Below are 56,775 nucleotides of genomic sequence, written 5' to 3' on the forward strand. Positions count from 1 at the left end.
TTGCGGTCGGGGGTTTTGTCTTTTTAGCTCGGCTATTTAGTTCCAGCTTTGGAATGGAATGCCTATGCACTCGTCTTCTATGCAACCCTTGCGACCATCGCTATCATGCGGGCCTCATGATGGGGCGAGCCACTCGATGTCCAAGTTGTTAAATCTTTTGCAAGATGGCCGCTTCCATTCGGGGCAGGACCTTGGTCAAGCCCTAGGCGTCAGCCGCAGCGCGGTGTGGAAGCAGCTGCAATTGCTCGAGGCTGACCTGGGTTTGGTTGTGCATAAAGTGCGCGGGCGTGGTTATCGTCTGGCCACCCCCGTATCTTTGCTCAATCCCGAGCCTATCAATGCGGCACTCGCTTTGCTTGGATGGGATGTCAGTACCTACCAGATACTGGACTCAACCAATGCACAAGCGTTGCGCACAGTAACCCAGGGCGTAAGCCGGCCGTTGTTGGTTCTCGCCGAGCGCCAAGATGCTGGCCGAGGGCGCCGAGGGCGCCCGTGGGTGAGCCCGTATGCGGCTAATCTTTATTACAGCCTGGTGTTGCCGGTACATGGCGGGATCAAGCGTCTCGACGGGCTAAGCTTGGTCGCAGGCATGGCCACGGTCCAGTGTCTGCGCGCCCATGGTGTGCATAGCGCGATGCTCAAGTGGCCGAATGATGTGTTAGTGCAAGGCCAGAAGATTGCCGGCATCCTCCTGGAGTTGGTGGGGGACCCCACAGAACAGTGCCACGTCGTATTAGGGATCGGTATAAACGCTAACATGCGCGACACCGATGCTATCGACCAGCAGTGGACATCCATCTATCTACAGACCCAGCAACTGGTGGACCGTAGTGCATTAGCGATTTCGTTGAGTGACGCACTGGCACAGTATCTGGGTCGACTGGATGCCGTCGGTTTCGGTGCACTGCGAGAGGAGTGGGAGGCGCTGCATGCGTGGCAGGGCAAGGCTGTGAACCTAGTCTCAGGTAGCCGGGTCATCCCGGGTACGGTGCTAGGCATCAATGACCAAGGCGCGCTGCGTCTTCATGTTGACGGTAAAGAAGAAACCTTCAGTGGTGGAGAGCTCAGCTTGAGGTTACGTGATGATTCTTGAGCTCGACTGCGGCAATAGCTTCATTAAGTGGCGAGTGATCAGCGCCGTCAGCCAGGTTCGCGCAGGTGGGGTGGTAGGTTCCGATGAGGAGCTCCTGGCTCATCTGGCCGCGCACCCCGCCCTGCACCCTACGCAATGCCGACTGGTTAGCGTTCGTTCTGAAGAAGAAACCGCGCGTTTGACCGAAGCGCTTAAAGCTAGCTTTTCGTTGAACAGTGAGGTCGCCCGCCCGGCTAAAGTCCAGGCGGGCGTCACTAATGGCTACGACGACTATCAGCGATTGGGCCTGGACCGTTGGGTAGCCGTCCTCGGCGCATACAAACTGGCAGCTCGGGCTTGTGTGGTTATCGATCTAGGCACTGCAGTTACCTCAGATTTTGTCAGTGCTCAAGGCATTCATCTCGGTGGTTTTATCTGCCCTGGCTTGAGCTTGATGCGCAACCAATTGCGCACCCACACCCGGCGTATTCGCTACGACGACTATTCCGCTGAACAAGCTAAGCTAACGCTCCTTCCCGGGCACTCCACTGTCGAGGCGGTAGAGCGCGGCTGCGTTCTCATGCTGCGCGGGTTTGTGAGCACACAGCTCGAGCATGCCGCTGCTTGCTGGGGGCACGATTACTCGCTTTTTCTCACAGGTGGCGACGCAGCCTTGATCAGCGAAGCCTTCCCGCAGGCCCAGATCGTGCCAGACCTGGTTTTCCAAGGCTTGGCTATCGCCTGCCCGCTTACGTGAGGTTTGCCGATGCGTTGGCTGTTTTTGCTGTTGTTCGTACTAAATGCCTGTTACTTGGTATGGAACCTCCAGGACGCTCCAGTTAGAGCGAAGGATGTAAGTTCTATTGCGCGAGGTCATGGGGGAGACAATGGCCTTCAGCTGCTCAGTGAAGCCGATGGGGCGCCGCCAGTGGCGGCGGGGCAAACCTGTGTCTTCATTGGAGGCTTTGTAGATGGGGGTACGCTGGCCCCTGTCGCGCAACGGTTGCGTGAAGCGGACATACCCTTCCAGCCCTATGTAATTCCGAGTGGGCCAGGTCGTGAGCACTGGCTGAGGCTCTCGCCGAGTGATCGCGCTGGCGTAAAGGGCGTGATTGAAGAACTCGCCCGGAATATCAATGGGTTAAAGCAGAAAATAATTCCTTGCGAAGGCATTGCAACGCCTGGGCAGTTTGAATAGAATGGCGCCCGCTCAGCAAGGTTGGTGACTTGATGAGCACTGTCAACGTAGCTAACCTCAAGATTTTAATGAGAAAAAGCTTGACAGTAGGGATGGCAGAGTTGAAAATGCCGCCCACGTTCAGGAGGGGTTCCCGAGCGGCCAAAGGGATCAGACTGTAAATCTGACGTCTACGACTTCGAAGGTTCGAATCCTTCCCCCTCCACCAGTTTAGCGAGAGCTGCACGCTCCGCGGGTATAGTTTAGTGGTAGAACCTCAGCCTTCCAAGCTGATGATGCGGGTTCGATTCCCGCTACCCGCTCCAAGTTTGCTGCTGTTGCACAGCTTGTACGCTCTTGTAGCTCAGTTGGTAGAGCACACCCTTGGTAAGGGTGAGGTCAGCGGTTCAAATCCGCTCAAGAGCTCCATTTTAGAGGCAGATATGAAAATATCTGCCTTTGTTTTATAGATCATGTGTCTTGCTTAATTCTTCTGCGGGGGATGGTTAGATGGCAAAGGAAAAGTTCGAACGGAACAAGCCGCACGTCAACGTCGGCACCATTGGTCACGTTGACCACGGTAAAACCACTTTGACCGCTGCTCTGACCCGCGTCTGCTCCGAAGTTTTCGGTTCGGCCAAGGTTGACTTCGACAAGATCGACAGCGCCCCAGAAGAAAAAGCTCGCGGCATCACCATCAATACCGCTCACGTTGAATACGACTCCGCTGTTCGCCACTACGCTCACGTTGACTGCCCAGGTCACGCTGACTACGTGAAGAACATGATCACCGGTGCTGCCCAGATGGACGGCGCGATCCTGGTCTGCTCGGCCGCTGATGGTCCGATGCCTCAAACTCGCGAACACATCTTGCTGTCCCGTCAGGTTGGCGTCCCCTACATTGTCGTGTTCCTGAACAAGGCTGACATGGTAGATGACGTGGAGTTGCTGGAGCTGGTTGAGATGGAAGTGCGTGATTTGCTCAGCACTTACGATTTCCCAGGTGACGATACTCCGATCGTGGTCGGTTCCGCGCTGATGGCGTTGAACGGGCAGGATGAAAACGAAATGGGTACCAGCGCTGTGAAGAAGCTGGTCGAGACGCTGGATAGCTACATTCCAGAGCCTGTTCGTGTAATCGACAAGCCGTTCCTGATGCCAATCGAAGACGTGTTCTCGATCTCCGGCCGCGGTACTGTTGTAACCGGTCGTATCGAGCGCGGCATCGTGAAGGTTCAGGACGCCCTGGAAATCGTCGGTTTGCGTGACACTACTACCACTACCTGTACTGGTGTGGAGATGTTCCGCAAGTTGCTCGATGAAGGTCGTGCTGGTGAGAACTGCGGCGTTCTGCTGCGCGGTACCAAGCGTGACGACGTTGAGCGTGGCCAGGTGCTGGTCAAGCCAGGCTCGGTCAAGCCTCACACTACCTTCGAAGCGGAAGTGTATGTGCTGAGCAAGGAAGAGGGTGGTCGTCATACGCCTTTCTTCAAGGGCTATCGTCCTCAGTTCTATTTCCGTACTACAGACGTGACCGGTAACTGCGAGCTGCCTGAAGGCGTTGAAATGGTTATGCCGGGCGACAACGTCAAGTTGGTCGTTACCCTGATCAAAACCATTGCGATGGAAGACGGTCTGCGTTTTGCCATTCGTGAAGGTGGTCGTACCGTTGGTGCTGGTGTTGTAGCCAAGATCATCGCGTAAAGGGTTGTAATCTCTCCGTCAGGCCGGCATAATGGTCGGCCTGATTCAGTTTTAGGTCAGTAGCTCAATTGGCAGAGCGACGGTCTCCAAAACCGTAGGTTGGGGGTTCGATTCCCTCCTGACCTGCCAGATTCACTTCGGTGGCTGGCTTTCTTTTCACAGGATTTCCCCAGATGATGCCGAAGGCCGAAGCCTCTGACACCCGTTTCGATCTGCTCAAGTGGTTGGTCGTTGTTACGTTGGTGGTTGTGGGGGTTGTTGGTAATCAGTATTACTCCGCGGCTCCGGTCCTGTATCGCGTGCTGGCGCTCATCGTGCTTGCTGCCGTTGCCGCGTACGTCGCACTTCAAACCGCCAAGGGCAAGTCGTTCTTTGTTCTGGCCAAGGAAGCTCGCACCGAAATTCGTAAAGTCGTTTGGCCCACTCGCCAAGAGACTGCGCAGACCACGATGATCGTCGTGGCTGTCGTTCTGGTTATGGCCTTGCTGCTGTGGGGGCTTGATTCCCTCCTGGGCTGGCTTGTTTCCCTGATTGTAGGTTAAGGGTGTCCCGTGGCTAAGCGTTGGTACGTTGTGCATGCTTACTCGGGTTACGAGAAGCATGTCATGCGCTCCCTGGTCGAGCGCGTGAAGCTGGCAGGCATGGAAGAACAGTTTGGCGAAATCCTCGTTCCTACCGAAGAAGTGGTAGAAATGCGGAATGGCCAAAAGCGCAAAAGCGAGCGCAAATTCTTCCCCGGCTATGTGCTGGTACAGATGGAAATGAGCGAGGGGACTTGGCACCTTGTCAAGGATACTCCTCGCGTTATGGGTTTCATCGGCGGTACAGCCGACAAGCCGGCGCCCATCACTGACAAGGAAGCAGAAGCTATCCTGCGTCGTGTTGCGGATGGCAGCGATAAGCCGAAGCCGAAAACGTTGTTCGAGCCGGGCGAAGTCGTTCGTGTTACCGATGGGCCGTTTGCAGACTTCAACGGTACCGTCGAGGAAGTTAACTACGAAAAGAGCCGGCTGCAGGTTGCAGTCCTCATTTTCGGTCGCTCCACCCCGGTGGAGCTCGAGTTCAGCCAGGTCGAAAAGGTCTGACTGGAGACGGATCCCATACCCCGCAGGCGTAAGCTGCGGGGTTTTGTCGTCACCGGGATAAAACGCAAGCAAATGGGGAGCCGAAAGGCGTCTGAACCCAAATTTGGAGTAGCTCATGGCTAAGAAAATCACGGCTTATATCAAGCTGCAAGTAAAGGCCGCCCAGGCCAACCCAAGCCCACCTGTTGGCCCGGCACTGGGTCAGCACGGCGTGAACATCATGGAGTTCTGCAAGGCCTTCAACGCCCGTACCCAAGGTATGGAGCCAGGTCTGCCAACGCCCGTGATCATCACTGTTTACAGTGACCGTAGCTTCACGTTCGAAACCAAGAGCACCCCTGCTTCGGTCCTGCTGAAGAAAGCTGCAGGCCTCACCAGCGGTTCGGCTCGTCCGAACACCGTCAAGGTCGGTACCGTGACTCGTGCTCAGCTCGAAGACATCGCCAAGGCCAAGAACGCTGATCTGACCGCTGCCAGCCTCGATGCCGCCGTGCGTACTATCGCCGGCTCCGCTCGTAGCATGGGCCTGAACGTGGAGGGTGTGTAATGGCTAAGCAAACCAAGCGTCAAAAGGCGATCGCCGCCAAGATCGAATCGGGCAAGGCATACAGCTTCGAAGAAGCCGCTAACCTGTTGGCCGAGCTGTCCACCGTCAAGTTCAGCGAGTCGTTCGACGTTGCCGTGAACCTGGGCGTTGACCCGCGTAAATCCGACCAGGTCGTGCGTAGCGCCACCGTTCTGCCTCACGGCACCGGTAAGACCGTTCGCGTAGCTGTGTTCACCCAGGGCCCAGCCGCTGAAGCTGCTTTGGCCGCAGGCGCTGACCGCGTTGGTATGGACGACCTGGCTGCTGAAATGAAAGGCGGCGACCTGAACTATGACGTCGTGATCGCATCCCCTGATGCCATGCGCGTTGTAGGTCAGCTCGGTCAGGTGCTCGGTCCTCGTGGCCTGATGCCTAACCCGAAAGTCGGTACCGTTACTCCTGATGTCGCCACTGCCGTGAAAAACGCCAAGGCTGGTCAGGTTCGCTACCGTACTGACAAAAACGGCATCATCCATACCTCCGTTGGCAAGGTCGGCTTCGAAGCTGGCAAGCTGAAGGAAAACGTTGAAGCGCTGATCGCTGACCTGAAGCGTATCAAGCCAGCTTCCTCGAAAGGTATCTACGTCAAGCGCGTAACCCTGAGCACCACCATGGGCCCAGGCCTGGTGATCGATCAAGGTTCGCTGGACGCTTAAGACTCAAGCAGGTGCCGTTAGCGGTGCCTGCATAGCAAGATTGGGGTCCCTGCCTGGCGGGGGCTATCCAAGACCGTAGGCGGCGCTTGCCTTAAACCACAAGCCTACGCAGATGGTGCTCCCGATTCGTTACCGAATCAGACACCAAAACGACATTCGGTTCCGATCGGATGAAACGGTAAAAACCAGGAGTAAACCCGTGGCAATTAAACTCGAAGACAAGAAGGCCATCGTCGCTGAAGTCAACGAGGCTGCCAAAGCTGCTCTGTCCGCTGTCGTGGCTGATGCCCGTGGTGTGACTGTAGGCGCTATGACCGGACTCCGTAAAGAGGCCCGCGAGGCTGGCGTATACGTACGTGTTGTGCGTAACACCCTGCTGCGCCGCGCTGTTGAAGGCACTGAGTACAGTGTTCTCAATGACGCGTTCAAAGGCCCGACCCTGATTGCATTCTCTACCGAGCACCCGGGCGCCGCTGCCCGTCTGTTCAAAGAGTTCGCCAAGGGTCAGGACAAGTTCGAGATCAAGGCAGCTGCGTTCGAGGGCAAGTTCCTCGCAGCAAACCAGATCGACGTGTTGGCTTCGCTGCCAACCCGCGACGAAGCCATTGCAAGGCTGATGAGCGTGATTCAAGGCGCCACCAGCAAGCTGGCTCGTACTCTGGCGGCCATTCGCGACCAGAAAGAAGCTACCGCTGCCTAAGGCCGCAAAGCACTTTCAAAATCATATGTTTAATTTGATGGCTGCGTAGGCTGTCACCCCAATACAGGAATTCATAGTCATGTCTCTGACTAACGAGCAAATCATCGAAGCAATCGGCCAGAAAACCGTTCTGGAAGTTGTTGAGCTGATCAAAGCGATGGAAGAAACCTTCGGCGTTACCGCTGCTGTTGCCGCTGCTGGCCCAGCTGCTGCTGCCGCTGTTGTTGAAGAACAAACCGAATTCACCGTTAAACTGGTTGAAGCCGGCGAGAAGAAAGTGAACGTCATCAAGGCTGTACGTGAAGCCACCGGTCTGGGCCTGAAAGAAGCCAAGGCTGTTGTTGATGACCTGGGCGTCGTGAAAGAGAACGTTTCGAAAGAAGAAGCTGAAGCTCTGAAGAAAGCCCTGGAAGAAGCCGGCGCCAAAGTCGAAGTCAAGTAACTTCGACCTTGCCTCCGCGGCCCGAGCGTCAAGCAGACGGCTGATGGCTGGTGGCTTATGCCACCGGCCTTTTTCCGTTACTGGTCCTTGCTTTCAAGGCCTGTAGCGCGCTGTATCCACCCCGCTGGGGTGACGCAAACCATGGGGTTTGCAAGATTTTCTGGCTACTCCCGCCGGGAGAGGCCAAACAAGCAGGTGACCAAGCTGGGGAACGCTGATGGCTTACTCATACACTGAGAAAAAACGTATCCGCAAGGACTTTAGCAAGTTGCCGGACGTCATGGATGTGCCTTACCTCCTGGCCATCCAGCTGGATTCGTATCGTGAATTCCTGCAGGCGGGAGTGTCCAAGGATCAGTTCCGCGACGTCGGCCTGCATGCGGCTTTCAAATCGGTTTTCCCGATCATCAGCTACTCCGGCAACGCTGCCCTGGAGTACGTTGGATATCGCCTGGGCGAGCCCGCCTTCGATGTAAAAGAGTGCGTGCTTCGTGGCGTGACCTTCGCGGTTCCGCTGCGGGTTAAGGTGCGCCTGATCATTTTCGACAAAGAATCGTCGAACAAAGCGATCAAAGACATCAAAGAGCAAGAAGTCTACATGGGTGAAATCCCCCTGATGACTGAAAACGGTACCTTCGTTATCAACGGTACCGAGCGTGTGATCGTTTCCCAGCTGCACCGTTCGCCTGGCGTTTTCTTCGACCACGACCGTGGCAAGACCCACAGCTCTGGCAAACTGCTGTACTCCGCTCGCATCATTCCGTACCGCGGTTCATGGTTGGACTTCGAGTTCGATCCGAAGGACTGCGTGTTCGTGCGTATCGACCGTCGCCGCAAACTGCCGGCCTCGGTGCTGCTGCGCGCCCTCGGCTACACCACCGAAGAAGTCCTCGACGCCTTCTACACCACCAACATCTTCCACGTGAAGGGTGAGAAGCTGAGCCTGGAGCTCGTACCGCAGCGCCTGCGTGGCGAGATCGCGGCCATGGACATCACCGACAATGACGGCAAGGTCATTGTCGAGCAGGGTCGTCGGATTACCGCGCGGCACATTAACCAGCTGGAAAAGGCTGGTATCAAGGAACTCGAAGTTCCGCTGGACTACATGATTGGCCGCACCACTGCCAAGGCCATCGTGCACCCGGCGACCGGTGAAATCATCGCCGAATGCAACACCGAGCTGACCACCGAAGTGCTGGTTAAAATCGCCAAGGCTCAGGTCGTGCGGATCGAAACGTTGTACACCAACGACATCGACTGCGGTCCTTTCATCTCCGATACCCTGAAAATCGACTCCACCAGCAATCAGCTGGAAGCGCTGGTCGAGATCTATCGGATGATGCGCCCAGGCGAGCCGCCTACCAAGGACGCCGCCGAAACCCTGTTCAACAACCTGTTCTTCAGTGCCGAGCGTTACGACCTCTCTGCCGTGGGCCGCATGAAGTTCAACCGTCGTATCGGCCGCACCGAGATCGAAGGTTCCGGTGTGTTGAGCAAGGACGACATCGTTGCCGTGCTCAAGACCCTGGTCGACATCCGTAACGGCAAAGGCATCGTCGACGACATCGACCACCTGGGTAACCGCCGCGTGCGTTGTGTCGGCGAAATGGCCGAGAACCAGTTCCGCGTGGGCCTGGTGCGGGTGGAGCGTGCCGTCAAGGAACGCCTGTCCATGGCTGAAAGCGAAGGCCTGATGCCACAGGACCTGATCAACGCCAAGCCGGTCGCGGCCGCGGTGAAAGAGTTCTTCGGCTCCAGCCAGCTGTCCCAGTTCATGGACCAGAACAACCCGCTGTCGGAAATCACCCACAAGCGCCGTGTGTCCGCGCTTGGCCCAGGCGGCTTGACCCGTGAGCGTGCGGGCTTCGAAGTCCGTGACGTACACCCGACCCATTACGGCCGTGTGTGCCCGATCGAAACGCCGGAAGGTCCGAACATCGGCTTGATCAACTCCTTGGCGGCTTACGCGCGCACCAACCAGTACGGCTTCCTGGAAAGCCCGTATCGCGTTGTGAAGGACGGCGTAGTCACCGACGAGATCGTCTTCCTGTCCGCGATCGAAGAGGCCGATCACGTGATCGCCCAGGCTTCCGCGGCCATGAACGAGAAGAAGCAGCTGATCGACGAGCTGGTGGCCGTGCGTCACCTGAACGAGTTCACCGTCAAGGCGCCGGAAGACGTCACCCTGATGGACGTTTCGCCCAAGCAGGTAGTTTCGGTCGCGGCCTCGCTGATTCCATTCCTGGAACACGACGACGCCAACCGTGCACTCATGGGTTCGAACATGCAGCGCCAGGCGGTACCGACCCTGCGTTCCGACAAGCCCCTGGTGGGCACCGGGATGGAGCGTAACGTTGCCCGTGACTCCGGTGTATGCGTGGTCGCGCGTCGTGGTGGCGTAATCGATTCGGTCGATGCCAGCCGTATCGTTGTCCGCGTCAGCGACGACGAAGTCGAAACCGGCGAAGCCGGCGTGGACATCTACAACCTGACCAAGTACACCCGTTCCAACCAGAACACCTGCATCAACCAGCGCCCGCTGGTTAACCGCGGTGATCGCGTAGAACGTGGCGACATCATGGCCGATGGCCCGTCCACCGACATGGGTGAGCTGGCGCTGGGTCAGAACATGCGTATCGCCTTCATGGCATGGAACGGCTTCAACTTTGAAGACTCCATCTGCCTGTCGGAGCGCGTGGTTCAGGAAGACCGCTTCACCACGATCCACATTCAGGAACTGACCTGTGTGGCCCGTGACACCAAGCTCGGCCCAGAGGAAATCACCGCCGACATCCCGAACGTGGGTGAAGCGGCGCTGAACAAGCTGGACGAAGCCGGTATCGTGTACGTAGGTGCCGAAGTAGGTGCTGGCGACATCCTGGTCGGCAAGGTCACGCCAAAAGGCGAAACCCAACTGACCCCAGAAGAGAAACTGCTGCGCGCGATCTTCGGCGAGAAGGCCAGCGACGTCAAAGACACCTCCCTGCGTGTGCCGACCGGCACCAAAGGTACCGTCATCGACGTACAGGTCTTCACCCGTGACGGCGTGGAGCGCGATTCTCGCGCCCTGTCCATCGAGAAGAGCCAGCTCGACCAGATCCGTAAGGACCTGAACGAAGAGTTCCGCATCGTCGAAGGTGCAACCTTCGAGCGTCTGCGTAGCGCGCTGGTCGGCCAGGTTGTCGACGGTGGCGCGGGCCTGAAGAAGGGCACCGACCTGACCGACGACGTGCTGAGCGGTCTGGAGCATGGCCAGTGGTTCAAACTGCGCATGGCCGACGACGCGCTCAACGAGCAGCTGGAAAAAGCCCAGCAGTACATCGTTGACCGCCGCCGCCTGCTGGACGACAAGTTCGAAGACAAGAAGCGCAAGCTGCAACAGGGCGATGACCTGGCGCCGGGCGTGCTGAAAATCGTCAAGGTGTACCTGGCAATCCGTCGTCGCATCCAGCCGGGCGACAAGATGGCCGGCCGTCACGGTAACAAGGGTGTGGTCTCGGTGATCATGCCGGTCGAGGACATGCCGCACGATGCCAATGGCACCCCGGTAGACGTCGTTCTCAACCCGTTGGGCGTACCGTCCCGGATGAACGTCGGTCAGATCCTCGAAACCCACCTGGGCCTCGCGGCCAAAGGCTTGGGCGAGAAGATCAACCGTATGCTCGAAGAGCAACGCCAGGTCGCTGATCTGCGTGGTTTCCTGAACGAGATCTACAACGAGATCGGCGGTCGCCACGAAAGCATCGACGAGCTGTCGGACCAAGAAGTGCTGGCCCTGGCCAAGAACCTCAAGGCGGGCGTGCCAATGGCGACCCCAGTCTTCGACGGTGCCAAGGAAAGCGAAATCAAGTCGATGCTCAAGCTCGCTGACATGCCGGAAAGCGGCCAGATGCAGCTGTTCGACGGGCGGACCGGTAACAAGTTCGAGCGCCCGGTGACTGTCGGCTATATGTACATGCTGAAGCTGAACCACCTGGTGGACGACAAGATGCACGCTCGTTCCACCGGTTCCTACAGCCTGGTTACCCAGCAGCCGCTGGGTGGTAAGGCTCAGTTCGGTGGCCAGCGTTTCGGGGAGATGGAGGTGTGGGCGCTGGAAGCATACGGCGCGGCATACACCCTGCAAGAAATGCTCACCGTGAAGTCGGACGACGTGAACGGCCGTACCAAGATGTACAAGAACATCGTGGACGGCGATCACCGTATGGAGCCGGGCATGCCCGAGTCCTTCAACGTGTTGATCAAAGAAATTCGTTCGCTCGGTATCGACATCGATCTGGAAACCGAATAACACGCGACGTGAATGGGAGCGGGGGCTAACCCCCGCTTCCTGCTCCGCCAGGAGGAAAAGGCCTTGAAAGACCTGTTGAATCTGCTGAAAAACCAGGGTCAAGTCGAAGAGTTCGACGCCATCCGTATCGGCCTTGCCTCGCCTGAAATGATCCGTTCGTGGTCGTTCGGTGAAGTCAAGAAGCCAGAAACCATCAACTACCGTACGTTCAAGCCTGAGCGTGACGGCCTGTTCTGCGCCAAGATCTTTGGCCCAGTGAAGGACTACGAGTGCCTGTGCGGTAAGTACAAGCGCCTCAAGCACCGTGGTGTTATCTGCGAGAAGTGCGGCGTTGAAGTCGCGCTGGCCAAGGTGCGTCGCGAGCGTATGGCGCACATCGAACTGGCCTCGCCAGTTGCCCACATCTGGTTCCTGAAGTCGCTGCCGTCGCGTATCGGCCTGCTGATGGACATGACCCTGCGTGATATCGAGCGCGTGCTCTATTTCGAGAGCTACGTAGTGATCGACCCGGGCATGACCACGCTCGAAAAAGGCCAGCTGCTCAACGACGAGCAGTACTTCGAAGCGCTCGAAGAGTTCGGCGATGACTTCGATGCCCGCATGGGCGCCGAAGCCGTCCGCGAACTGCTGCACGCTATTGATCTGGAGCACGAGATCGGTCGCCTGCGTGAAGAAATTCCGCAGACCAACTCGGAAACCAAAATCAAGAAGCTGTCCAAGCGCTTGAAGTTGATGGAAGCCTTCCAAGGTTCTGGCAACCTGCCAGAGTGGATGGTCCTGACCGTTCTGCCAGTGCTGCCGCCGGACCTGCGTCCGCTGGTGCCGCTCGATGGTGGTCGTTTCGCCACGTCCGACCTGAACGACCTGTACCGCCGTGTCATCAACCGTAACAACCGCCTGAAGCGTCTGCTGGATCTGTCTGCGCCCGATATCATCGTGCGTAACGAGAAGCGCATGCTGCAGGAAGCGGTCGATGCCCTGCTCGACAACGGTCGTCGCGGTCGTGCCATCACCGGCTCCAACAAGCGTCCTTTGAAGTCGCTGGCCGACATGATCAAAGGTAAACAAGGTCGTTTCCGTCAGAACCTGCTCGGTAAGCGCGTGGACTACTCCGGTCGTTCCGTGATCACCGTGGGCCCCACTCTGCGCCTGCACCAGTGCGGCCTGCCCAAGAAGATGGCCCTGGAGCTGTTCAAGCCGTTCATCTTCGGCAAATTGGAAGTCCGCGGCCTGGCCACCACCATCAAGGCGGCCAAGAAAATGGTCGAGCGCGAGCTGCCCGAGGTTTGGGACGTTCTCGCCGAAGTCATCCGCGAACACCCCGTGCTGCTCAACCGCGCGCCTACCCTGCACCGTCTGGGTATCCAAGCGTTCGAGCCGGTATTGATCGAAGGTAAAGCCATCCAGCTGCACCCGCTGGTGTGCGCGGCCTACAACGCCGACTTCGACGGTGACCAGATGGCCGTCCACGTTCCGCTGACCCTCGAGGCTCAGCTGGAAGCGCGTGCGCTGATGATGTCCACCAACAACATCCTCTCGCCGGCCAACGGCGAGCCGATCATCGTTCCTTCCCAGGACGTGGTTCTCGGTCTGTATTACATGACCCGTGAAGCCGTGAACGCGAAGGGCGAGGGTCGTATCTTCGCTGACCTGCAGGAAGTCGACCGCGTATTCCGCGCCGGCGAAGCCGCCTTGCACGCGAAGATCAAGGTCCGTATTACCGAAACCGTGAACGACCGCGATGGCAGCAGCGTGACCAACACCCGTATCGTCGACACTACCGTCGGCCGTGCGCTGTTGTTCCAGGTGGTACCTGCCGGCTTGCCGTACGAAGTCGTTAACCAGCCGATGAAGAAAAAGGCGATCTCCAAGCTGATCAACCATTGCTACCGCGTGGTGGGTCTGAAGGAAACCGTGATCTTCGCCGACCAGTTGATGTACACCGGTTTTGCCTACTCGACCATTTCCGGCGTTTCGATCGGTGTTAACGACTTCGTTATCCCGGACGAGAAAGCGCGCATCATCGGTACCGCTACCGAGGAAGTGAAAGAGATCGAGAGCCAATATGCCTCCGGCCTGGTAACCCAGGGCGAGAAGTACAACAAGGTGATCGACCTTTGGTCGAAGGCCAACGACGAAGTGTCCAAGGCGATGATGGCCAACCTTTCGAAAGAAAAGGTCATCGACCGCGAGGGCAAGGAAGTCGACCAGGAGTCCTTCAACTCCATGTACATGATGGCGGACTCCGGTGCCCGGGGTTCGGCGGCGCAGATTCGCCAGCTGGCCGGTATGCGGGGCCTGATGGCCAAGCCTGACGGCTCCATCATCGAAACGCCGATCACCGCGAACTTCCGTGAAGGCTTGAGCGTACTTCAGTACTTCATCTCCACTCACGGTGCTCGTAAGGGTCTGGCGGATACCGCGCTCAAGACCGCTAACTCCGGTTACCTGACCCGTCGTCTGGTAGACGTGGCGCAGGACCTGGTGGTGACCGAGATCGATTGCGGCACCGAGCAGGGTCTGATCATGACCCCGCACATCGAAGGCGGCGACGTGGTCGAGCCGCTGGGCGAGCGTGTACTGGGCCGTGTCATGGCCAAGGACGTAATGAAGCCTGGCACTGATGAAGTCATCGTTCCGGCCGGTACCCTGGTCGACGAGAAGTGGGTCGAGTTCATCGAGCTCAACAGCATCGACGAAGTCGTCGTGCGTTCGCCGATCAGCTGCGAAACCCGCTACGGCATCTGCGGCAAGTGCTACGGCCGCGACCTGGCTCGTGGTCACCTGGTGAACATCGGTGAAGCGGTCGGCGTTATCGCTGCTCAGTCCATCGGTGAGCCGGGTACCCAGCTGACCATGCGTACCTTCCACATCGGTGGTGCGGCCAGCCGGACCTCCGCAGCGGACAGCGTTCAGGTGAAGAACGGCGGTATGGTGCGCTTGCACAACCTCAAGCACGTCGAGCGTCTGGACGGGAACCTGGTTGCCGTGTCGCGTTCCGGCGAGCTGGCGATCGCGGACGAGTTCGGTCGTGAGCGTGAGCGCTACAAGCTGCCTTACGGTGCGGTCATTTCCGTGAAGGAAGGCGACAAGGTCGACGCTGGCGCTATCGTCGCCAAGTGGGACCCGCACACCCACCCGATCGTCACCGAAATGAAAGGTACGGTGACCTACGTCGGCATGGAAGAAGGCATCACCATCAAGCGCCAGACCGACGAATTGACCGGTTTGACCAACATCGAAGTGCTCGACGTGAAGGATCGCCCTGCCGCTGGCAAGGAAATCCGTCCGGCCGTGAAGATGGTGGGCGCTGATGGCAAGGACTTGCTGCTGCCAGGTACCGACGTACCGGCCCAGTACTTCCTGCCCGCGAACGCTCTGGTCGGTGTGGCGGATGGCGTTCAAGTGGGTGTGGGTGACGTTATCGCCCGTATCCCGCAGGAAACCTCCAAAACCCGCGACATCACCGGTGGTCTGCCGCGCGTTGCCGACTTGTTCGAGGCCCGTCGCCCGAAAGAGGCGTCGATTCTGGCGGAAGTCAGCGGCACCATCGCATTCGGTAAGGAAACCAAGGGCAAGCGCCGTCTGGTGATCACGCCGAACGATGGTAGCGATCCGTACGAAGAGCTGATTCCGAAGTGGCGCCACCTGAACGTCTTCGAAGGCGAACAGGTCAACCGCGGCGAAGTTATCTCGGACGGTCCGAGCGACCCGCACGACATCCTGCGCCTGCTGGGTGTAAGCGCGCTGGCCAAGTACATCGTCAACGAGATCCAGGACGTGTACCGCCTGCAGGGCGTGAAGATCAACGACAAGCACATCGAGACCATCCTGCGGCAGATGCTGCGTAAGGTTGAGATCGCCGAGTCCGGGGATTCAAGCTTCATCAAGGGCGACCAGATGGAACTCACCCACGTGCTGGTGGAGAACGAGCGCCTCGCCGCTGAGGACAAGTTCATCTCCAAGTTCTCGCGTGTGCTGCTTGGTATCACCAAGGCATCGCTGTCCACGGAATCCTTCATTTCCGCGGCATCGTTCCAGGAAACCACTCGGGTACTTACCGAGGCGGCGGTTACTGGCAAGCGCGACTACCTGCGTGGCCTGAAGGAAAACGTGGTGGTCGGCCGTCTGATCCCAGCCGGTACTGGCTTGGCCTATCACAGCGAGCGGAAGCGTCGCCGTGAAGCTGACAAACCGCTGCGCGTGAGCGCGAGTGAAGTGGAAGCCGCATTGACGGAAGCGCTGAACTCCAGCGGTAACTGACAGGGCTGGCGCGCCCTACCTTACTGGCTCGCGCCAGAAGGGTAGGGCGCGCTTTGCCTTGACTGAGGGGCGAGGGATCTTTAGACTCTCGTACCCCTAAATTTGGCGGGGCTTTTGCCCTGCCATTTGTTTTTCAAATAGGGCAACAAGCGTCGAAAGACATCAGTGGAGCTTAAAGATGGCAACGATCAACCAGCTGGTACGTCAGCCGCGCAAGCGTATCGTCGAGAAATCCGACGTACCTGCGCTGCAGAACTGCCCGCAGCGTCGTGGCGTGTGCACCCGTGTGTACACCACCACGCCGAAAAAACCTAACTCGGCACTCCGTAAAGTTTGCCGTGTGCGCCTGACCAACGGTTTCGAGGTTTCCTCGTACATCGGCGGTGAAGGTCACAACCTGCAAGAGCACAGCGTCGTGCTGATCCGTGGCGGTCGTGTAAAAGACTTGCCAGGTGTGCGTTACCACACCGTTCGCGGCTCCCTTGATACCTCGGGTGTTAAAGGCCGTAACCAGGGTCGTTCCAAGTACGGTACCAAGCGTCCGAAGTAAGGATCGCTTGCCGCACTTTGCAGTCAACATTTTTATTGAGTCGATAAGAGTAAGGTCGGGCTTATGTCCCGGGCTAACCTGAAGACCGTTTGAGGGCTTATCAATGCCAAGACGTCGTGTAGCAGCCAAGCGTGAAATCCTGGACGATCCGAAATACGGAAGCCAGATCCTCGCCAAATTCATGAACCACGTGATGGAAAGCGGCAAGAAAGCCGTTGCCGAGCGCATCGTTTACGGTGCACTGGAAACGGTTAAAGCGCGCAAGAACAGCGATCCCCTGGAAATCTTCGAGAAAGCTCTCGACGCCATCGCTCCGCTGGTCGAAGTAAAGTCCCGCCGTGTAGGCGGTGCAACCTACCAGGTTCCGGTCGAAGTTCGCCCATCCCGTCGTAACGCCCTGGCCATGCGCTGGCTGGTAGACTACGCCCGTAAGCGCGGCGAGAAGTCTATGGCCCTGCGCCTGGCTGGCGAGTTGCTGGATGCTGCTGAAGGCAAAGGCGCTGCGGTCAAGAAGCGTGAAGACGTGCACCGTATGGCTGAAGCCAACAAAGCCTTCTCGCACTACCGCTTCTAATATCAGCGTCACTCACTTTGCGAGGGCTTTATGGCTCGTACAACTCCGATTAAGCGCTACCGTAACATCGGTATCGTTGCTCACGTGGATGCTGGTAAAACCACCACTACCGAGCGCGTACTGTTTTACACCGGCGTAAACCACAAAATGGGCGAGGTGCATGACGGCGCCGCGACCATGGACTGGATGGTGCAGGAGCAGGAGCGGGGTATTACCATTACCTCCGCTGCAACTACCGCATTCTGGGCTGGCTCGAACAAGCAGTTCGACAAGCACCGCTTCAACATCATCGACACCCCCGGCCACGTTGACTTCACCATTGAAGTAGAGCGCTCGCTGCGCGTACTCGACGGCGCGGTCGTTGTGTTCTGTGGTACTTCCGGTGTTGAGCCTCAGTCCGAAACCGTATGGCGTCAGGCCAACAAATACGGCGTTCCACGTCTTGTTTACGTAAACAAGATGGACCGTGCAGGCGCGAACTTCCTGCGCGTAGTCGACCAGATCAAGAAGCGCCTGGGGCATACCCCGGTGCCGATTCAGCTGGCCATCGGCGCTGAAGACAACTTCCAGGGTCAGATCGACCTGATGAGCATGGAAGCGGTCTACTGGAACGACGAAGACAAGGGCATGGCTGCTCGCCGCGAGGCAATTCCTGCCGAGCTGCAAGAGCTGGCTGAAGAGTGGCGCGCCAACATGGTCGAAGCCGCTGCCGAAGCCAACGAAGAGCTGATGAACAAGTACCTTGAAGGTGAAGAGCTCACCGTTGAGGAAATCAAGGGCGCATTGCGTCAGCGGACCATCGCTGGCGAAATCGTTCTGGCTGTTTGCGGTTCTTCGTTCAAGAACAAGGGCGTTCCCCTGGTTCTGGACGCTGTTATCGACTATCTCCCTGCTCCTGTGGATATTCCTGCCATCAAGGGTTCGCACCCGGATGACGAGACCCAGGAAATGGAGCGTCACGCAGACGACGACGAGCCTTTCTCGGCTCTGGCGTTCAAGATCGCTACCGACCCCTTCGTTGGTACGTTGACCTTCGCCCGCGTTTACTCCGGTGTGTTGAACTCCGGCGACGGCGTGATCAACTCGGTCAAAGGCAAGAAAGAGCGCGTGGGGCGTATGGTGCAGATGCACGCAAACACCCGCGAAGAGATCAAGGAAGTTCGCGCTGGCGACATCGCGGCCTTGATCGGCATGAAGGACGTCACCACCGGTGACACCCTCTGCTCCGCTGACAAGCCGATTATCCTTGTGCGCATGGACTTCCCGGAGCCGGTAATCTCGGTAGCCGTGGAACCCAAGACCAAGGACGACCAGGAAAAGATGGGTATTGCACTGGGCAAGCTGGCTCAGGAAGACCCGTCCTTCCGCGTCAAGACCGACGAAGAAACCGGTCAGACCATCATCTCCGGTATGGGTGAGCTGCACCTGGACATCCTCGTTGACCGTATGCGTCGCGAGTTCAACGTCGAGGCGAACATCGGCAAGCCGCAGGTTTCTTACCGCGAGAAGATCACCAAGGGCGTTGAGATCGAAGGCAAGTTCGTTCGTCAGTCCGGTGGTCGTGGTCAGTTCGGTCATTGCTGGATTCGCTTCTCCCCAGCGGACGAAGACGATAAAGGCATTGCCGAAGGCCTGGTGTTCACCAACGAAGTTGTTGGTGGTGTGATTCCTAAGGAATACATCCCGGCAATCCAGAAGGGTATCGAAGAGCAGATGAAGAACGGCGTTGTTGCCGGCTATCCGCTGATCGGCCTGAAGGCTGCTGTTTTCGATGGTTCCTACCACGACGTCGACTCCAACGAGATGGCGTTCAAGGTCGCTGCTTCCATGGCTACCAAGCAACTGGCCCAGAAGGGCGGTGGCGTGGTGCTGGAGCCGATCATGAAAGTGGAAGTGGTCACCCCCGAGGACTACATGGGCGACGTGATGGGCGACCTGAACCGTCGTCGCGGCCTGATCCAAGGCATGGAAGATTCGGTCTCCGGCAAGGTTATTCGCGCCGAAGTGCCGCTGGGCGAGATGTTCGGTTACGCTACCGACGTTCGCTCCATGTCTCAGGGTCGCGCTAGCTACTCCATGGAATTCTCGAAATACTCCGAAGCTCCGTCGAATGTCGTCGAAGCCCTCGTTAAAAAACAAGGCTAACCAAGCCCTTTAGGCAAGAGGTTCACTGTCGTGGCTAAAGAAAAATTTGATCGTTCCCTACCGCACGTAAACGTTGGCACCATCGGCCACGTTGACCACGGTAAAACCACTCTGACCGCTGCTCTGACCCGCGTCTGCTCCGAAGTTTTCGGTTCGGCCCGTGTTGACTTCGACAAGATCGACAGCGCTCCAGAAGAAAAAGCGCGTGGTATCACCATCAACACCGCGCACGTCGAGTACAACTCGAACATTCGTCACTACGCTCACGTTGACTGCCCAGGTCACGCTGACTATGTGAAGAACATGATCACCGGTGCTGCCCAGATGGACGGCGCGATCCTGGTTTGCTCGGCCGCTGATGGTCCGATGCCTCAGACTCGCGAACACATCCTGCTGTCCCGTCAGGTTGGCGTTCCCTACATCGTCGTATTCCTGAACAAGGCCGACCTGGTGGACGACGCTGAGCTGCTGGAACTGGTTGAGATGGAAGTGCGTGACCTGCTCAGCACTTACGATTTCCCAGGCGACGACACCCCGATCATCATCGGTTCGGCTCGTATGGCGCTGGAAGGTCTGGACGACAACGAAATGGGCACCACTGCCGTTCGTAAACTGGTCGAGACTCTGGACAGCTACATCCCAGAGCCAGTTCGTCTGATCGACAAGCCGTTCCTGATGCCAATCGAAGACGTGTTCTCGATCTCCGGCCGCGGTACTGTTGTAACCGGTCGTATCGAGCGCGGTATCGTCAAGGTCCAGGATCCTCTGGAAATCGTTGGTCTGCGTGACACCACCGTCACCACCTGCACCGGTGTTGAAATGTTCCGCAAACTGCTCGACGAAGGTCGTGCTGGCGAGAACTGCGGCGTTCTGCTGCGCGGCACCAAGCGTGACGACGTTGAGCGTGGCCAGGTTTTGGTCAAGCCAGGTTCGGTCAAGCCGCACACCAAGTTCGAAGCAGAAGTGTACGTGCTGAGCAAAGAAGAAGGCGGCCGTCACACTCCGTTCTTCAAAGGCTACCGTCCTCAGTTCTACTTCCGTACCACTGACGTGACCGGTAACTGCGAACTGCCGGAAGGCGTTGAAATGGTTATGCCAGGCGACAACATCAAACTGGTTGTCACCCTGATCAAAACCATCGCGATGGAAGACGGCCTGCGTTTCGCAATCCGTGAAGGTGGTCGTACCGTTGGTGCTGGCGTTGTAGCCAAAATCATCGAGTAATACCCCAGCGTCACAAAGAGCCCCCGCCTAGCGGGGGCTTTTTTATTGGGTTGACACTCGTTAGGGGCGTCTATAGAATCACGCCTCCTTTTAACGGGCGTAGTCCGTCTGTTGGGAATGAGCCTGGAGTCTGAAATCCAATGCAAAATCAGCAAATTCGTATCAGGTTGAAGGCATTTGACCATCGCCTGATCGACCAATCCACCCAGGAAATCGTGGAAACCGCGAAGCGTACTGGGGCACAGGTGCGTGGTCCGATTCCACTGCCTACCCGTAAGGAGCGGTTCACTGTTCTGGTTTCCCCGCACGTCAACAAAGACGCGCGTGATCAGTACGAAATCCGCACTCATAAGCGTGTTCTGGACATCGTCCAGCCAACGGACAAAACCGTTGATGCGCTGATGAAGCTCGACCTCGCGGCAGGCGTGGAAGTACAGATCAGCCTCGGCTAAGACCCGTGTCTTGGTCGTGTAACGCTCTGAAATGGGCGGCCATAGCGGGTGAAAGCCCCGTACACTCATGAGGTTTACAACATGACTATTGGTGTAGTCGGTCGTAAGTGCGGCATGACCCGCATTTTCACCGAAGATGGTGTCTCTATTCCGGTTACGGTCATTGAGATCGAGCCGAATCGCGTCACCCAGTTCAAAACCGAAGAATCCGATGGCTATCGTGCAGTGCAAGTCACTGTCGGCGAGCGTCGTGCTTCGCGCGTAACCGCAGCTCAGGCTGGCCACTTCGCCAAGGCGAACGTAGCTGCCGGCCGTGGTGTCTGGGAATTCCGTCTTGAAGAAGGCGAGTACCAGGCAGGCGACCTGATCAACTCGGAACTGTTCGCAGCAGGCCAGCTGGTAGACGTTACCGGCCAGTCCAAGGGTAAAGGCTTTGCCGGTACCATTAAGCGCTGGAACTTCCGTGGTCAGGACAATACCCACGGTAACTCCGTTTCCCACCGCGTTCCGGGCTCCATCGGCCAGTGCCAGACTCCTGGTCGTGTTTTCAAGGGCAAGAAAATGTCCGGTCACATGGGCGCCGAGCGCGTGACCGTCCAGTCCCTGGAAGTGGTCCGCGTTGACGCTGAACGCAACCTGCTGCTGGTCAAGGGCGCCGTTCCTGGTGCTACTGGCGGCGACGTGGTTGTGCGTCCGGCTGTTAAGGCTCGCGGTTAAGGGGAAGCTGACATGCAATTGAATGTAAATGACGCGCAAGCGATCGAAGTTTCCGAACTGACCTTTGGTGGCGAGTTCAACGAGACCCTGGTTCACCAGGCCGTTGTAGCCTACATGGCCGGTGGCCGTCAGGGCAGCAAGCAACAGAAGACCCGCTCGGACGTATCCGGCGGCGGCAAGCGCCCATGGCGCCAGAAGGGCACTGGTCGTGCTCGTGCCGGTACTATCCGTAGCCCACTGTGGCGCGGTGGTGGTACTACCTTCGCTGCTCGTCCTCAGGATCACTCGCAGAAGCTCAACAAGAAGATGTACCGCGCAGCACTGCGCTCCATCCTTGCCGAGCTGGTACGTACTGATCGTCTGGTCGTGGTTCAGGACTTCGCTGTTGAAGCGCCGAAAACCAAAGAACTGCTGGGCAAGCTGAACGGCCTGGGTCTGAACGACGTGCTGATCGTTTCCGAAGCCGTTGATCAGAACCTGTACCTGGCTGCTCGCAACCTGCCGCACGTCGACGTACGTGACGTTCAAGGTTCCGACCCGGTCAGTCTGATCGCATACGACAAGGTGTTGATCACCGTGTCGGCCGTGAAGAAATTCGAGGAGCTGCTGGGATGAACCAGGAACGCGTATTTAAAGTTCTGCTTGGCCCGCATGTATCCGAGAAGGCCACCGGTCTGGCTGAGAAGAAAGGCCAGTTCGTCTTCAAGGTTGCGACCGACGCTACCAAGCTGGAAATCAAGAAGGCCGTCGAAACGCTGTTCGGCGTAAAAGTGGACCGCGTGACTACCCTGAACGTTTTGGGTAAGACCAAGCGTACCGCTCGGGGTCTGGGCAAGCGTAATGACTGGAAGAAGGCGGTTGTCGCCCTTCAGCCAGGCCAAGATCTCGATTTCAGCAGCAGTGCTGAGTAAGGAAGGGGTGCATCATGGCAATCGTTAAATGCAAACCGACTTCCCCTGGCCGCCGTTTCGTGGTCAAGGTGGTCAACCAGGAGCTGCATAAAGGCGCTCCTTACGCTCCGCTGCTCGAGAAGAAGTCGAAGTCTGGCGGTCGTAACAACAATGGCCGTATCACCACCCGTCACGTTGGCGGTGGTCACAAGCAGCACTACCGTCTGGTCGACTTCCGTCGCAACGACAAGGACGGCATCACTGCCGTTGTCGAGCGCATCGAATACGATCCGAACCGTACTGCTCACCTGGCCCTGCTGCGTTATGCCGATGGCGAGCGTCGTTACATCATCGCGCCGAAGGGCGTGAGTGCTGGCGACCAGCTGATCTCCGGCGCCCTGGCTCCAATCAAGCCGGGTAACAGCCTGCAGCTGCGCAACATTCCGGTAGGTAGCACCGTTCACGGTATCGAGCTCAAGCCAGGCAAGGGTGCTCAAATTGCACGCTCCGCTGGTGCTTCCGCTCAGCTGGTTGCTCGTGAAGGCGTCTACGTGACCCTGCGCCTGCGTTCCGGTGAGATGCGTAAAGTGCTCTCCGAGTGCCGCGCGACCCTGGGTGAAGTCTCGAACTCCGAGCACAGCCTGCGCTCGCTAGGTAAAGCCGGTGCCAAACGCTGGCGTGGCGTTCGTCCGACCGTTCGTGGTGTTGCCATGAACCCGGTTGATCACCCGCATGGTGGTGGTGAAGGTCGTACCTCCGGTGGTCGTCATCCGGTATCGCCATGGGGCTTCCCGACCAAGGGTGCGAAAACCCGTGGTAATAAGCGTACCGACAACATGATCGTCCGTCGTCGCAAGTAATCTGAGGATACGACAGTGCCACGTTCTCTGAAAAAAGGTCCTTTTATCGATCTTCACCTGTTGAAGAAGGTCGAAGTGGCGGCGGAAAAGAACGATCGCAAGCCGGTGAAAACCTGGTCGCGCCGTTCGATGATCCTGCCGCAAATGGTTGGTCTGACCATCGCCGTTCATAACGGTCGTCAACACGTTCCGGTTCTCGTGAGCGAAGACATGGTTGGCCATAAACTGGGCGAGTTCGCCGGTACCCGCACCTATCGCGGGCACGTGGCTGACAAGAAAGCCAAGCGTTAAGGGGTAAGGAAATGGAAGTAGCCGCTAAGTTGTCGGGCGCTCGCATCTCCGCCCAGAAAGCCCGCTTGGTCGCCGACCAGATTCGCGGGAAGAAGGTGGGCGAAGCGCTCAACCTGTTGGCCTTCAGCAGCAAGAAGGCCGCTGAAGTCATGAAGAAAGTCCTGGAGTCGGCCGTTGCCAACGCCGAACACAACGAAGGCGCAGACGTCGACGACCTGAAAGTGTCGACTGTTTTCGTCAACGAAGGGCGTTCGCTGAAGCGCATCATGCCGCGTGCCAAAGGCCGCGCTGATCGCATCGTCAAGCGGTCTTGCCATATCACTGTCAAGGTTGCGGACAAGTAACGGAGTCGATCAGATGGGTCAGAAAGTACATCCCGTTGGCATTCGCCTGGGAATCGTCAAGGAGCACACCTCCGTCTGGTACGCAGACGGTCGGACCTACGCAGATTATCTGCTGGCGGATCTGAAAACGCGTGAGTTCCTGCAAGACAAACTAAAAAGCGCGTCCGTAAGCCGTATCGATATCCATCGTCCGGCTCAGACTGCACGTATCACCATCCACACCGCTCGTCCCGGCATCGTGATCGGCAAGAAAGGTGAAGATGTTGAGAAACTGCGTCAGGACCTGACCAAGCAAATGGGTGTGCCAGTGCACATCAACATCGAAGAGATCCGCAAGCCGGAGCTCGACGGTATGCTGGTTGCACAGAGCGTAGCTCAGCAGCTGGAACGCCGCGTAATGTTCCGTCGCGCCATGAAGCGTGCCGTACAGAACGCCATGCGTATTGGTGCCAAGGGCATCAAGATCCAGGTGAGCGGTCGTCTGGGCGGTGCTGAAATCGCACGTACTGAATGGTATCGCGAAGGTCGTGTGCCCCTGCACACCCTGCGTGCCGATATCGACTATGCCACCTACGAAGCTCACACCACCTACGGTGTGATTGGTGTCAAGGTTTGGATCTTCAAAGGCGAAGTGATTGGTGGTCGCCAGGAAGAGCTGAAACCTCAAGCACCTGCGCCTCGTAAAAAAGCTGCCAAGTAAGGGGTACGCCAAATGTTGCAACCAAAGCGTACAAAATTCCGCAAGCAGATGACCGGCCACAACCGTGGTCTGGCACTGCGCGGTAGCAAAGTCAGCTTCGGCGAATTCGCCTTGAAAGCTGTTGCTCGCGGCCGCCTCACCGCCCGCCAGATCGAATCGGCACGTCGTGCCCTGACCCGTCACGTTAAGCGTGGTGGCAAGATCTGGATTCGCGTATTCCCGGACAAGCCGATCTCCAAGAAGCCTCTCGAAGTGCGGATGGGTAAAGGTAAGGGTAGCGTCGAGTATTGGGTAGCCCAGATCCAGCCAGGTAAAGTCCTGTACGAGATCGAAGGTGTTTCCGAAGAGCTGGCGCGTGAGGCATTCGCCTTGGCGGCTGCAAAGCTGCCTCTCGCCACCTCCTTTGTTAAGCGGACGGTGATGTGATGCAAGCGAAAGAACTTCGTGAGAAATCAGCACAGCAACTGAACGAGCAACTGCTCGGCTTGCTGCGCGACCAGTTCAATCTGCGTATGCAGAAGGCAACTGGCCAGTTGGGGCAGTCTCACCTGCTCTCGCAAGTGAAGCGTGACATCGCTCGCGTGAAAACTGTGCTCAACCAGCAGGCAGGTAAGTAATCATGGCTGAAGCCGAAAAAACCGTCCGCACGCTGACTGGCCGAGTCGTCAGCGACAAGATGGACAAAACCATCACCGTTCTGATCGAGCGTCGCGTTAAGCACCCGATCTACGGTAAGTACGTCAAGCGTTCGACTAAGCTGCACGCTCACGACGAGAACAACCAGTGCCACGTTGGTGACAAGGTCACCATCCGTGAAACCCGTCCGGTCGCCAAGACCAAGAACTGGGCCCTGGTTGAAATCGTTGAACGCGCTGTTGAAGTCTAAGGGCTAGGGGTCGGAGATATTTTATGATTCAGACTCAATCCATGCTCGATGTGGCCGATAACAGCGGCGCTCGTCGCGTAATGTGCATCAAGGTTCTCGGCGGTTCGCACCGCCGTTACGCCGGCATTGGTGACATCATCAAAGTTACCGTGAAGGAAGCGATTCCCCGCGGCAAGGTCAAGAAAGGCCAGGTGATGACCGCTGTTGTCGTACGTACCCGTCACGGTGTGCGCCGCGCTGATGGTTCCATCATCCGCTTCGACGGCAACGCTGCTGTTCTGCTGAACAACAAGCAAGAGCCGATCGGCACCCGTATCTTTGGGCCAGTGACCCGTGAGCTTCGTTCTGAGAAGTTCATGAAGATCGTCTCGCTCGCCCCAGAAGTGCTGTAAGGAGATCCGACATGCAAAAGATTCGTCGTGACGACGAGATCATCGTGATCGCCGGCAAAGACAAGGGCAAGCGCGGTAAGGTGCTGAAGGTTCTCGCTGACGACCGTCTGGTCGTTGGCGGTGTGAACCTGGTGAAGCGCCATACCAAGCCGAATCCGATGGCTGGCATTCAAGGCGGTATCGTCGAGAAAGAAGCGCCTCTGCACGCTTCCAACGTTGCCATTTTCAACGGTGAAACCAACAAGGCTGACCGCGTTGGCTTCAAGGTAGAAGACGGCAAGAAAATTCGTGTCTTCAAGTCGACCCAGAAAGCGGTTGATGCTTGAACACTGCTAGGTAGAAGACAATGGCACGACTGAAAGAGATTTACCGGAAGGAAATCGCTCCGAAGCTTAAGGAAGAACTTAAGCTGGCGAACGTGATGGAAGTTCCGCGCGTTACCAAGATCACCTTGAACATGGGTCTGGGCGAAGCGATCGGTGACAAGAAAGTCATCGAGCACGCTGTTGCTGACCTGGAAAAGATCACTGGCCAGAAGCCTGTCGTCACCTACGCTCGCAAATCCATTGCAGGCTTCAAGGTGCGTGAGGGCTGGCCGATCGGTGTCAAGGTTACCCTGCGTCGCGATCGTATGTACGAGTTCCTGGATCGCCTGCTGTCTATCTCCCTGCCTCGGGTTCGCGACTTCCGCGGCCTGAATGCCAAGTCCTTCGATGGTCGCGGCAACTACAGCATGGGCGTGAAAGAGCAGATCATTTTCCCGGAAATCGATTACGACAAGATCGATGCTCTGCGCGGTCTGGACATTACCCTGACCACTACCGCACGTTCGGACGACGAAGGCCGCGCTCTGCTGCGTGCATTCAAGTTCCCGTTCCGTAACTGATAGGAGTCGGATAATGGCTAAGACCAGTATGAAAAACCGTGAGCTGAAGCGTCAGCAAACGGTAGCCAAGTACGCTAAAAAGCGTGCCGAGCTGAAAGCGACCATCGTCAACCTGAATGCAACTCCAGAAGAGCGTTGGGCAGCCAGCGTCGCTCTGCAGAAGCAACCTCGTGACGCTAGCGCTTCGCGTTTGCGCAACCGTTGCCGCCTGACCGGTCGTCCTCACGGTGTATACCGTAAGTTCGGCCTGGCGCGTAACATGCTGCGCCAAGCTGCAATGCGTGGTGACGTACCAGGCCTGGTCAAGGCTAGCTGGTAAGTCGCAAACCGCGGCGGGTTCGCTCGCCGCTGGTCACGCAACACAATCAAGCCCCTTATGGGGCTTGATTCGTTTCTGAGGTGTGTCTAGAATGACCGGCTCGCCTGAGCCCGGGCTTTGCCTTGGGCGATCGTCAGGCGATTTTTGCAGCCGAAAGGCTCGTTTTTTATGTATCAGGAGCGTCTAGCCCATGAGTATGCAGGACCCGTTAGCGGACATGCTAACTCGCATCCGTAATGCCCAGATGGCTGAAAAGTCCGTCGTCAGCATGCCTTCTTCCAGTTTGAAGGTTGCGGTAGCCAAAGTTCTGAAGGACGAAGGCTATATCGCGGGTTATCAGGTCAGCGGCGAAGCCAAGCCTTCGCTGTCCATCGAGCTGAAATACTTCGAAGGCCGTCCGGTTATCGAAGAAGTCAAGCGCGTCAGCCGTCCTGGCCTGCGTCAGTACAAATCCGTCGACGATCTGCCAAAAGTTCGTGGCGGCCTCGGCGTATCCATCGTCTCCACCAACAAAGGTGTGATGACTGATCGTGCTGCGCGCGCTGCCGGTGTCGGCGGCGAAGTCCTTTGCACTGTGTTCTAAGGGGGGATAAGCATGTCTCGCGTCGCTAAGAACCCCGTCAGGCTGCCTGCTGGCGTAGAAGTTAAATTCGCCGGTCAGCAACTGTCGATCAAAGGTGCCAAAGGTACCCTCGAGCTGAACGTTCACGCATCTGTTGAAATCGTCGAAGAGGGTGGCGAACTGCGCTTCTCCGCTCGTAACGGTGATCAGCAGACTCGCGCAATGGCCGGCACCACCCGTGCACTGGTCAACAACATGGTGCAGGGCGTAAGCCAAGGCTTCGAGCGCAAGCTCCAGCTGGTCGGCGTAGGTTACAAGGCTCAGGCCAAGGGCGAAGTTCTGTCCCTGGCACTCGGTTTCTCGCACCCGGTTGATTATCAGCTGCCGAAAGGCGTTACCGCTGAAACTCCAAGCCAGACCGATATCGTGATCAAGGGTATCGACAAGCAGCTCGTGGGCCAGGTTGCCGCGGAAATCCGCGACTTCCGTCGTCCAGAGCCGTACAAAGGCAAGGGTGTCCGTTACGCGGATGAAGTCGTCCGCCGTAAAGAAGCCAAGAAGAAGTAGGGCCTAGCAAATGACCGACAAAAAAGTTACTCGTCTGCGTCGCGCTCGCAAAGCACGCCTGAAAATGCACGAGCTCGAGGCTGTGCGTCTGTGCGTGTATCGCTCTTCGCAGCACATTTATGCCCAGGTCATCTCGGCCGACGGCAGCAAGGTCCTGGCAAGCGCTTCGACCTTGGACAAAGAACTGCGTGATGGCGCCACCGGCAACATCGACGCCGCCACTAAGGTTGGCCAGCTGGTCGCTGAGCGCGCGAAAGCCGCTGGCGTTTCCCAAGTGGCTTTCGACCGTTCTGGCTTCAAGTACCACGGCCGCGTCAAGGCGCTGGCTGATGCTGCTCGTGAAGGCGGGCTGGAGTTCTAAGTTATGGCAAATAACGATCAAAAGCGCGACGAAGGCTACATCGAGAAGCTGGTTCAGGTTAACCGCGTTGCCAAGACCGTAAAAGGCGGTCGTATCTTCACCTTCACCGCGTTGACCGTGGTAGGTGATGGCAAGGGTCGCGTCGGCTTCGGCCGTGGCAAATCCCGCGAAGTGCCTGCAGCTATCCAGAAAGCTATGGAAGCCGCTCGCCGCAACATGATTCAGGTAGACCTGAACGGCACTACTCTGCAGTACGCCACCAAGTCCACCCACGGTGCATCCAAGGTGTACATGCAGCCTGCTTCCGAAGGTACCGGTATCATCGCCGGTGGCGCGATGCGTGCTGTGCTGGAAGTTGCTGGCGTTCAGAACGTTCTGGCCAAGTGCTACGGTTCGACCAACCCGGTCAACGTGGTTCACGCCACTTTCAATGGTCTGAAAGCCATGCAGTCCCCTGATTCGATCGCTGCCAAGCGCGGCAAGAGCGTCGAGGAGATTCTGTAATGTCCGCTACCTTGAAAGTTACGCTGATCAAGAGCACCGCCGGCCGCTTGCCTAACCACAAACTGTGCGTTAAAGGCCTGGGTCTGCGTCGCATCGGTCACACCGTGGAAGTCCTGGATACTCCCGAGAACCGCGGGATGATCAACAAGGCTTACTACATGCTGCGCGTCGAGGGTTGATTCGATGAAACTCAATGATCTGAGTCCAGCGCCGGGTTCCCGTCGCGAGAAGCATCGTCCGGGCCGTGGTATCGGTAGCGGCTTGGGCAAGACCGGTGGCCGCGGCCACAAGGGTCAGACCTCCCGCTCCGGTGGCACCATTGCTCCTGGCTTTGAAGGCGGTCAACAGCCGCTGCACCGTCGCCTGCCGAAGTTCGGCTTCGTTTCGCTGAAAGCCATGGACCGCGCTGAAGTGCGTACGTCCGAGCTGGCCAAGGTGGAAGGCGATGTCGTCACTGTGCAATCCCTCAAGGATGCCAACGTGATCAACCAAAACGTACAGCGTGTGAAAATCATGCTGTCGGGTGAGGTTACTCGTGCGGTCACCCTGAAGGGCATCGCCGCCACCAAAGGTGCGCGTGCGGCTATCGAAGCAGCTGGCGGCAAGTTCGAGGAATAAATGGCTAAGCAAGGTGCTCTCTCAGCGCTCAGCAAGAGTGGGGGTTTGTCCGAACTCTGGGCTCGTCTGCGTTTCCTGTTCCTGGCGATCATCGTCTACAGGATCGGCGCACACATCCCGGTGCCGGGCATCAACCCTGACCGGCTGGCGGACCTGTTCCGACAGAATGAGGGGACCATTCTTAGCTTGTTCAACATGTTTTCCGGCGGCGCGCTCGAGCGCATGAGCATCTTTGCATTGGGGATCATGCCGTACATCTCGGCTTCGATCATCATGCAGTTGATGACGGCGATCAGCCCGCAGCTGGAGCAGTTGAAGAAGGAAGGTGAGTCTGGCCGTCGCAAGATCAGCCAGTACACCCGCTATGGCACCGTGATCCTGGCACTGGTCCAGGCCATTGGCATGTCCATTGGCCTTGCCAACCAGGGCGTCGCGTTTTCCGCGGGCTTCGGCTTCTATTTCGTGGCAGTTTCCACCTTCGTGGCGGGCGCGCTGTTCATGATGTGGCTGGGCGAGCAGATTACCGAACGCGGTGTCGGCAACGGTATCTCGATGTTGATTTTCTCGGGTATCGTCGCCGGTCTTCCGAGAGCGATTGGGCAGTCTTTCGAGTCTGCGCGCATGGGTGATATCAACATTTTCGCCCTGATCGCCATCGGTTTGCTGGCAGTAGCGATCATTGGCTTCGTGGTGTTCATCGAGCGTGGTCAGCGCCGTATTGCGGTGCACTACGCCAAGCGTCAGCAGGGCCGCAAGGTCTTTGCTGCGCAGACCAGCCACCTGCCTTTGAAAGTGAACATGGCGGGGGTAATTCCCGCCATTTTCGCGAGCAGCATCTTGCTGTTCCCGGCTTCGCTGGGTGCCTGGTTCGGTCAGTCCGAAGGTATGGGCTGGCTGCAGGACGTCTCGCAGTCGATCGCGCCTGGTCAGCCGTTGAACATCTTGCTGTTTACCGCAGGGATCATTTTCTTCTGCTTCTTCTATACAGCGTTGATGTTCAACCCGAAAGACGTAGCGGAAAACCTGAAGAAGTCCGGTGCCTTTATTCCGGGCATCCGTCCGGGCGAGCAGTCCGCGCGCTACATTGATGGCGTATTGACCCGCTTGACCATGTTCGGTGCTCTATACATGACGGCCGTGTGCTTGCTTCCCCAGTTCCTGGTGGTCGCTGCAAACGTTCCGTTCTACCTTGGCGGGACCTCGTTGCTGATTGTGGTAGTGGTTGTGATGGACTTTATGGCCCAAGTGCAATCCCACCTCGTTTCGCACCAGTACGAATCCCTGATGAAGAAAGCCAACCTGAAGGGCTACGGCGGCAGCAGCATGCTGCGCTGAGGCGCCCATAAGGTTCGAGGAGTTGGTGATGAAAGTTCGTGCATCGGTGAAAAAGCTGTGCCGCAACTGCAAGATTATCCGCCGCGAAGGTGTTGTTCGCGTGATCTGCAGCGCGGAACCACGTCACAAGCAGCGCCAAGGCTGATTGTGAGTTGTGCTACAAGCCCGGCAGCTAGTGTGCTGCCGGGTTGATTAATTGTTTCTACAGCGATATCATCTCGCGCCCTATTTCTTGGCTTCCGGGGCGCAGGTAGCTGTCAATTGGAGTCCCACTGAATGGCCCGTATTGCAGGCGTTAACATTCCAGATAACAAGCATACTGTTATCTCGCTGACCTACATCTATGGTGTTGGTCGCACTACCGCGCAGAAAATTTGCGCGGACGCCGGTGTAAATCCGGCTGCAAAGATCAAGGATCTGAGCGACGAGCAAATCGAACTGCTGCGTGGCGAAGTCGCGAAAATCACCACCGAAGGTGACCTGCGTCGTGACATCAACATGAAGATCAAGCGCTTGATGGACCTGGGCTGCTACCGTGGCCTGCGTCATCGCCGCGGTCTGCCGGTTCGCGGTCAGCGCACCAAGACCAACGCCCGTACCCGTAAGGGTCCGCGCAAGCCGATCCGCAAGTAATCGCGCCAGCGAATCGACAGGAATTTAGTCATGGCAAAACCTGCTGCTCGTCCTCGTAAAAAAGTTAAAAAGACAGTGGTTGATGGCATCGCCCATATCCACGCGTCTTTCAACAACACCATCGTGACCATCACCGACCGTCAAGGTAACGCCCTGTCCTGGGCTACCTCCGGTGGTTCGGGTTTCCGTGGCTCCCGTAAGTCCACTCCGTTCGCCGCTCAGGTAGCAGCTGAACGTGCTGGCCAGGCTGCCCTGGAGTACGGTCTGAAAAACCTCGACGTAAACGTCAAGGGTCCAGGTCCAGGTCGTGAGTCTGCTGTTCGTGCTCTGAACGGCTGCGGCTACAAGATCGCCAGCATCACCGACGTGACGCCAATCCCGCACAACGGGTGCCGTCCGCCGAAGAAGCGTCGCGTGTAATCCAGGAGACAGTAAGAAATGGCACGTTACATTGGTCCAAAATGCAAACTGTCTCGTCGTGAAGGCACCGATCTGTTCCTGAAGAGCGGCGTCCGCGCTCTGGAATCCAAGTGCAATATCGAAGCAGCACCGGGTATCCACGGCCAGCGCCGTGGCCGTCAGTCCGACTACGGCACCCAGCTGCGTGAGAAGCAAAAAGTTCGTCGTATCTACGGCGTGCTCGAGCGTCAATTCAGCGGCTACTACAAGCAAGCCGCCAGCCAGAAGGGCGCCACCGGCGAAAACCTTCTGCAGCTGCTCGAGTGCCGTCTGGACAACGTCGTTTACCGTATGGGCTTTGGTGCCACTCGCGCCGAGTCCCGCCAACTGGTTTCGCACAAAGCGATCTCGGTCAATGGCCAGACTGTAAACGTCCCGTCCTACCAGGTTCGTGCAGGTGACGTGGTTGCAGTTCGCGAGAAGTCGAAAAACCAGCTGCGCATCGCTCAAGCCCTTGAGTTGTGTGCCCAGCGTGGCCGCGTTGAGTGGGTTGAAGTAGATACTGAGAAGAAGTCTGGCACTTTCAAAAGTGTTCCGGCTCGCAGCGATCTCTCCGCCGACATCAACGAAAACCTGATCGTCGAGCTCTACTCCAAGTAAGGGCTAGAAAGTAGGTGCATCCATGCAGATTTCGGTAAATGAGTTTCTGACGCCCCGCCACATTGATGTGCAGGTCGTCAGCCCAACCCGCGCCAAGATCACGCTCGAGCCTCTCGAGCGTGGTTTCGGCCACACCCTGGGCAACGCGCTGCGTCGCATCCTGTTGTCCTCCATGCCTGGCTGTGCAGTAGTAGAAGCCGAGATCGACGGTGTACTCCACGAGTACAGCGCCATCGAAGGTGTTCAGGAAGACGTTATTGAAATCCTGCTCAACCTTAAAGGTCTGGCTATCAAGCTGCACGGTCGTGACGAAGTTACGCTGACCTTGTCCAAAAAAGGTTCGGGGGTGGTTACCGCTGCCGATATTCAGCTGGATCATGATGTCGAGATCGTGAATCCCGAGCACGTAATCGCGAACCTGGCGTCCAACGGCGCCTTGAACATGAAGCTCGTTGTAGCTCGTGGTCGCGGTTACGAGCCGGCTGACTCGCGTCAGAGTGACGATGACGAAAGCCGCAGCATTGGTCGCTTGCAGCTGGATGCTTCGTTCAGCCCGGTACGTCGTATTGCCTACGTGGTGGAAAACGCCCGTGTCGAGCAGCGTACCAACCTGGACAAGCTGGTCATCGACCTGGAAACCAACGGTACCCTGGACCCGGAAGAAGCTATCCGTCGTGCCGCGACCATCCTGCAACAGCAGCTGGCCGCGTTCGTGGATCTGAAGGGTGACAGCGAGCCAGTCGTTATCGAGCAGGAAGACGAGATCGATCCGATCCTTCTCCGCCCGGTTGACGATCTGGAGTTGACTGTGCGTTCGGCAAACTGCCTTAAGGCGGAAAACATTTACTACATCGGCGATCTGATTCAGCGCACCGAAGTAGAACTGTTGAAGACTCCGAACCTGGGCAAGAAGTCCCTGACCGAAATCAAGGACGTCTTGGCCTCCCGCGGTCTTTCCCTCGGCATGCGCCTCGACAACTGGCCGCCTGCAAGTCTTAAGAAGGACGATAAGGCCACGGCCTGATCGTCGTAATCACCGAACGTAGAGTTTCGGTAAGGAATGAACCATGCGTCATCGTAAAAGTGGTCGTCACCTAAGCCGCACCAGTTCGCACCGCAAGGCCATGTTCCAGAACATGGCGGTGTCGCTGTTCGAACACGAGCTGATCAAAACCACCCTGCCGAAAGCCAAGGAACTGCGCCGCGTTGCCGAGCCGCTGATCACCCTGGCCAAGGAAGACAGCGTTGCCAACCGTCGTCTGGCCTTCGACCGTACCCGTTCGAAGTCCGCCGTAGGCAAGCTGTTCAACGACCTGGGCAAGCGCTACGCCACCCGTGAAGGCGGCTACCTGCGCATCCTCAAGTGCGGTTTCCGCGCTGGGGACAACGCGCCTATGGCCTACGTTGAGCTGGTTGACCGTCCGGTCGGCGGCGTAGTTGAAGCTGCCGAATAAGGTCTGCTTCGATTTACAAGAAACCGAGCTTAGGCTCGGTTTTTTGTTGTCTGGTGGTTAGTAAAAACCTATCAGGCGGCTTTGGTTAATAAATTGGCCCGTCTCGCTGTAGCTCCGGATACTTGCTCTCAACCGGCCCCTTCCGGATTGCATGCTAGATGGAGAACAACAGATGAGTGATACCTTAACCCTGACCACCGCCAGCGGCGCACCAGTCGCCGATAATCAGAACTCCCGCTCTGCCGGCCCGCGTGGCCCGCTGTTGCTCGACGATTTTCACCTTGTGGAGAAACTCGCCCACTTCAATCGGGAGAACATCCCCGAGCGCCGTGTACACGCCAAGGGTTCAGGTGCTTACGGCACTTTCACAGTCACTCAGAACATTACCGGCTTCAGCTGCGCCAAACTGTTCAGTGAGGTCGGCAAGCAAACTCCAATCTTCCTGCGCTTTTCCACCGTAGGCGGTGAGCGTGGCTCGGCAGACACTGAGCGCGACCCGCGCGGCTTCGCCGTCAAGTTCTACACCGAGGAAGGCAACTGGGACATTGTTGGGAACAACACGCCGGTGTTCTTCATCCGTGATCCGCTGAAGTTCCCAGACTTTATTCACACCCAGAAGCGCCTGCCACAGAGCAACCTCAAGAGCTCACAGATGATGTGGGACTTCTGGTCGCACTCCCCCGAAGCGCTACACCAGGTCACCATCCTGTTCAGTGACCGCGGTATCCCAGATGGTTACCGGCATATGCATGGCTTCGGTAGCCACACCTATAGCCTGGTGAATGCCCGGGGTGAGCGGGTGTGGGTCAAGTGGCACTACAAAACTCAACAAGGGATCAAGAACCTCGCTCCCGCAGAGGCTGCACGGATCGCTGGCACCGACCCGGACTACGCGCAGCGCGACCTCTTCAGCGCGATCGAGCGAGGGGAGTTCCCGCGCTGGACGGTCTGCATGCAGGTGATGACCGAAGAACAGACTAATCAGCACCGGGAAAATCCGTTTGATGTGACCAAGGTATGGTCGCAAAAGGAATTTCCGTTGATCGAAGTCGGCACGCTGGAACTGAACCGTAACCCCCTTAATTACTTTGCAGAAGTTGAGCAGGCAGCCTTCGGCCCAAGCAACATGATCCCGGGTGTAGGCTTGTCTCCAGATCGCATGTTGCAAGGGCGGGTATTCGCTTATGCCGATGCTCATCGTTATCGTGTGGGCACTAACTTCCAGCAACTGCCGGTGAACGCGCCATTGGCACCAGTTAATAATTACCAGCGCGATGGCGCCATGCGTTTCGGTAGTAATGGCGGCCCACTGCCTAACTACGAGCCCAACAGCTATAGCCAAGCGCCGAAACAGGTACCTGCCTACGCGGAGCCGCCCCTGTCCATCAGCGGTGCTGCCACCCGGTACGATCATCGTACCGACGGCGATTACTATAGCCAGGCCCGTGCCCTGTTCCGGCTGATGAGTGGCGAGCAGCAGCAGCTGTTAATCAACAACATTGCCGGTGCCATGCAAGGGGTCACTGAGGACGTGGTGCGGCGCCAGCTGCAGCATTTCTTCATGGTTGACCCGGCCTACGCCGGAGGTATTGCCGACGTGTTGGGCGTATCGCTGAAGTAAGTCGAAACGAGAAGAAGAACCGCCCTCATTTAGGCGGTTTTTCGCTTCCGGTTAGCGGGTTTTTGCAGAAAATCGCGATTTATTGCCGTTGCTGCATCGACCCCGGCACGGCATTGGTTCACACTAGGCTTCTGTCAAAAGTTAAGAGAAGTGGGCCATGCAAGGTCATCCAGATGTCATCGACTACCTCAATACGCTGCTGACCGGCGAACTCGCGGCCCGCGATCAGTACTTCATCCATTCCCGCATGTATGAAGACTGGGGCTTTGCCAAGCTGTACGAACGCATCAATCACGAAATGGAAGAAGAAGCCGGCCATGCCGATGCTTTGATGCGGCGGATTCTGATGCTCGAAGGCACGCCGCGCATGCGCCCAGACGATCTCGACGTGGGCACCACGGTGCCAGAAATGCTCGAAAGCGACCTGCGCCTCGAGTACAAGGTGCGTGCAGCGCTTTGCAAGGGCATCGCCTTATGTGAGCAGCATCGGGACTACGTCAGCCGGGACATCCTCAAGCTGCAGCTCTCGGACACTGAGGAAGATCACACTTACTGGCTGGAGAAACAGCTGGGTTTGATCAAAAGCATCGGTTTGCAGAATTACCTGCAGTCGCAGATGGGTAACTAACGCTCATCTTTCATGGCCCCGGGTCGCGGGCCTGCCCGCTCCTACAGCGCTTGCAGGAGCGGGATTGCCCTCAAACCTTATCCCGCTCCAGCAGCGGCTTAAGGTACTTCCCGGTATAAGACTGCGCCATCTTCGTCACTTGCTCCGGCGTGCCGCAGGCAATGATCTGCCCGCCGCGCGAACCACCCTCCGGCCCCAAATCGACCAACCAGTCCGCCGTCTTGATCACATCAAGGTTGTGCTCGATCACCACCACGGTGTTGCCGTGGTCGCGCAGGCGATGAAGTACATCCAGCAGCTGCTGAATGTCGGCAAAGTGCAGGCCGGTGGTGGGCTCGTCCAAGATATACAGCGTTTTGCCGGTATCGCGCTTGGATAACTCACGAGACAGCTTCACTCGCTGCGCTTCGCCACCTGAAAGCGTGGTTGCTGATTGCCCTAGCTTGATATACGACAAGCCCACATCCATCAGCGTTTGCAACTTGCGAGCAAGCGCCGGCACCGCGTCGAAGAATTCACGGGCTTCCTCGATGGTCATTTGCAGCACTTCGTCGATGCTCTTGCCCTTGTAGCGGATCTCCAGCGTTTCGCGGTTATACCGCTTGCTCTTGCACACGTCGCAAGGCACATAAATGTCTGGCAGGAAGTGCATTTCCACCTTGATCAAGCCATCGCCTTGGCATGCTTCGCAGCGGCCGCCCTTGACGTTGAACGAGAAGCGCCCTGGGCCATAGCCGCGGGCACGGGCTTCCGGAACGCCGGCGAACAACTCGCGGATGGGCGTGAACAGCCCGGTATAGGTCGCCGGGTTGGAACGCGGCGTGCGGCCGATCGGGCTCTGATCGATGTCCACCACTTTGTCCAGGTGTTGCAGCCCATCGATGCTGTCGTGCGCAGCGGCCTCGAGCGTGGTAGCGCCATTGAGGGCCGTGGCGCTGAGCGGGAATAGCGTGTTGTTGATCAAGGTGGACTTGCCCGAGCCAGACACGCCAGTCACGCAGGTCAACAGCCCGATGGGAATCTCCAGGTCAACATTGCGCAGGTTGTTTCCGCGGGCGCCCTTGATGCTCAGCGTAAGCTTTTTGTCGCGTGGGGTACGTTTGGCCGGGTACGTGATTTTCTTGCGGCCAGATAGGTAAGCGCCCGTGAGCGAATCCGGATGGGCCATGACCTCATCGGGCGTGCCCTCGGCGACGATGGCACCGCCATGGACCCCCGCGCCAGGGCCGATGTCGACCACATAGTCGGCGAGGCGAATAGCATCCTCGTCGTGCTCGACCACTATCACAGTGTTGCCGATGTCGCGCAGGTGGTTGAGTGTGGCGAGCAAGCGGTCGTTGTCCCGCTGATGCAACCCAATGGACGGCTCATCGAGGATGTACATCACCCCCACTAAGCCCGCGCCGATCTGGCTGGCCAGGCGGATGCGCTGCGCTTCACCGCCAGAGAGGGTGTCGGCGCTGCGGTCGAGGGTGAGGTAGTCCAGCCCTACGTTCACCAGAAACTGCAGGCGTTCGCGGATCTCCTTGAGGATTTTGTCAGCGATCTCGCCCTTGCGCCCCGTCAGCTGCAAACCGCCGAAATAATCCCAGGCTTCGCCGATCGGCAACCCGGTGACCGCAGGCAGCGTTTTTTCGCCCACCCACACGTGGCGGGACTCCCGGCGCAGGCGGGTGCCGCGGCATTCCGGGCAGGGTTGGGTGCTCAGGTACTTGGCCAGGTCCTCGCGTACGCTGGCCGACTCGGTTTCCCGATAGCGCCGCTCCAGGTTCGGCACTATGCCCTCGAAGGGGTGCGAGCGCCTGACGATATCGCCGCGGTCATTGAGATATTTGAAGTCCACGTTCTCGCGGCCGCTGCCGTACAGCAACAGCTTTTGCTTCTCCGCGGGCAATTCGCCGAAGGGCTTCTCGAGGCTGAATTTGTAATGAGTGGCCAGCGACCCCAGCATCTGGAAGTAATATACGTTGCGTCTGTCCCAGCCGCGGATAGCGCCTTCGCCCAACGTCAGCTCGTTATTGACTAGCCGCTTGGAGTCGAAGAACTGTTTGACCCCAAGCCCGTCACAGGTGGGGCAGGCACCGGCCGGGTTGTTGAAGGAGAACAGCTTGGGCTCGAGCTCGCTGATCGCATGGCCGCAAACAGGGCAGGCGAAACGAGCGGAGAAAATGATGTCCTCGCCGGTGTCGCCCTCATCCATGGGGGCGACCAGGGCGATGCCGTCGGCCAGCTTTAGCGCGGTTTCGAAGGATTCGGCCAGCCGCTGCTGCAGGTCCGCGCGAACCTTGAAGCGGTCTACCACCACATCGATGCTGTGCTTTTTCTGCTTGTCCAGCTTCGGCGCTTCGTCCAGCTCATGCAGCTTGCCGTTGATGCGAGCCCTCACAAAGCCCTGGGCGCGCAGCTCTTCCAGCACACCGAGGTGCTCGCCCTTGCGTTCGCGGATCACCGGCGCCAACAGCATCAGCCGTCGCCCTTCGGGCTCGGCGAGGACCAGGTCGACCATCTGCGACACGGTCTGCGCTTCCAGCGGAGTGTCATGGTCCGGGCAGCGCGGAGTGCCCACGCGAGCGTAAAGCAGGCGCAGGTAGTCGTAGATCTCGGTAATGGTGCCAACGGTAGAGCGTGGGTTGTGCGAAGTGGACTTCTGCTCGATGGAAATCGCCGGGGACAACCCCTCGATGGTGTCGACGTCCGGTTTTTCCATCATCGACAGGAATTGCCGCGCGTAGGCTGAGAGCGACTCCACATAGCGCCGCTGGCCCTCGGCATAAAGGGTGTCGAACGCCAGGGAGGACTTGCCCGAGCCGGAGAGGCCGGTGATGACGATCAACTTGTCGCGCGGGAGGGTCAGGTCAATGTTTTTCAGGTTGTGGGTGCGTGCCCCACGAATCAGGATCTTGTCCAAGGCGGCCTCGCTCGGCGGGCATAAACAGGGAAGTATACGGGGCGGGCCGGGCAAACTGCACTTTCCGGCGCGCTGCGGGCCCAAGGGGCCAGGTCAACGTGGCACTAGCCATGAAGATCCGTTCATGTGGCATAGCGTCACTCAATGTGCCGTTAAACGATCGGACTGGTAGAATCTCGGCCGGTTCACACGAGGTATATCCATGCAAGATCTCCACAGCGAACGCATGAGCGGCGGCGAAACCCGTGCCGCCGCCGGCCTGGCGCTGGTGTTCGCCTTTCGCATGCTGGGCATGTTCATGGTGTTGCCGGTGCTGGCCACCTATGGCATGGACCTGTCTGGCGCCACGCTGCCGCTGATTGGCCTGGCCATTGGCGCCTATGGCCTGACCCAGGCGGTGTTGCAGATCCCCTTCGGAATGATCTCCGATCGAGTGGGCCGCCTGCCGGTGATCTATGTAGGCCTGGTGATCTTCGCCATCGGCAGCCTCGTCGCTTCCCAGGCCGACAGCATCTGGGGCGTGATCTTCGGCCGTGTGCTGCAGGGGGCCGGAGCGATCTCCGCGGCGGTCATGGCGCTGCTCTCGGACCTGACCCGCGAGCAGCACCGCACCAAGGCCATGGCCATGATCGGCATGAGCATCGGGCTGTCCTTTGCCGTCGCCATGGTCGTCGGCCCTTTGCTCACCCGTGCATTTGGGCTTAAAGGGTTGTTCTTCGCCACCGGGCTGCTGGCCCTGCTGGGCATGCTCATCGTCGCCTTCGTAGTGCCGCGTTCCACCCGGGTGCTACATCATCGCGAGTCCGGTGTGGCGCGCCAGGCCATCGGCCCAACCTTGCGCCACCCGGACCTGCTGCGCCTCGACGCGGGCATTTTCATCCTGCATGCCATCCTGATGTCGAGCTTCGTCGCCCTGCCGCTGGCGTATGTGCAGCGCGCGGGCCTGCCCAAGGAGCAGCACTGGTGGGTGTACCTCACCGCTTTGTTCGTTTCATTCTTTGCGATGGTCCCGTTCATTATCTACGGCGAAAAGAAGCGCAAAATGAAACGCGTGCTTCTGGGGGCCATCATCGTATTGGCGTTGGTCGAGCTGTACTTCTGGGCCTTCGCCCAAGGCCTTGCCGCCCTGGTGATCGGGACCGTAGTGTTCTTCACCGCATTCAACCTGCTTGAAGCCTCACTGCCGTCGCTGGTGAGCAAGGTCTCGCCAGCAGGGGGCAAGGGCACCGCCATGGGGGTTTATTCCACCAGCCAGTTCCTGGGGGCGGCGCTGGGCGGGATCCTCGGTGGGTGGATGTTCGAGCATGGCGGCTTGAGTGGGGTCTTCCTGGGCTGCGCGGCATTGCTCATGCTGTGGATAGCTATTGCTGTTAGTATGCGTGAACCACCTTATGTCACCAGCCTGCGCCTGCCGCTTTCGCCCGAATCGGTGCGTGATGTCGGGCTGAGCGAGCGGCTGATGGCCGTCCCAGGGGTGACAGACGCCGTGGTGGTGGCCGATGAGGCCGCTGTTTACATCAAACTGGATACGAAAATTTTGGATCGTACTGCTTTAGACGCGTTGGTAAACCCGCGCCAGAGCACGTGCGACGCCTAGGAGAACGTTATGGCCCGCGGGGTTAACAAAGTCATACTGGTCGGCACTTGCGGTCAGGATCCTGAAGTACGCTACCTGCCCAACGGCAACGCGGTGACCAACCTGAGCCTGGCCACCAGCGAACAGTGGACCGACAAGCAAAGCGGCCAGAAGGTAGAACGCACCGAATGGCACCGCGTTTCCCTGTTCGGCAAGGTTGCGGAAATTGCCGGTGAATACCTGCGCAAAGGCTCGCAGGTTTACATCGAAGGCAAGCTGCAGACCCGTGAGTGGGAAAAAGACGGCATCAAGCGTTACACCACGGAAATCATCGTTGACATGCAAGGCACCATGCAGTTGCTGGGCGGCCGGCCGCAAGGCGACCAGCAGGGCCAAGGCGGTGGCAACTACAACCAGCAAGCGCCTCGCCAGCAAGCGCCACGGCCACAGTCGCAGCCACAGCAGTCTCGCCCTGCGCCGCAGCAATCCGCGCCGCAGCAGCCGCCAGCTGATTTCGACAGCTTTGATGATGATATTCCGTTCTGAGGTCCATCTTGCAGGTTTGAAGTTTGACCGAGCCCCCGCAATGCGGGGGCTTTGCGTTTTTACAGCTGTTTAAAAGGGCTGGAATAATTCTTCTAATCAGGACGTAAGGGGTGGCGTTACTTAATAAAGCCTTTGAAAGTTGTTTTGTGAAAATAAAGTTTCAACAAAGCTTATAAGAACTCACCACTCCTTATTGCCATTTTATACATCCGCATTCCTCTCCTGAGCTACAGTTCTCAGGCGCTTCTCGTCTGCACAGCCCGCAGATGTCGTCGGAGTGCATTGGAAAACAAACGCATAGACAATAACTTCAATGCAGGATGTTTTGCCTGACGCCGCTCTAACGCCTAACGCGTTGGGCGCGGCAAGCCAGGCCCAAGGAGAATGGAATGGCAATTTTCGATTACAAAGGGCAAGACGCCCGCGCGCTTATCTCAGATGCCTGGAACCTCGCCACCTACACCAGCGGTGTCGCAACCGTGGGCGCACTCTACAACATACCTGGGGCGGTGCTGGGGGAGGGCAACGCCTTCTCTGTGCCTAAAGGCTGGCGTGAGATCAGCGCTACTGAGTTGAATGTTGATAAAACCCATCTGGACCTGACGGGAAGCTTCACTGGCGGGGATGTCGCCGGGGCTCAGGCCAGGGTATTTGGGCAATATGACGCCAACGGGCAACTCACCAAGTTGGCGTTTTCCCCTGCCGGGACCAATTCGTTGGTTGACCTGGCCGGTTGGCCCGCGATGATCGACAACTCCTACATCCACGGCTTCGATTATCTGCTGGAAGCCATCAAAAGCTACGCCACTGACCACCATTTGACCGGGAAGGACGTTTTGGTGACCGGCTATAGCCAGGGCGGTGCTGTAACCAACGGCATGTTCCTGGGCAAGGACACCCTGGCCGGCGGCTTCTTCAAAGACTCGGACTACTTCGGCATGGAGTCGCCCAAAGTCGGCAACGACAATGGCATCTTCAACTTCGGCTTCGAAAACGACATCGTGCACCGGCTTACGGGCGAACAAACCAACGTGGGCAGCGCGGTCATTGGTGCCCTGCATGGCACTGACACTAGCTACGCCTCCACCACGGACAACATCGTGTTGTTCGACACCCTTTATGCACAGTCCGCCTGGCCCTACGGTCCGTTCTCCATCGCCAATCTCACGGGCTGGGCGGCGCATATCGAAGGCCTGTTCATCAACCCGATCCAAACCATCGGCCAGTCAACGTTCTACAACTACATCGAGCGCGACAGCACGATCGTCATCAGTAACCTGGACCCGATCAGCCGTGGAGTTACCTGGGTGAGCGATAAAGCCAGCGCCACGTCCAACCACTACGGCGCGCCTGCATTCCTGCTCGGCACCGCCAGCGGCGACAAGCTGCAAGACGGCAGCCACGATGACTTCCTCGATGGGTTCGCCGGCGATGACAGCTTCAGGGTCAGCACCGGGACGGACATAGTCGCGGCCGGCACGGGCGACGACCAGGTCTTTCTCAAAGGTGCCGCTTCCAACTACGAAGCGGTCAGGCTTAGTGACGGCACCTTGTTCCTCAATGACACCACCGGGCAATACGGGCTGAAGGAACTGCATGGCGTAGAGCACGTGGAGTTCGAAACGGCCCTGGCCACTGCCGCCGGCCAGTTGCCGCTGATCGGCGGCGTGCTCACCGGCGTAGGCCAATTGCTGACCCCGGCTTACACCGTGACCGACGGCAAGCTGGATTACGAAGGCTGGTTCGGCGCGGACAAGGCCTATGACAAAGCCCTTGAAGGCAGCGCATCGGGCGACACGTTGAACGGCACCAAGGGCCGCGATCTGATCTTCGGCCAGGCAGGCAACGATCATCTGTACGGCGGCGCCGGCAATGACCTGCTGCACGGGGGCGACGGCAACGACACACTGCTGGGCGCCAGTGGCGACGACCAGCTGTATGGCGGCGCCGGTGCCGATTCCCTGGTGGGTGGCCAAGGGAACGATCTGCTCAGTGGCGGGGTGGGCAGCGACGTGTTCATTTTCGACCAGCCAGGCTTCGGCCACGATCGGATCACCGACTTCAACATTCATCAGAACGGTACGGACCTGCTGGTATTTTCCCGCTCCACCTTCGCTTCCACGGACGCGGTGATCCACGCCGCCAGCCTGCAGGGTAGCGATACCGTAATCCAGGCCGGCGACAGCAGCGTCACCCTGGTCGGTTTCAACCCTTCGCACCTGAGTGCGGACATGATCAGCCTGGTGTAAAAGCCGCCTGACCAAAAACCGCTGACCGCCCGGCGTTCAGCGGTGCCTGATTTACCGCTGGCCATCGCCTGGTCAGGTCGTATCGGCCTTCTGCTTCGCAAGGCGGTTAGCGTCAGCGCTTGGCTTCCTGAGTGCCCAGCAACTCGCGGATGTTATCTACCACGCTGCTGTCTTTGATCACCTCGCTCAGCCAACCCTCGAGCGGCATGTTGCCCCACTTGATCGCGCGCTCGATCAGGTACGGCACCGGGCTGTGCGGTTCACTGTTCTTGAAAAATTGCGCCGCATTGGCCAGCAAGGTAAAGGCCTCTTCGCGGCTAGCGGGCGTAGTGCGCAGCGGAGCGGGCAGCGTGCCTTGGGCCGCCTGGACCGCCTGGGCCGGCGCTGTGTCGGCGCTTGAGGATATGGCGCTGTCGCGGTCGGCCGCAGGGGCAGGCGTTGAGGTCGGCTCCAAGCCGCGTTCGCGCAGCAAGCGTTCGACCAGAAGGCCGGTGCGAAGAAGGATGTCAGCCAGTGCGGCAAAACTGGGCGCCTCGTTGCCGAACAACGCGTCCACCACGCCTTGCAACCGTTCGCAGGCCTTCAGGCAGGCACTGACTTCTGCCGCCTTCTGGCGAAGGTAATCGGAGTCCGTCAGCACCACTGAGCGCTGGAAGGTCTCGGCGTTGATCTTGCCTTCGTCGAGGGCGGCCTGCATGGCCTTTGGGTTTTGCAATGCGAGGTTTTCCACATGGCGGGATTCCTCATAACGCAGCAAGCCGAAGTGTTGCCCTTGGGTAATGGGCAACTCACCCACGACCTCGGCCAGCGTAGTGTTCAGCCAGGCCAAGCGGGCCGTGCGCTCTTCGAGGCCGTCCTCGAGAGATGGAAACAGGCCGGGCCAAAAAAGCTCCAGCAACTGTTCTACAAGGGTCAGGCCGAAGGTGATGCCGGTGAATTGATGCTTGTGCGCCAGCCCTTCGCTGAGCCATGCGGCGAGCATCAGGTCCTTGCTTTGCCGGGCCAGGCCCTGGGCAGCCAGGGTAACGGTCAAGTCCCAGTCCGAGGCTTTCAGGTCGGTTTGCCAGTCGCCTTGGGTCAGGTAATGGAGGTCTGCTCGGCGGGCTTCCTTGATCTGGTCGAACAGGGTGGAAAAGCTCAGATCCTCGCCGGCTCCGCCCTCGATAGGCGCGGTCAATTCGGCCAGGGATAGGTCGTTGAGAAAGTCAGGCATAACGTGCTCTGCTCAGTAATGAAGAACACCGTGCCCTCAAGAAAAGGGCACGGTGCCGGTTGCGGGCTGCTGCTGCCGCCCGCGTTACACGGTGTACGGAACATGGCTGGGCGCGGTCAGCCGGTGTTCAGGCCTTTTGTTCCGCGCCCTCGCTCCGTACGCGCCGCAAGGCTTATGCAAAGACCTTGTTGGCGGTGCGGTCCCAGCCGCCGGTAACTTGGCCGCCACCTTGGCCATCGGTACGGCTTTGCTGGGTGTAGGTGGTTTTGATACGAGCGAAGTTGAAGCTGATTTCTTCGATCGGCAGGTCGCTGATGGCCTTGTCTTCGCCGGTCTGGTTGCCGCCCGCGATCGCCTTCACCGACGACACGATGACTTCTTCCATGTTGATGGTCAGGTAGGTCACCTTGTCGCCGCCCGCGCGGTTAACGTTCAGCTGCAGCTTGGCGATGTGAGTGCCTTTGCAGCACGCCTCAAACAGCTTGGCCGAGGCTTTGTCCACAGCCTTGCGAATGGTGAAGTCGCTCAGCGCAACGCGTTCGGAGGACGCGCCACCGGTGGAGCTGGCAGTAGCCGAGGTGGCTTGGGTAGCGCCGTACTCATAACCGAGCACTTCGATCCATCCTTTGTGTTTTTCGTCCAGAACTTCCCCTGGGATGCCCTCGATTTGAATATAAGCGTCAAATGCCATTTCTAACTTCTCCTTTTTTTCATTTAAAGGCGAGGGGCCTGTAACCGGCCGCCGCCTTCATTACGCCTTCTTGGGATCACCAAGAGAGGTTCGTTGCCGCGCCCTGGTCTTCTGTTCAGAAACACCCAAGCGCTGATTACTTGCCCTTGACGTGCGCTCAGTTGAGCGCGCGGACTTCAATTTCCACTCGCCGGTTAGGTTCCAGGCAGTCGATCAGCTGGGCCCTAGGCTGCTGCAGATCACACTGAACCAGCGGCTTCTCGCTGCCTTTGCCAATCGCCACCATCAGCTCGGCGGGCACGCCTTTGCCGGTCAGGTAGGTCTTGATGGTCTGTGCCCGCTGCCGGGAAACCTGCAAGTTGCCCTGGGGGTCGCCTAATTGGTCGGCATGCCCGGCGATGATGACTTTGCCGATGTTGGGGGTGTTGAGCAGCTTGCCGGCGATGGCGCTCAGCTGGTTCTGGCCCTCGGTTTTGAGGCTCTGGAAGTCGGCCCGGCCGAAGGCGAACAAGGTGTCCGATTCCAGCGTGATGGTCTCGATCGAGCGCAGCGACTGGCTCAATAAGCTGTCTATGTAATTGCGCGAGCTGGAGATCAAGAAAGCGTTGTCGACGATACGAGGCACATCCGTTTCGTGGATCTGCTCGCTGTAGAAGTCGATCTGTCGGCTGGCGAATTCGTAGTCCTGCCGCGCGTTCACGCTGCTCGCCACCTGGCGGGCAATCGCCGGGTACCAGTAGTCAGGCATCCTGGCTTTGAGAAACGCCGGGTCGGCCTGTTCGCGCTGGGCACGGGTGAGCATCACATAGGTGGCCAAGGTGGCCTTGCCGAAGTCAGCCACCGATTGGGCCCTGTTATCGGCCGGCAGTGCCTTGGGTTCCACGCTGTCCAAGCTGGTAACTGGCTGCAGGCCCTTGGCGGTGCGCTGGTACACCTTGATGGTGGGCAGCAAGGCAAGGGAGCGGGTGAGGTTGTCGGCCGTGGGCCGCAGCATTACCTGCTCGAGCCTGGCGAAATAGCGCTCACGCAATAGCGGCTCCACGGCGTGCCCTTGGTACAGCCCCATGCGCAGCGTGAGCGGCACGCCGCCGTCATGGTGCTGGGCATAGTAGTGCGCGCTCCAGAAGCGCAGGCGGTCGAGGGTTTGCCAAGAGGTGTACTGACCCTTGGTGGCGCTGTCCGCGGTGGCGGCATCCGCCAGCTCGGTACGGATCGCCAGAAGGCTTTGCGTGTTGTTCCACCATGCCCAGCCCCATAGGCCGCACAACACCAGCGCGGCAAGGCTGGCGCCGCCGATCCTCGCTGCCTTGCGCCGTTGCGCCTGGCGGTTGCAGGTGTATAGGCCTACCAGGTGCTGGTCGGCAATGACCACCTTGCGCAACAGCCCACTGATGAACAACGGGCGAGGCTGGCCTGCGGCACTGCCCTGCGGTGGCTCGGTGGCCAGCGAGAAACGCTCGATGACTCCCTGCACATGCACGCCTGTTTCCGCGTGGTTACCGTCCAAGGCGCTGGTGAGATAGAAGCCACGCAGCAATTCCGCGCCCTGGTACGGGTTGGCTCGCAGCAGGGTGTCGACGAACCGCTGCAACCGAGGTTTGAGCGCTGACAGCTCCAGCGGCAGGCGGTAGAGGGCTGGATCTTGGCGAGTGGCCTGAATGTCCTGAAGCGCCAGCTTGTGCGCGGTCACTTGTTGCCAATAAGTGGCCAGCTCATCCATGGCCAGGCCGAAGCGCACGCTCCAGTCGGTGTGCTCATAGCCCTTGTGGGAGAACGTCTTGCCCAGTGCCTCGTCACGGGCAGCAGTGCTCAGTTGCCCATAGAAGGAAGCGAAGCCCGGTATCAGGTCGCACTTGGTGAACACCAGGTACACCGGCAGGCGCGCCTTGAGCACCGTTTGGGTTTCCTGAAGGCGCTCGCGCAGGCGCTTGGCGATACGGGCCTGTTCGTCTCCGCTGCGGTGCAAGATGTCCTCGATGCTCACGGCAACGATCAAGCCATTGAGCGGTTGCCGGGGGCGCTCCTGGCGCAGCAGTTGGAGCAGGCCTCGCCATTTGCCGGCGGCTTGCGGATCTTCCATATAGCGCCCGGCGGTATCGAGCAACACCGCCTCGGCGCTCAATAGCCAGTCACAGCTGCGCGTGCCGGTGGCCGCTTGTACCGGGGCGCGTTCGACGTAAGGAAAGTTAAGCCCGGACTGCGCCAGCAGGGTGCTTTTGCCTGCGCCCGGCTCACCCATCACCAGGTACCAAGGCAAGGCATAGAGCGCATCCCGGGGGCTTGAGCCACCGGGTGCCGTGCTGTGCAGCCGGGTGACAGCCTGCCGTAGCCGCTCGCGCAGCTCGCTGATCTCCTCGCGGTCCGCAACACTGGCATTGAGCACCACTTGCTCGGCATCGCTATGCCGCAAGTGCTCCAGGCCAGGATGGCGAGACACGCCACGGTAAAGCAACAGCACATACCCCGCCGATAGCAGCAGGAACACGCCGACTCCGCTGAGCAAGCTGTTGAGCGAGCCAAACCCCAGGGCACGCCCCAGCCCCCATACCGCGAAGGTGGTCAGGAAAAAAACCGCCCCTAACAGGTACGGCTGATAGCGCAAGCAGTAGTACTTGACCTTGTTCATACAGGCGTCACATCCGGTGCGTCGGCGCAGCGGCCGAGCACCCCATCAAAAGTGCGGTCCATTTGTTGGCTCACTTGCTGGGCCCGTCCGCCTGGCTGAGCGCACCCAGCGCCTTGACGTTCGCCAGGTCAGTGAGCTTCACGCCGCCATAGTTGCGGACCGTGAGGCTCACTGGGCCATTCGCCGTGTTCCAGCTCAAACGCTGTTGAATGCCATCCAGGTCTTCTACGCGGGCGCTGTCGCTCATGCGCAGCAGGCCCCAGCGGCCCGGATAATCGAACACCGTAATGCGCTCGCCGGTCAGTGTGATCACATCCAGCCGTGCTCCGGGCGTGGTGGTGGTTCCCGGCCAGGAGAAGCGATTCCAGCTGGCCTTGCCGTTGCGGTAGTGCTGCACCTGGCCGTCCAGGGTGAAGAGGATGTCGGTGAAGTAGGCCGACGGCTGCAGCATGATTTCGAAGCCATTGTCACGGTCGGACAGGCTGGCGATGACCTGGCCCAAGGCGCTGGCCTTGTCGATGCTGGTGACCAGGTTCGGGTTCACCAGCGGCGCGGCCTTGCCACTGCCGGCGCCCAGGCCTTCGCCACCGGCCAGGTTGCCGATTTCGTTGCGTTTGAAGCTGGGCAACAGGCCGGCATCGGGGTCCACGAAGCGCTGCAGGTCCTTGACCGAGGCTTCGTTGTCGCTGCCGCTGGCAATCGGGTAGCGATGAGCGAGCACCTGGTCCCATGGCTTGGCAATCTGCTGCGCCCAGGCTTTGCTGATCTGTTCTCCAGCGGGCGCGCGCAAGGTTTCCCAGGTGTAGCGGATCGGCAGGCTGAACAGGCCTTGCAAGGCGCTGGCCAGGCCGTCCTGGCTGGTGTCCACCGCGGCTTCCACGTAGTTGCGCACCGTGGTCACCTCAGAAGGCTGGCCTTCGAGCGTTTCGCTGATCAACTGCTTGCTGCTTTTACCTACATCCTGGGAGCGCTGGATGTTGTTCAGGCGCACCTTGAGCTTGCGCAGCGCAGCCAGGTAACGGTCCATCACCGTGCTGTCGGCGCCTTCGGCGTTCTGCGCGGCGAACATCCGCGAGACCGACTCGAAGCGCTTGGCCAGGCTGCCGTCATCCACTGCCGGCAGTGGCGATATCGACAACTCCGGCGACGCTTCCTGCGCCTCGAAGATGCCGCTGACCTTGCTCCAGAACCCATCAGCGCGCTTGATCCCGGCGGGTTCGGGGCCGCGAGGGGCGGGCAGGTCCCACTGGGTGTTGTCGTTGACCGCCGCCAGCAGGTTTTTGACCGGGGCATTTTGCACGTCGCTGAGCAACGACAGCCGTTGAATGGCAGTGCTCATGTCATTGAAGGGGCGCACGGTGACGCTGTTGATCAGCGCATACCAGGCCGCGGCATAGTCGCGTTTGTAGCGGGCCATGAACTCGCGCACGAAGTTAGCCTTCTGCACCACGCTGTCACCGCCTTCGCCATCTAGCACCCAGTCGGTTTCGTTGCGCAGGTTGCCCGAGACCAGTTTGATCAGCTCAGGCTTCACGAAGGTTTCCCAGCCTTGGCGCGTGTAGATCGCCGGAACGACCTCGCCACCGGCCAACAACTGCCGGCCGGGCTGCGGCACCAGGTCGGCCATCCCCAGGGGTGGGAACTGCCGGCTGGCTTCCAGTTGCAGGCGCAGGTACTCACGATCCACCAGCGAGCTGGAAATCATAAAGTCCTTCAAGCGCTCGCGGGTTTCGCTGACCAGTTGCTCGTTACGCGGCAAGGCGGGGGCTTGGCCATTGCCCAGCAGCGCCAGATAGATAGGTGTGTTGGCGCGAATCGCTGCGTCGCTGACAGGGCCGTGTTCGCTGGCCGTGCTGGCCCAGGCCGCCGGTAGCGTGGCGGCGACGAACTCGGCCTCCGGATGCGCCTGGGGTTGGGTCAGCACCAGGTAAAGCTTCAGCGCGTTATAGGCATCGATGACTGATGCCACTTGCTGTTCGTTAAGGCGCCCGAGCATGGCTTCGGACAACGACAGGCCGCCACTGGCCGGCTGCACAGCGTCGCCGCCGCTGGCCGGTTTGCGCAGGGCCGCCAACGTATCGCCGCGAGCCTGGCCAACACTGTTTTTCACCATCACGCCCAGGCGCGCGGTTGCATCGCTTGGGGTGCGTGCAAGGCTGCTGAATGAACTGGGCCGAGTGGCGCCTGCGGCGAATGCCCGCGCCGCTTGCCCGAGCACTTCCTGCCCCGGAAGCCGAGGCTGGGTGCGGGCCTTGGACGGAACAGGCGCAAAGCTGTCCCGGTTTTCCAGTGCGGTGGCGAAGTCATTGAACTGGCGCATTTGCATTTGCAGCTTCAGGGCAATCGGCTCCAATGCCTGGCTACGCAATTGGCGCAGGTAGGCCTGTTGCGTAGCCGGGTACAGGTCGTCGCCGCGATAAAGGCCAGCGCTGAGCCGCAGCGGAACGCCTTGCGCGCGGTAATGCTCCATCGTCGCCAACGGGGCCCGCAGCAGCTCCAAGCCTTGCCCGGAGGCCAGCCGTTGGTCGCGGTCTGGCGCCTGTTGCAGCTCAGTCAGTGGCTGGTGCAGTGCCGCCAGCCACTGCCGGTTGTTCTTGAACGCCAGGCCCTGCCAGCCGACCAACGCCAGCCCACCAAGCACGGCCGCGGCAATGACGGCCGGGCCCACTCCCCGAGCGCGGCCCGCCCGCCACTGATAAAGCGACAGGTCGCTGTCTGGGAAAATCACCCGGCGGAAGGTATCGGTGATGAAGTAACCGCGGTCGCCTGCTGCCCGGCCGCGGAGTTGCAGCGGCTCGCCCAGGTCATTCGCCGGTTGCAGCGCGAAGGCTTCGGCGATGCCGTCTTCGTACACGTGGCGCAGATGGTCGCCGGTCTGCAACGCACTGGTGAAATATAGCCCGCGCAGCAACAAGGGCATCCGCTGCGGGCGCCGCTGGGCGAAAGGCTCCAGTAGCTGTTCCAGCACCGCCGCCAATTCGGCGAAGTAGTTCGGGAAGCTCAACAGTGCGCTGTCCACATCCGAGCCCAGGGCGGCCACCCGCGCGTCCACATGACGCTCAATGTGCCGCTGCAAGTTGGCGAGCTTGGTGTCGAGCAGCGTGTGCACGTTCTCGGCGCGGAACTCATTAACGCCGAAGGTCATGCCAAGCGGCTGCTGGCGCTGATCGTTATCGAGAGCGGCGAAGGCCTGGCTGAAGCCCGGCAGTTGGTCGGTCTTGCTCAGCATCAGGTAGATCGGCGGGCTGACCTGCAGGCAATCGGCGTAATCCTCCACCCGAGCGACCAGCCGGGTGGCCAGGTCGCGGCGCTCGGCGGCGCTGGCGGCGAGCAGTTCCGGCAGGCTCACTACCAATACCAGGCCATTGATCGCGGCTTTGCCACGCTGCTTTTTGAGCAATCGCAGGAAGGCCGCGAACTCGCTGGCCGACTGGTCGTCCCGAAGGTAACGGCCGGCGGTGTCGATCATCACGGCTTCGGGGCTGAAGTACCAATCGCAGTGGCCGGTCCCGGTATCGGTCCCGGTCCCGCTGTCACGGTCGCTAGCGCCGCTGGCGAGGCTGGCCGATAAGCCGGAGCGGGTGAGCAGCGAAGTTTTGCCTGCGGCGGACGTACCTATCACCAGGTACCACGGCAGGTCATAGAGGGCCGCGGACCCGCCACCACCCGCCGAGCGATGGGTGCGCAGCATGGCGATAGCATGCTTGAGCCGGTCGCGCAGCACTTGCTGGTCGCGGAGCTCGCCGGCGGCCGTGAGTGAGCGATCGACTTCACGTTGAACCAGGTTTTCCAGATTGTGTTCGGTGCGGATGCGCCGGTATTGGCGCAGCACGATGAGCAACAGGTAAAACGCGCTGACGATAGCCAGCGCTTCGAGCCTATAAGGGCGCAACCCACTCAACCGGGGGGCCACCAGCCAGCAGGCGAGGAGGCTGGCCACCCACATCACGGGCACGAGGAACCAGAAGCTTTTCAACAGGCGCAGTAGTGTTTTCATGTCTTCCTGACTCGGCGGCTCAGTTGCCGAACAGTTGGTTGATCTGTTCGGCCAACGCGGCAACGTCCTTGCCCAATAACCAGTCCAGGGTGAGGTAAACCGTCAGGCACACCAGCGCTACCAGCGCTAGATACACCCACAGCGGCACTTCATGGCGGAGCATGTGCGACACCGGGTCTGGCAGTGCCCAGTCCGGCGATAGCGCGCTGGGCGCCTGGCGGTAGCGGGCGATGTCCTGGCCCAGCGAATTGGCCAGGTAGCGCAGCTGGTCTTTCTGGCCGAGGCTGAACTTGCCCTCGAAGCCCAGGGCCAGGCACAGGTGATACACCTCGAGCACGTCCAGGTTTTGCCGGACGTCAGCCCGCAGCGCCTCGATCTTGTCGAAGAAGCCTTCGCCGGCCAAATGAACCTGAAAGTAGTGGAACTGCATGGGCCGCAGTTCAAAATGCCGGCGCAGCTCGTTGTCACCCGCGCGCAGAACGCTTTCGTCAAGGAATGCGCATAGCGCGTACTGGGTATCGCGGACCTGCTCGGCGCTGTAGTGGGCAGCGCGCGCATCGCGCTCCAGGTTGTTGAAAAAGGCCTCTACGCTGGCCTCGAAAGCAGCGATCGAAGTGACCTGCCGGCCTTTGCGCATGATCAGCGCCATGCTGACGAAGTCTTGTACGAGGGTTTTCAGGCTCGGCCTGTCGGTTGCGGCCGTCACGGCGCCTTGCATCACGGCTTCGGTCATTTGAGTACTGCCATCAGTTCAAGCTTGAGGTTGGTAAACGCGCTAGGGGCGTAGAACGAAACGGCCTGGGCTTCCATCATTCGCTGATACACCCGGCCATGGGGTTCGATGGCGAAATAATGGTTATCCAGGCGCAGCGGAATGGCGTTGGGCAAGCGCGGCGCATGGCGCAACGAAGCGCCCGGCATCGCGCTGTTGACCACTACCTCGATATCTTCCGGCGAACCGACCTTGATCGCCCGCGGCACCAGCTCAAGCAGGATGGAGCCGGGCATGTCGGCATGCACGCACAGGTAGAAGTCCGCCTCGACCAGGCGCGGGTCCAGCAACTGCCCTTGCCAGTAAGACGGCTTGGCCTGGCTCAGTTGGATGACCACGCACTGATCGGGGATCACATTGTCGAGCAGGTCGCGAACCATCTGGTCCAGGCGCATCAGCGAAGCGGCCGGGTCATGGTGGTCATACGAGGGAATGGCGCTGAGCGGGGTGTCCAGCGAGAACGTCAGCAGGCCGCCGGCCAATTCGGCAAGGAACAGGTACAAGCGCTCGGGATGCAGGCGCGGGTGTGCCAGCAGGTGGGCCAGGTTCGGGTACGCACGGTTCACGGTGTTGAGCAGCCAGAACAGCGAAACGTCGCTGGAGCCGAATTCGGCGATCTGATCCGCACGCTCACGACGGCGACTCGAAAGCATCTTGCTCTTGGATTGCAAGGCACCCAGCAGGCGCTTGCCCAGGTCCAGGAGGCTGCCGTGGGCGCTGATATGCAGCGCCGGTGGCACGAATTCCGTGGCCAGGTTGAACCCACCAGTGTTGTTGCGTGAGAGCCGGGCAATGGGGCAATAGCTGTAACCATCCAGGCTGTCGCCGTCGGCCAGCATCACCACGTTCAGGCGCAGGCTGGCGATTTCGTTTTCCAGGTCGCCCTCGTTCAGGTCCGGCAGGGTGTCGAACTGCTTGCGAAAGCGTCTGCCGCCCTTCTGTTCATGGCCGTCTTCGAGGTAGTTCAGGCCGTATGGCTCGGGGAGTTTCAGTGCTGCATAGACCTTGAAATCGTTGCCCTTGAGCAGGTCCTTCAAGTCTCGGGCAGCCGGCAGCGGGTCATGCTGTGGCGCATCGAACAGGCTGCCGTCAGGGAACACCAGCTTGAGCCGCGTCAGTTGCAACGAGCCGCCGGCCAGGGCCTGCTCGTCGACCTGAAACGCCTGCACGCCCCAGTGGAACGGCGTGCCACGCAAGGTCGCCTCGGCCAGCTGGTGCTGGTGGAATTCATCCTGGTATTGGAAATGTTGTGGCAGGAGGAACATCCCTTCAGACCACATCACTCGGCTGTGCTTGCTCATTTGGCGCCTTTCAACAGAGTGTCGGGGGACGGCATCGCGCTGGCGCCGCTGCCGCTTGCCTGGCTGGCGGCCTGCTGCACGGCAGTGTCTGCCAGGCGCTCCGCCAACGCGGGTACCGGCGACGGGGCCGGCGGCACAGGGGCATCAGCTGCGCGTGCCGCCTTTGGGGCGCTCAACACGTCCATGCCGCGCATGGCCACTACCTCGTTACGGTCAGCCAGCACGCGCAGGCCGTCAGTCGAAAACCAGATGCCATCCTTGCGCAAGGAATTGGCGTCGAACGCCACCTTCCAGCGGCCGCCGGCTTCGTCACGGAAAAATGCCGCGACCCCCACATATCGCGCTGCCTTGCTCAACGGCCATTTATCGCGCTGGCCCAGACCTGGCAGAAGGGTGAGCTCACGGCTTTCCACCAGGGTGTTGCCGAGCGCTTCGTTCGGTGCGCTCCACAGGCTGTCAGCGTCCGCAGAGGCGAAGCGTTCCAGCGAGGCCAGCTGATACACCCGCAGCACCACCGAGAGCGGCTTGCCGGTGGCGTCAGGGTTGAGCTGGTTGCCGCCGTCGGAGGTCAATACCACCTGCTCGTTATCGGCATACAGCATGTCGCCTGCCCAGGTGTCATCGACGCGTTTGCCAACGCGATCGGTAACGCCGCAGGCTGCCAGCGTGGTGAGCAGGGCGAAGGCCGCGGTGATGCGGGCGGCCTGGGCGATGCCGGTTGTTCTTGCAGTGAAATCCATGACAACTACCTATGGAATGTTCGCTCAGGCCAGGTGGTAGGCGAAGTCGCCGTCGCTACCCAGCTCGATGGTCAAGCGTTGAATCGGTTTATCCAGGGCCATCTGTTCAAGCACCCGCTGCGCCAGTTCCGGCATCAGCGTTCCCGACAGGATGTTGTCGATGGCCCGTGCGCCGCTGTCGACTTCTGTGCAGCGCGCGGCGATGGCTGCGACCAGCGCCGGGTCGTAGCTCAGAACAGCCTGGTGATTGCGTTCGAAACGCTGGGCTATCCGCTGCAACTTCAACTCGACGATGCGCGCGAACACGGCGTCTTGAACGGGGTAATAAGGAATGATGTTCAGGCGGCCGAGGAAGGCGGGCTTGAACACCTGGTTGAGCTGGCCGCGCAGCGCTTCAACGAGCTGGGCCGGTGCCGGCGGCAGCTCGGCGTTCAGGCATGCCTGCATGATGTGGTCGGTGCCGGTGTTGGAGGTGAGCAGGATGATGGTGTTACGGAAGTTGATCTCTCGGCCTTCGCCATCGTCCAGCACGCCTTTGTCGAACACTTGGAAAAACAGCTCGAGCACGTCTGGGTGGGCCTTCTCTACTTCGTCGAGCAGCACCACGCTATATGGCTTGCGCCGGACCGCTTCGGTGAGCACGCCGCCTTCGCCATAGCCAACGTACCCAGGGGGCGAGCCCTTGAGGCTGGAGACGGTGTGCGCCTCTTGGTATTCGGACATGTTGATGGTGATCAGGTTACGTTCGCCGCCATAGAGGGTATCGGCCAGTGCCAGGGCGGTTTCCGTCTTGCCGACCCCGCTGGGGCCTAGCAACAGGAACACACCGATGGGCTTGTTCGGGTCCTCCATGCGCGCGCGGGAAATCTTGATGCGCTTGCCGATCTCCAGCAGTGCGTGGTCTTGCCCCAGTACGCGCTCGCCCAACAGCGCGGGCAGGTGCTGCACGGTCTGGATGTCGTCGCGCAGCATCTTGCCCAAGGGAATGCCGGTCCAGCCGGAGATCACCTCGCCGATGGTGCCGCCATCGACCAACGCGTGTACCAGCGGCCGCTCGCCTTGCACGCCGGCAAGCTCCGCGCGCACTGCCGCCAGGGCTTGGGCGTCCGCCGCCGCATCTAGCCCGGCAAGCTCGCGCACCAGCGCCAGCTCGCGTTGCCATTGGTCGCTCAGCGCGGCGCATGCCTGCTGCTCCGTCAGCAGCGCCGCGTCCAGGATTGCCAGGCGCCGAGCGTGGTCGCTGCCCTTGGCGGTTTCTTCCCGCAATACAGTGATTTCCGCCTGCAGGGCGTCGATCCGTCGCTTGCAATCTTCCAAGGTGCCCGGCTGGGCCGACTGCGCCAGCGCCACCCGCGCGCAGGCGGTGTCCAGCACGCTGACGGCTTTGTCCGGCAACTGGCGGCCGGTGATGTAGCGGTTGGAAAGGCGGACGGCCTGTACCAGCGCCTCATCCATCACCGTGACCTTGTGGTGATCCTGCATCTTGGCGAGCAGGCCGCGCAGCATATGGATGGCCTTGTCTTCGTCTGGCTCTTCGACCTTCACCACCTGGAAGCGCCGGGCAAGCGCCGCGTCCTTCTCGAAATACTTCTTGTACTCTGCCCA

57 protein-coding genes and 4 tRNA genes (1 of these 61 only partly in view) are annotated in these 56,775 nt (G+C 59.3%); 52 read left to right on the top strand and 9 right to left on the bottom strand.

Translation table 11 applies throughout. From position 1 onward, the window contains the following. Positions 1-136 precede the first annotated feature (136 nt). The 49 genes from birA (at position 137) to bfr (ending at position 36,551) form a co-directional block, all read left to right on the top strand. Complete coding sequence (birA, locus tag OGL93_RS19865) at positions 137-1,096, top strand: bifunctional biotin--[acetyl-CoA-carboxylase] ligase/biotin operon repressor BirA (protein WP_263264645.1); 960 nt, start codon at positions 137-139, stop codon at positions 1,094-1,096. Further along, on the top strand, positions 1,086-1,832 hold the full coding sequence (locus OGL93_RS19870) for a pantothenate kinase (protein WP_263264646.1): 747 nt from the start codon (positions 1,086-1,088) through the stop codon (positions 1,830-1,832). Before birA ends, OGL93_RS19870 begins: the two co-directional genes overlap by 11 nt. Positions 1,833-2,396: 564 nt before the next feature. Beyond that, positions 2,397-2,481 (top strand) — tRNA-Tyr (locus OGL93_RS19875). Positions 2,482-2,504: 23 nt separating this feature from the next. Continuing rightward, a tRNA-Gly gene (locus OGL93_RS19880) sits at positions 2,505-2,578 on the top strand. 27 nt (positions 2,579-2,605) lie between these two features. Further along, positions 2,606-2,681: transfer RNA gene (locus OGL93_RS19885), tRNA-Thr, on the top strand. A gap of 81 nt (positions 2,682-2,762) precedes the next feature. Continuing rightward, a complete protein-coding gene (gene tuf / locus OGL93_RS19890; protein WP_263264648.1) occupies positions 2,763-3,956 on the top strand; it encodes an elongation factor Tu in 1,194 nt (397 codons plus the stop codon). Between the two features lie 53 nt (positions 3,957-4,009). Next, positions 4,010-4,085 (top strand) — tRNA-Trp (locus tag OGL93_RS19895). 44 nt (positions 4,086-4,129) lie between these two features. Then, positions 4,130-4,498 carry a preprotein translocase subunit SecE gene (gene secE / locus OGL93_RS19900; protein WP_263264650.1) on the top strand — a complete coding sequence of 123 codons (369 nt, stop codon included), beginning with the start codon at positions 4,130-4,132 and terminating at the stop codon, positions 4,496-4,498. 9 nt (positions 4,499-4,507) lie between these two features. Continuing rightward, a complete protein-coding gene (gene nusG / locus OGL93_RS19905) occupies positions 4,508-5,041 on the top strand; it encodes a transcription termination/antitermination protein NusG (protein WP_263264651.1) in 534 nt (177 codons plus the stop codon). Positions 5,042-5,156: 115 nt separating this feature from the next. Beyond that, on the top strand, positions 5,157-5,588 hold the full coding sequence (rplK, locus tag OGL93_RS19910) for a 50S ribosomal protein L11 (protein ID WP_225776110.1): 432 nt from the start codon (positions 5,157-5,159) through the stop codon (positions 5,586-5,588). Then, positions 5,588-6,283, top strand: a complete 696-nt coding sequence (gene rplA / locus OGL93_RS19915; RefSeq protein WP_263264653.1) for a 50S ribosomal protein L1 — start codon at positions 5,588-5,590, stop codon at positions 6,281-6,283. The genes rplK and rplA overlap by 1 nt, the downstream gene beginning before the upstream one ends. 199 nt (positions 6,284-6,482) lie before the next feature. After that, positions 6,483-6,983: a 50S ribosomal protein L10 gene (rplJ, locus tag OGL93_RS19920; protein WP_263264655.1), complete on the top strand. Its 501-nt coding sequence runs from the start codon at positions 6,483-6,485 to the stop codon at positions 6,981-6,983. 79 nt (positions 6,984-7,062) lie between these two features. Beyond that, entirely contained in the window at positions 7,063-7,425 is a 363-nt protein-coding gene (rplL, locus tag OGL93_RS19925) for a 50S ribosomal protein L7/L12 (RefSeq protein ID WP_263264656.1), read from the top strand. A 217-nt stretch (positions 7,426-7,642) separates the two neighbouring features. After that, on the top strand, positions 7,643-11,716 hold the full coding sequence (gene rpoB / locus OGL93_RS19930) for a DNA-directed RNA polymerase subunit beta (protein WP_263264658.1): 4,074 nt from the start codon (positions 7,643-7,645) through the stop codon (positions 11,714-11,716). Positions 11,717-11,779: 63 nt separating this feature from the next. Then, positions 11,780-15,979, top strand: coding sequence for a DNA-directed RNA polymerase subunit beta' (gene rpoC / locus OGL93_RS19935; RefSeq protein ID WP_263264660.1), 4,200 nt, complete (start codon positions 11,780-11,782; stop codon positions 15,977-15,979). A 178-nt stretch (positions 15,980-16,157) separates the two neighbouring features. Beyond that, entirely contained in the window at positions 16,158-16,529 is a 372-nt protein-coding gene (rpsL, locus tag OGL93_RS19940) for a 30S ribosomal protein S12 (protein WP_003186084.1), read from the top strand. A 103-nt stretch (positions 16,530-16,632) separates the two neighbouring features. Further along, positions 16,633-17,103 (top strand): 30S ribosomal protein S7, encoded by a 471-nt coding sequence (gene rpsG, locus OGL93_RS19945; protein ID WP_040261491.1) that lies wholly within the window; start codon positions 16,633-16,635, stop codon positions 17,101-17,103. 30 nt (positions 17,104-17,133) lie between these two features. Further along, positions 17,134-19,248, top strand: coding sequence for an elongation factor G (gene fusA / locus OGL93_RS19950; RefSeq protein WP_263264662.1), 2,115 nt, complete (start codon positions 17,134-17,136; stop codon positions 19,246-19,248). 30 nt (positions 19,249-19,278) lie between these two features. Beyond that, positions 19,279-20,472: an elongation factor Tu gene (gene tuf, locus OGL93_RS19955; RefSeq protein WP_263264663.1), complete on the top strand. Its 1,194-nt coding sequence runs from the start codon at positions 19,279-19,281 to the stop codon at positions 20,470-20,472. 140 nt (positions 20,473-20,612) lie between these two features. Further along, positions 20,613-20,924 (top strand): 30S ribosomal protein S10, encoded by a 312-nt coding sequence (gene rpsJ, locus OGL93_RS19960; protein WP_003186070.1) that lies wholly within the window; start codon positions 20,613-20,615, stop codon positions 20,922-20,924. An 81-nt stretch (positions 20,925-21,005) separates the two neighbouring features. Continuing rightward, positions 21,006-21,641: a 50S ribosomal protein L3 gene (gene rplC / locus OGL93_RS19965; protein ID WP_040261494.1), complete on the top strand. Its 636-nt coding sequence runs from the start codon at positions 21,006-21,008 to the stop codon at positions 21,639-21,641. A 12-nt stretch (positions 21,642-21,653) separates the two neighbouring features. Further along, positions 21,654-22,256 (top strand): 50S ribosomal protein L4, encoded by a 603-nt coding sequence (gene rplD / locus OGL93_RS19970; protein ID WP_040261495.1) that lies wholly within the window; start codon positions 21,654-21,656, stop codon positions 22,254-22,256. Beyond that, the gene (gene rplW / locus OGL93_RS19975; protein WP_263264664.1) at positions 22,253-22,552 is read left to right on the top strand and encodes a 50S ribosomal protein L23; all 300 of its coding nucleotides are present in this window, start codon (positions 22,253-22,255) and stop codon (positions 22,550-22,552) included. The genes rplD and rplW overlap by 4 nt, the downstream gene beginning before the upstream one ends. Before the next feature lie 14 nt (positions 22,553-22,566). Further along, a complete protein-coding gene (rplB, locus tag OGL93_RS19980; RefSeq protein WP_263264665.1) occupies positions 22,567-23,391 on the top strand; it encodes a 50S ribosomal protein L2 in 825 nt (274 codons plus the stop codon). A gap of 15 nt (positions 23,392-23,406) precedes the next feature. Beyond that, positions 23,407-23,682 (top strand): 30S ribosomal protein S19, encoded by a 276-nt coding sequence (rpsS, locus tag OGL93_RS19985; RefSeq protein WP_040261498.1) that lies wholly within the window; start codon positions 23,407-23,409, stop codon positions 23,680-23,682. Between the two features lie 11 nt (positions 23,683-23,693). Then, positions 23,694-24,026 carry a 50S ribosomal protein L22 gene (gene rplV / locus OGL93_RS19990; protein ID WP_168085195.1) on the top strand — a complete coding sequence of 111 codons (333 nt, stop codon included), beginning with the start codon at positions 23,694-23,696 and terminating at the stop codon, positions 24,024-24,026. Positions 24,027-24,039: 13 nt separating this feature from the next. After that, complete coding sequence (rpsC, locus tag OGL93_RS19995; RefSeq protein ID WP_168085194.1) at positions 24,040-24,726, top strand: 30S ribosomal protein S3; 687 nt, start codon at positions 24,040-24,042, stop codon at positions 24,724-24,726. Positions 24,727-24,738: 12 nt separating this feature from the next. After that, entirely contained in the window at positions 24,739-25,152 is a 414-nt protein-coding gene (gene rplP, locus OGL93_RS20000) for a 50S ribosomal protein L16 (RefSeq protein ID WP_003255479.1), read from the top strand. Next, the gene (gene rpmC, locus OGL93_RS20005; protein ID WP_040261502.1) at positions 25,152-25,343 is read left to right on the top strand and encodes a 50S ribosomal protein L29; all 192 of its coding nucleotides are present in this window, start codon (positions 25,152-25,154) and stop codon (positions 25,341-25,343) included. Before rplP ends, rpmC begins: the two co-directional genes overlap by 1 nt. Before the next feature lie 2 nt (positions 25,344-25,345). Beyond that, positions 25,346-25,612 carry a 30S ribosomal protein S17 gene (rpsQ, locus tag OGL93_RS20010; protein WP_263264668.1) on the top strand — a complete coding sequence of 89 codons (267 nt, stop codon included), beginning with the start codon at positions 25,346-25,348 and terminating at the stop codon, positions 25,610-25,612. Between the two features lie 23 nt (positions 25,613-25,635). After that, positions 25,636-26,004, top strand: a complete 369-nt coding sequence (gene rplN, locus OGL93_RS20015) for a 50S ribosomal protein L14 (RefSeq protein WP_003243907.1) — start codon at positions 25,636-25,638, stop codon at positions 26,002-26,004. Positions 26,005-26,015: 11 nt separating this feature from the next. Continuing rightward, entirely contained in the window at positions 26,016-26,330 is a 315-nt protein-coding gene (gene rplX / locus OGL93_RS20020; protein ID WP_040261506.1) for a 50S ribosomal protein L24, read from the top strand. A gap of 20 nt (positions 26,331-26,350) precedes the next feature. Next, the gene (rplE, locus tag OGL93_RS20025; RefSeq protein WP_263264671.1) at positions 26,351-26,890 is read left to right on the top strand and encodes a 50S ribosomal protein L5; all 540 of its coding nucleotides are present in this window, start codon (positions 26,351-26,353) and stop codon (positions 26,888-26,890) included. 13 nt (positions 26,891-26,903) lie between these two features. Further along, positions 26,904-27,209 (top strand): 30S ribosomal protein S14, encoded by a 306-nt coding sequence (gene rpsN / locus OGL93_RS20030; protein ID WP_181117536.1) that lies wholly within the window; start codon positions 26,904-26,906, stop codon positions 27,207-27,209. 190 nt (positions 27,210-27,399) lie between these two features. Continuing rightward, positions 27,400-27,792 carry a 30S ribosomal protein S8 gene (rpsH, locus tag OGL93_RS20035; protein ID WP_263264674.1) on the top strand — a complete coding sequence of 131 codons (393 nt, stop codon included), beginning with the start codon at positions 27,400-27,402 and terminating at the stop codon, positions 27,790-27,792. Positions 27,793-27,804: 12 nt separating this feature from the next. Further along, entirely contained in the window at positions 27,805-28,338 is a 534-nt protein-coding gene (gene rplF, locus OGL93_RS20040; protein ID WP_263264676.1) for a 50S ribosomal protein L6, read from the top strand. Positions 28,339-28,348: 10 nt separating this feature from the next. Further along, complete coding sequence (gene rplR / locus OGL93_RS20045; protein ID WP_040261511.1) at positions 28,349-28,699, top strand: 50S ribosomal protein L18; 351 nt, start codon at positions 28,349-28,351, stop codon at positions 28,697-28,699. A 3-nt stretch (positions 28,700-28,702) separates the two neighbouring features. Next, on the top strand, positions 28,703-29,203 hold the full coding sequence (gene rpsE / locus OGL93_RS20050) for a 30S ribosomal protein S5 (protein WP_040261512.1): 501 nt from the start codon (positions 28,703-28,705) through the stop codon (positions 29,201-29,203). Further along, positions 29,203-29,382, top strand: a complete 180-nt coding sequence (rpmD, locus tag OGL93_RS20055) for a 50S ribosomal protein L30 (protein WP_181117532.1) — start codon at positions 29,203-29,205, stop codon at positions 29,380-29,382. Before rpsE ends, rpmD begins: the two co-directional genes overlap by 1 nt. 4 nt (positions 29,383-29,386) lie before the next feature. Continuing rightward, on the top strand, positions 29,387-29,821 hold the full coding sequence (rplO, locus tag OGL93_RS20060; RefSeq protein WP_263264678.1) for a 50S ribosomal protein L15: 435 nt from the start codon (positions 29,387-29,389) through the stop codon (positions 29,819-29,821). Further along, complete coding sequence (gene secY / locus OGL93_RS20065) at positions 29,822-31,156, top strand: preprotein translocase subunit SecY (RefSeq protein ID WP_263264680.1); 1,335 nt, start codon at positions 29,822-29,824, stop codon at positions 31,154-31,156. It begins immediately after the preceding gene. Between the two features lie 28 nt (positions 31,157-31,184). Beyond that, a complete protein-coding gene (rpmJ, locus tag OGL93_RS20070) occupies positions 31,185-31,301 on the top strand; it encodes a 50S ribosomal protein L36 (protein WP_002555468.1) in 117 nt (38 codons plus the stop codon). Positions 31,302-31,432: 131 nt separating this feature from the next. Beyond that, on the top strand, positions 31,433-31,789 hold the full coding sequence (rpsM, locus tag OGL93_RS20075) for a 30S ribosomal protein S13 (RefSeq protein ID WP_263264682.1): 357 nt from the start codon (positions 31,433-31,435) through the stop codon (positions 31,787-31,789). A gap of 30 nt (positions 31,790-31,819) precedes the next feature. Continuing rightward, positions 31,820-32,209: a 30S ribosomal protein S11 gene (gene rpsK, locus OGL93_RS20080; protein ID WP_002555466.1), complete on the top strand. Its 390-nt coding sequence runs from the start codon at positions 31,820-31,822 to the stop codon at positions 32,207-32,209. Between the two features lie 18 nt (positions 32,210-32,227). Beyond that, entirely contained in the window at positions 32,228-32,848 is a 621-nt protein-coding gene (gene rpsD, locus OGL93_RS20085) for a 30S ribosomal protein S4 (protein ID WP_263264683.1), read from the top strand. A 22-nt stretch (positions 32,849-32,870) separates the two neighbouring features. Beyond that, the gene (gene rpoA, locus OGL93_RS20090; RefSeq protein ID WP_040261517.1) at positions 32,871-33,872 is read left to right on the top strand and encodes a DNA-directed RNA polymerase subunit alpha; all 1,002 of its coding nucleotides are present in this window, start codon (positions 32,871-32,873) and stop codon (positions 33,870-33,872) included. A 43-nt stretch (positions 33,873-33,915) separates the two neighbouring features. Continuing rightward, positions 33,916-34,302 (top strand): 50S ribosomal protein L17, encoded by a 387-nt coding sequence (gene rplQ, locus OGL93_RS20095; RefSeq protein WP_263264684.1) that lies wholly within the window; start codon positions 33,916-33,918, stop codon positions 34,300-34,302. Positions 34,303-34,474: 172 nt separating this feature from the next. Beyond that, entirely contained in the window at positions 34,475-35,923 is a 1,449-nt protein-coding gene (locus OGL93_RS20100) for a catalase (protein ID WP_263264686.1), read from the top strand. A gap of 157 nt (positions 35,924-36,080) precedes the next feature. Next, positions 36,081-36,551, top strand: a complete 471-nt coding sequence (gene bfr / locus OGL93_RS20105) for a bacterioferritin (protein WP_263264687.1) — start codon at positions 36,081-36,083, stop codon at positions 36,549-36,551. 70 nt (positions 36,552-36,621) lie between these two features. On the opposite strand, the gene uvrA is transcribed toward bfr, so the two are convergent. Further along, positions 36,622-39,459 (bottom strand): excinuclease ABC subunit UvrA, encoded by a 2,838-nt coding sequence (uvrA, locus tag OGL93_RS20110; RefSeq protein WP_263264688.1) that lies wholly within the window; start codon positions 39,457-39,459, stop codon positions 36,622-36,624. A gap of 202 nt (positions 39,460-39,661) precedes the next feature. Here uvrA and OGL93_RS20115 point away from each other — a divergent pair, with 202 nt between their 5' ends. From OGL93_RS20115 to OGL93_RS20125, 3 genes are all read left to right on the top strand, one after another. Beyond that, the gene (locus OGL93_RS20115) at positions 39,662-41,056 is read left to right on the top strand and encodes an MFS transporter (protein WP_263264689.1); all 1,395 of its coding nucleotides are present in this window, start codon (positions 39,662-39,664) and stop codon (positions 41,054-41,056) included. Between the two features lie 9 nt (positions 41,057-41,065). Further along, on the top strand, positions 41,066-41,581 hold the full coding sequence (locus tag OGL93_RS20120) for a single-stranded DNA-binding protein (protein ID WP_263264690.1): 516 nt from the start codon (positions 41,066-41,068) through the stop codon (positions 41,579-41,581). Between the two features lie 389 nt (positions 41,582-41,970). Then, a complete protein-coding gene (locus tag OGL93_RS20125; RefSeq protein WP_263264692.1) occupies positions 41,971-43,830 on the top strand; it encodes a calcium-binding protein in 1,860 nt (619 codons plus the stop codon). 112 nt (positions 43,831-43,942) lie between these two features. Here the strand turns inward: OGL93_RS20125 and tssA are convergent, their stop codons facing one another. The 8 genes from tssA to tssH form a co-directional block, all read right to left on the bottom strand. Continuing rightward, positions 43,943-45,043, bottom strand: a complete 1,101-nt coding sequence (tssA, locus tag OGL93_RS20130) for a type VI secretion system protein TssA (protein WP_263264693.1) — start codon at positions 45,041-45,043, stop codon at positions 43,943-43,945. Positions 45,044-45,215: 172 nt separating this feature from the next. After that, on the bottom strand, positions 45,216-45,734 hold the full coding sequence (locus OGL93_RS20135) for a type VI secretion system tube protein Hcp (RefSeq protein WP_263264695.1): 519 nt from the start codon (positions 45,732-45,734) through the stop codon (positions 45,216-45,218). A 157-nt stretch (positions 45,735-45,891) separates the two neighbouring features. Continuing rightward, the gene (tssM, locus tag OGL93_RS20140) at positions 45,892-48,360 is read right to left on the bottom strand and encodes a type VI secretion system membrane subunit TssM (protein ID WP_263264696.1); all 2,469 of its coding nucleotides are present in this window, start codon (positions 48,358-48,360) and stop codon (positions 45,892-45,894) included. Between the two features lie 70 nt (positions 48,361-48,430). Continuing rightward, positions 48,431-52,357: a type VI secretion protein IcmF/TssM N-terminal domain-containing protein gene (locus OGL93_RS20145; RefSeq protein ID WP_263264697.1), complete on the bottom strand. Its 3,927-nt coding sequence runs from the start codon at positions 52,355-52,357 to the stop codon at positions 48,431-48,433. A 19-nt stretch (positions 52,358-52,376) separates the two neighbouring features. Beyond that, positions 52,377-53,090 carry a type IVB secretion system protein IcmH/DotU gene (gene icmH, locus OGL93_RS20150; protein WP_263264698.1) on the bottom strand — a complete coding sequence of 238 codons (714 nt, stop codon included), beginning with the start codon at positions 53,088-53,090 and terminating at the stop codon, positions 52,377-52,379. Next, positions 53,087-54,430 (bottom strand): type VI secretion system baseplate subunit TssK, encoded by a 1,344-nt coding sequence (tssK, locus tag OGL93_RS20155; protein WP_263264699.1) that lies wholly within the window; start codon positions 54,428-54,430, stop codon positions 53,087-53,089. The genes icmH and tssK overlap by 4 nt, the downstream gene beginning before the upstream one ends. After that, positions 54,427-55,170 carry a type VI secretion system lipoprotein TssJ gene (gene tssJ, locus OGL93_RS20160; protein ID WP_263264700.1) on the bottom strand — a complete coding sequence of 248 codons (744 nt, stop codon included), beginning with the start codon at positions 55,168-55,170 and terminating at the stop codon, positions 54,427-54,429. Before tssJ ends, tssK begins: the two co-directional genes overlap by 4 nt. A 24-nt stretch (positions 55,171-55,194) precedes the next feature. Beyond that, a protein-coding gene (gene tssH, locus OGL93_RS20165; protein WP_263264703.1) for a type VI secretion system ATPase TssH crosses the window boundary here: on the bottom strand, positions 55,195-56,775 show its 3' portion. The gene runs 1,014 nt beyond the window's last position; only the last 1,581 of its 2,595 coding nucleotides appear in the window; the start codon falls outside the window, past its right edge — the gene reads right to left on this strand; it ends in the stop codon at positions 55,195-55,197.

The organism is Pseudomonas sp. RIT-PI-S (assembly GCF_025642975.1).
Classification (GTDB): Bacteria; Pseudomonadota; Gammaproteobacteria; order Pseudomonadales; family Pseudomonadaceae; genus Aquipseudomonas.

Bases quoted from the DNA above. Each gene is read 5' to 3' on its own strand.
- birA (WP_263264645.1), top strand. From the start codon at position 137: ATGTCCAAGTTGTTAAATCTTTTGCAAGATGGCCGCTTCCATTCGGGG.
- OGL93_RS19870 (WP_263264646.1), top strand. From the start codon at position 1,086: ATGATTCTTGAGCTCGACTGCGGCAATAGCTTCATTAAGTGGCGAGTG.
- tuf (WP_263264648.1), top strand. From the start codon at position 2,763: ATGGCAAAGGAAAAGTTCGAACGGAACAAGCCGCACGTCAACGTCGGC.
- secE (WP_263264650.1), top strand. From the start codon at position 4,130: ATGATGCCGAAGGCCGAAGCCTCTGACACCCGTTTCGATCTGCTCAAG.
- rplK (WP_225776110.1), top strand. From the start codon at position 5,157: ATGGCTAAGAAAATCACGGCTTATATCAAGCTGCAAGTAAAGGCCGCC.
- rplA (WP_263264653.1), top strand. From the start codon at position 5,588: ATGGCTAAGCAAACCAAGCGTCAAAAGGCGATCGCCGCCAAGATCGAA.
- rplL (WP_263264656.1), top strand. From the start codon at position 7,063: ATGTCTCTGACTAACGAGCAAATCATCGAAGCAATCGGCCAGAAAACC.
- rpoB (WP_263264658.1), top strand. From the start codon at position 7,643: ATGGCTTACTCATACACTGAGAAAAAACGTATCCGCAAGGACTTTAGC.
- rpsL (WP_003186084.1), top strand. From the start codon at position 16,158: ATGGCAACGATCAACCAGCTGGTACGTCAGCCGCGCAAGCGTATCGTC.
- rpsG (WP_040261491.1), top strand. From the start codon at position 16,633: ATGCCAAGACGTCGTGTAGCAGCCAAGCGTGAAATCCTGGACGATCCG.
- fusA (WP_263264662.1), top strand. From the start codon at position 17,134: ATGGCTCGTACAACTCCGATTAAGCGCTACCGTAACATCGGTATCGTT.
- rpsJ (WP_003186070.1), top strand. From the start codon at position 20,613: ATGCAAAATCAGCAAATTCGTATCAGGTTGAAGGCATTTGACCATCGC.
- rplC (WP_040261494.1), top strand. From the start codon at position 21,006: ATGACTATTGGTGTAGTCGGTCGTAAGTGCGGCATGACCCGCATTTTC.
- rplD (WP_040261495.1), top strand. From the start codon at position 21,654: ATGCAATTGAATGTAAATGACGCGCAAGCGATCGAAGTTTCCGAACTG.
- rplW (WP_263264664.1), top strand. From the start codon at position 22,253: ATGAACCAGGAACGCGTATTTAAAGTTCTGCTTGGCCCGCATGTATCC.
- rplB (WP_263264665.1), top strand. From the start codon at position 22,567: ATGGCAATCGTTAAATGCAAACCGACTTCCCCTGGCCGCCGTTTCGTG.
- rplV (WP_168085195.1), top strand. From the start codon at position 23,694: ATGGAAGTAGCCGCTAAGTTGTCGGGCGCTCGCATCTCCGCCCAGAAA.
- rpsC (WP_168085194.1), top strand. From the start codon at position 24,040: ATGGGTCAGAAAGTACATCCCGTTGGCATTCGCCTGGGAATCGTCAAG.
- rplP (WP_003255479.1), top strand. From the start codon at position 24,739: ATGTTGCAACCAAAGCGTACAAAATTCCGCAAGCAGATGACCGGCCAC.
- rpmC (WP_040261502.1), top strand. From the start codon at position 25,152: ATGCAAGCGAAAGAACTTCGTGAGAAATCAGCACAGCAACTGAACGAG.
- rpsQ (WP_263264668.1), top strand. From the start codon at position 25,346: ATGGCTGAAGCCGAAAAAACCGTCCGCACGCTGACTGGCCGAGTCGTC.
- rplN (WP_003243907.1), top strand. From the start codon at position 25,636: ATGATTCAGACTCAATCCATGCTCGATGTGGCCGATAACAGCGGCGCT.
- rplX (WP_040261506.1), top strand. From the start codon at position 26,016: ATGCAAAAGATTCGTCGTGACGACGAGATCATCGTGATCGCCGGCAAA.
- rplE (WP_263264671.1), top strand. From the start codon at position 26,351: ATGGCACGACTGAAAGAGATTTACCGGAAGGAAATCGCTCCGAAGCTT.
- rpsN (WP_181117536.1), top strand. From the start codon at position 26,904: ATGGCTAAGACCAGTATGAAAAACCGTGAGCTGAAGCGTCAGCAAACG.
- rpsH (WP_263264674.1), top strand. From the start codon at position 27,400: ATGAGTATGCAGGACCCGTTAGCGGACATGCTAACTCGCATCCGTAAT.
- rplF (WP_263264676.1), top strand. From the start codon at position 27,805: ATGTCTCGCGTCGCTAAGAACCCCGTCAGGCTGCCTGCTGGCGTAGAA.
- rplR (WP_040261511.1), top strand. From the start codon at position 28,349: ATGACCGACAAAAAAGTTACTCGTCTGCGTCGCGCTCGCAAAGCACGC.
- rpsE (WP_040261512.1), top strand. From the start codon at position 28,703: ATGGCAAATAACGATCAAAAGCGCGACGAAGGCTACATCGAGAAGCTG.
- rpmD (WP_181117532.1), top strand. From the start codon at position 29,203: ATGTCCGCTACCTTGAAAGTTACGCTGATCAAGAGCACCGCCGGCCGC.
- rplO (WP_263264678.1), top strand. From the start codon at position 29,387: ATGAAACTCAATGATCTGAGTCCAGCGCCGGGTTCCCGTCGCGAGAAG.
- secY (WP_263264680.1), top strand. From the start codon at position 29,822: ATGGCTAAGCAAGGTGCTCTCTCAGCGCTCAGCAAGAGTGGGGGTTTG.
- rpmJ (WP_002555468.1), top strand. From the start codon at position 31,185: ATGAAAGTTCGTGCATCGGTGAAAAAGCTGTGCCGCAACTGCAAGATT.
- rpsM (WP_263264682.1), top strand. From the start codon at position 31,433: ATGGCCCGTATTGCAGGCGTTAACATTCCAGATAACAAGCATACTGTT.
- rpsK (WP_002555466.1), top strand. From the start codon at position 31,820: ATGGCAAAACCTGCTGCTCGTCCTCGTAAAAAAGTTAAAAAGACAGTG.
- rpsD (WP_263264683.1), top strand. From the start codon at position 32,228: ATGGCACGTTACATTGGTCCAAAATGCAAACTGTCTCGTCGTGAAGGC.
- rpoA (WP_040261517.1), top strand. From the start codon at position 32,871: ATGCAGATTTCGGTAAATGAGTTTCTGACGCCCCGCCACATTGATGTG.
- rplQ (WP_263264684.1), top strand. From the start codon at position 33,916: ATGCGTCATCGTAAAAGTGGTCGTCACCTAAGCCGCACCAGTTCGCAC.
- OGL93_RS20100 (WP_263264686.1), top strand. From the start codon at position 34,475: ATGAGTGATACCTTAACCCTGACCACCGCCAGCGGCGCACCAGTCGCC.
- bfr (WP_263264687.1), top strand. From the start codon at position 36,081: ATGCAAGGTCATCCAGATGTCATCGACTACCTCAATACGCTGCTGACC.
- OGL93_RS20115 (WP_263264689.1), top strand. From the start codon at position 39,662: ATGCAAGATCTCCACAGCGAACGCATGAGCGGCGGCGAAACCCGTGCC.
- OGL93_RS20120 (WP_263264690.1), top strand. From the start codon at position 41,066: ATGGCCCGCGGGGTTAACAAAGTCATACTGGTCGGCACTTGCGGTCAG.
- OGL93_RS20125 (WP_263264692.1), top strand. From the start codon at position 41,971: ATGGCAATTTTCGATTACAAAGGGCAAGACGCCCGCGCGCTTATCTCA.
- tssA (WP_263264693.1), bottom strand. From the start codon at position 45,043: ATGCCTGACTTTCTCAACGACCTATCCCTGGCCGAATTGACCGCGCCT.
- OGL93_RS20135 (WP_263264695.1), bottom strand. From the start codon at position 45,734: ATGGCATTTGACGCTTATATTCAAATCGAGGGCATCCCAGGGGAAGTT.
- tssM (WP_263264696.1), bottom strand. From the start codon at position 48,360: ATGAACAAGGTCAAGTACTACTGCTTGCGCTATCAGCCGTACCTGTTA.
- OGL93_RS20145 (WP_263264697.1), bottom strand. From the start codon at position 52,357: ATGAAAACACTACTGCGCCTGTTGAAAAGCTTCTGGTTCCTCGTGCCC.
- icmH (WP_263264698.1), bottom strand. From the start codon at position 53,090: ATGACCGAAGCCGTGATGCAAGGCGCCGTGACGGCCGCAACCGACAGG.
- tssK (WP_263264699.1), bottom strand. From the start codon at position 54,430: ATGAGCAAGCACAGCCGAGTGATGTGGTCTGAAGGGATGTTCCTCCTG.
- tssJ (WP_263264700.1), bottom strand. From the start codon at position 55,170: ATGGATTTCACTGCAAGAACAACCGGCATCGCCCAGGCCGCCCGCATC.